At 38.8% G+C, this 57,671-nt stretch carries 60 protein-coding genes (2 of these 60 cut by a window edge); all 60 read left to right on the top strand.

What is annotated here, in order from left to right:
- On the top strand, nt 1-360 hold the end of the coding sequence (locus tag ACRX5O_RS07875) for a TP0910 N-terminal domain-containing protein (RefSeq protein WP_433905436.1). It extends 1,398 nt beyond the left edge of the window; the window shows 360 of its 1,758 coding nt (coding positions 1,399-1,758); its start codon lies off the left edge, out of view; its stop codon occupies nt 358-360.
- A complete protein-coding gene (locus tag ACRX5O_RS07870; RefSeq protein ID WP_433905435.1) occupies nt 357-644 on the top strand; it encodes an EscU/YscU/HrcU family type III secretion system export apparatus switch protein in 288 nt (95 codons plus the stop codon). Before ACRX5O_RS07875 ends, ACRX5O_RS07870 begins: the two co-directional genes overlap by 4 nt.
- Nucleotides 645-862: 218 nt before the next feature.
- The gene (gene sucC, locus ACRX5O_RS07865; RefSeq protein WP_433905434.1) at nt 863-2,020 is read left to right on the top strand and encodes an ADP-forming succinate--CoA ligase subunit beta; all 1,158 of its coding nucleotides are present in this window, start codon (nt 863-865) and stop codon (nt 2,018-2,020) included.
- A 15-nt stretch (nt 2,021-2,035) separates the two neighbouring features.
- Entirely contained in the window at nt 2,036-2,938 is a 903-nt protein-coding gene (sucD, locus tag ACRX5O_RS07860; protein WP_433905433.1) for a succinate--CoA ligase subunit alpha, read from the top strand.
- A 78-nt stretch (nt 2,939-3,016) separates the two neighbouring features.
- Nucleotides 3,017-3,889 carry a DNA-processing protein DprA gene (gene dprA / locus ACRX5O_RS07855; protein ID WP_433905432.1) on the top strand — a complete coding sequence of 291 codons (873 nt, stop codon included), beginning with the start codon at nt 3,017-3,019 and terminating at the stop codon, nt 3,887-3,889.
- A 308-nt stretch (nt 3,890-4,197) separates the two neighbouring features.
- Nucleotides 4,198-6,273: a type I DNA topoisomerase gene (topA, locus tag ACRX5O_RS07850; RefSeq protein WP_433905431.1), complete on the top strand. Its 2,076-nt coding sequence runs from the start codon at nt 4,198-4,200 to the stop codon at nt 6,271-6,273.
- A gap of 132 nt (nt 6,274-6,405) precedes the next feature.
- Nucleotides 6,406-7,713 carry an FADH(2)-oxidizing methylenetetrahydrofolate--tRNA-(uracil(54)-C(5))-methyltransferase TrmFO gene (gene trmFO, locus ACRX5O_RS07845; RefSeq protein ID WP_433905430.1) on the top strand — a complete coding sequence of 436 codons (1,308 nt, stop codon included), beginning with the start codon at nt 6,406-6,408 and terminating at the stop codon, nt 7,711-7,713.
- A gap of 61 nt (nt 7,714-7,774) precedes the next feature.
- On the top strand, nt 7,775-8,677 hold the full coding sequence (gene xerC / locus ACRX5O_RS07840; protein WP_433905429.1) for a tyrosine recombinase XerC: 903 nt from the start codon (nt 7,775-7,777) through the stop codon (nt 8,675-8,677).
- 17 nt (nt 8,678-8,694) lie between these two features.
- Nucleotides 8,695-9,237, top strand: coding sequence for an ATP-dependent protease subunit HslV (gene hslV, locus ACRX5O_RS07835; RefSeq protein WP_119707530.1), 543 nt, complete (start codon nt 8,695-8,697; stop codon nt 9,235-9,237).
- 10 nt (nt 9,238-9,247) lie between these two features.
- A complete protein-coding gene (hslU, locus tag ACRX5O_RS07830) occupies nt 9,248-10,654 on the top strand; it encodes an ATP-dependent protease ATPase subunit HslU (protein WP_433905428.1) in 1,407 nt (468 codons plus the stop codon).
- A 130-nt stretch (nt 10,655-10,784) separates the two neighbouring features.
- On the top strand, nt 10,785-11,564 hold the full coding sequence (codY, locus tag ACRX5O_RS07825) for a GTP-sensing pleiotropic transcriptional regulator CodY (RefSeq protein ID WP_433905427.1): 780 nt from the start codon (nt 10,785-10,787) through the stop codon (nt 11,562-11,564).
- 405 nt (nt 11,565-11,969) lie between these two features.
- On the top strand, nt 11,970-12,362 hold the full coding sequence (gene flgB, locus ACRX5O_RS07820) for a flagellar basal body rod protein FlgB (protein WP_433905426.1): 393 nt from the start codon (nt 11,970-11,972) through the stop codon (nt 12,360-12,362).
- 2 nt (nt 12,363-12,364) lie between these two features.
- The gene (gene flgC, locus ACRX5O_RS07815; RefSeq protein ID WP_433905425.1) at nt 12,365-12,793 is read left to right on the top strand and encodes a flagellar basal body rod protein FlgC; all 429 of its coding nucleotides are present in this window, start codon (nt 12,365-12,367) and stop codon (nt 12,791-12,793) included.
- 14 nt (nt 12,794-12,807) lie between these two features.
- A complete protein-coding gene (gene fliE / locus ACRX5O_RS07810) occupies nt 12,808-13,113 on the top strand; it encodes a flagellar hook-basal body complex protein FliE (RefSeq protein ID WP_433905424.1) in 306 nt (101 codons plus the stop codon).
- A 66-nt stretch (nt 13,114-13,179) separates the two neighbouring features.
- Nucleotides 13,180-14,775 carry a flagellar basal-body MS-ring/collar protein FliF gene (fliF, locus tag ACRX5O_RS07805; RefSeq protein ID WP_433905423.1) on the top strand — a complete coding sequence of 532 codons (1,596 nt, stop codon included), beginning with the start codon at nt 13,180-13,182 and terminating at the stop codon, nt 14,773-14,775.
- 15 nt (nt 14,776-14,790) lie between these two features.
- Nucleotides 14,791-15,807 (top strand): flagellar motor switch protein FliG, encoded by a 1,017-nt coding sequence (gene fliG / locus ACRX5O_RS07800; RefSeq protein ID WP_066053257.1) that lies wholly within the window; start codon nt 14,791-14,793, stop codon nt 15,805-15,807.
- Nucleotides 15,800-16,564 carry a flagellar assembly protein FliH gene (gene fliH / locus ACRX5O_RS07795; protein WP_433905422.1) on the top strand — a complete coding sequence of 255 codons (765 nt, stop codon included), beginning with the start codon at nt 15,800-15,802 and terminating at the stop codon, nt 16,562-16,564. Before fliG ends, fliH begins: the two co-directional genes overlap by 8 nt.
- 1 nt (nt 16,565) lies before the next feature.
- A complete protein-coding gene (fliI, locus tag ACRX5O_RS07790) occupies nt 16,566-17,879 on the top strand; it encodes a flagellar protein export ATPase FliI (protein WP_433905530.1) in 1,314 nt (437 codons plus the stop codon).
- 2 nt (nt 17,880-17,881) lie between these two features.
- Nucleotides 17,882-18,325, top strand: coding sequence for a flagellar export protein FliJ (fliJ, locus tag ACRX5O_RS07785; RefSeq protein ID WP_433905421.1), 444 nt, complete (start codon nt 17,882-17,884; stop codon nt 18,323-18,325).
- A gap of 8 nt (nt 18,326-18,333) precedes the next feature.
- The gene (locus ACRX5O_RS07780) at nt 18,334-18,933 is read left to right on the top strand and encodes a MotE family protein (protein ID WP_433905420.1); all 600 of its coding nucleotides are present in this window, start codon (nt 18,334-18,336) and stop codon (nt 18,931-18,933) included.
- 36 nt (nt 18,934-18,969) lie between these two features.
- Nucleotides 18,970-20,178 (top strand): flagellar hook-length control protein FliK, encoded by a 1,209-nt coding sequence (locus tag ACRX5O_RS07775; protein ID WP_433905419.1) that lies wholly within the window; start codon nt 18,970-18,972, stop codon nt 20,176-20,178.
- A gap of 9 nt (nt 20,179-20,187) precedes the next feature.
- Entirely contained in the window at nt 20,188-20,823 is a 636-nt protein-coding gene (flgD, locus tag ACRX5O_RS07770) for a flagellar hook assembly protein FlgD (RefSeq protein ID WP_433905418.1), read from the top strand.
- Between the two features lie 13 nt (nt 20,824-20,836).
- Nucleotides 20,837-21,220: a TIGR02530 family flagellar biosynthesis protein gene (locus ACRX5O_RS07765; protein WP_433905417.1), complete on the top strand. Its 384-nt coding sequence runs from the start codon at nt 20,837-20,839 to the stop codon at nt 21,218-21,220.
- 78 nt (nt 21,221-21,298) lie between these two features.
- Entirely contained in the window at nt 21,299-22,510 is a 1,212-nt protein-coding gene (locus ACRX5O_RS07760) for a flagellar hook protein FlgE (RefSeq protein ID WP_433905416.1), read from the top strand.
- A 50-nt stretch (nt 22,511-22,560) separates the two neighbouring features.
- Complete coding sequence (locus ACRX5O_RS07755) at nt 22,561-22,785, top strand: flagellar FlbD family protein (protein ID WP_433905415.1); 225 nt, start codon at nt 22,561-22,563, stop codon at nt 22,783-22,785.
- The gene (gene fliL, locus ACRX5O_RS07750; protein WP_119707546.1) at nt 22,772-23,200 is read left to right on the top strand and encodes a flagellar basal body-associated protein FliL; all 429 of its coding nucleotides are present in this window, start codon (nt 22,772-22,774) and stop codon (nt 23,198-23,200) included. Before ACRX5O_RS07755 ends, fliL begins: the two co-directional genes overlap by 14 nt.
- Nucleotides 23,201-23,239: 39 nt before the next feature.
- Complete coding sequence (gene fliM / locus ACRX5O_RS07745) at nt 23,240-24,238, top strand: flagellar motor switch protein FliM (protein WP_119707547.1); 999 nt, start codon at nt 23,240-23,242, stop codon at nt 24,236-24,238.
- On the top strand, nt 24,228-25,517 hold the full coding sequence (gene fliY, locus ACRX5O_RS07740) for a flagellar motor switch phosphatase FliY (protein ID WP_433905529.1): 1,290 nt from the start codon (nt 24,228-24,230) through the stop codon (nt 25,515-25,517). The genes fliM and fliY overlap by 11 nt, the downstream gene beginning before the upstream one ends.
- Before the next feature lie 21 nt (nt 25,518-25,538).
- Nucleotides 25,539-25,901 (top strand): chemotaxis protein CheY, encoded by a 363-nt coding sequence (cheY, locus tag ACRX5O_RS07735; RefSeq protein WP_066053291.1) that lies wholly within the window; start codon nt 25,539-25,541, stop codon nt 25,899-25,901.
- Nucleotides 25,902-25,926: 25 nt separating this feature from the next.
- The gene (locus ACRX5O_RS07730) at nt 25,927-26,604 is read left to right on the top strand and encodes a flagellar biosynthetic protein FliO (RefSeq protein WP_433905414.1); all 678 of its coding nucleotides are present in this window, start codon (nt 25,927-25,929) and stop codon (nt 26,602-26,604) included.
- A complete protein-coding gene (gene fliP / locus ACRX5O_RS07725; RefSeq protein WP_119707550.1) occupies nt 26,601-27,266 on the top strand; it encodes a flagellar type III secretion system pore protein FliP in 666 nt (221 codons plus the stop codon). Before ACRX5O_RS07730 ends, fliP begins: the two co-directional genes overlap by 4 nt.
- Before the next feature lie 13 nt (nt 27,267-27,279).
- Nucleotides 27,280-27,549 carry a flagellar biosynthesis protein FliQ gene (fliQ, locus tag ACRX5O_RS07720; protein WP_119707551.1) on the top strand — a complete coding sequence of 90 codons (270 nt, stop codon included), beginning with the start codon at nt 27,280-27,282 and terminating at the stop codon, nt 27,547-27,549.
- A 3-nt stretch (nt 27,550-27,552) separates the two neighbouring features.
- Entirely contained in the window at nt 27,553-28,329 is a 777-nt protein-coding gene (fliR, locus tag ACRX5O_RS07715) for a flagellar biosynthetic protein FliR (protein ID WP_433905413.1), read from the top strand.
- Between the two features lies 1 nt (nt 28,330).
- Entirely contained in the window at nt 28,331-29,413 is a 1,083-nt protein-coding gene (gene flhB / locus ACRX5O_RS07710) for a flagellar biosynthesis protein FlhB (protein WP_433905412.1), read from the top strand.
- Between the two features lie 33 nt (nt 29,414-29,446).
- Entirely contained in the window at nt 29,447-31,483 is a 2,037-nt protein-coding gene (gene flhA, locus ACRX5O_RS07705) for a flagellar biosynthesis protein FlhA (protein ID WP_251515698.1), read from the top strand.
- Nucleotides 31,480-32,694 (top strand): flagellar biosynthesis GTPase FlhF, encoded by a 1,215-nt coding sequence (flhF, locus tag ACRX5O_RS07700; protein WP_433905411.1) that lies wholly within the window; start codon nt 31,480-31,482, stop codon nt 32,692-32,694. Before flhA ends, flhF begins: the two co-directional genes overlap by 4 nt.
- A 3-nt stretch (nt 32,695-32,697) precedes the next feature.
- A complete protein-coding gene (locus tag ACRX5O_RS07695) occupies nt 32,698-33,561 on the top strand; it encodes a MinD/ParA family protein (protein ID WP_433905410.1) in 864 nt (287 codons plus the stop codon).
- Between the two features lie 9 nt (nt 33,562-33,570).
- On the top strand, nt 33,571-34,650 hold the full coding sequence (locus tag ACRX5O_RS07690) for a protein-glutamate methylesterase/protein-glutamine glutaminase (protein ID WP_433905409.1): 1,080 nt from the start codon (nt 33,571-33,573) through the stop codon (nt 34,648-34,650).
- Between the two features lie 19 nt (nt 34,651-34,669).
- Complete coding sequence (locus ACRX5O_RS07685; RefSeq protein ID WP_433905408.1) at nt 34,670-36,715, top strand: chemotaxis protein CheW; 2,046 nt, start codon at nt 34,670-34,672, stop codon at nt 36,713-36,715.
- Nucleotides 36,716-36,760: 45 nt separating this feature from the next.
- Complete coding sequence (locus tag ACRX5O_RS07680; RefSeq protein ID WP_433905407.1) at nt 36,761-37,231, top strand: chemotaxis protein CheW; 471 nt, start codon at nt 36,761-36,763, stop codon at nt 37,229-37,231.
- 4 nt (nt 37,232-37,235) lie between these two features.
- Entirely contained in the window at nt 37,236-37,877 is a 642-nt protein-coding gene (locus ACRX5O_RS07675; protein ID WP_433905406.1) for a chemotaxis protein CheC, read from the top strand.
- A complete protein-coding gene (locus ACRX5O_RS07670; protein ID WP_433905405.1) occupies nt 37,870-38,367 on the top strand; it encodes a chemotaxis protein CheD in 498 nt (165 codons plus the stop codon). The genes ACRX5O_RS07675 and ACRX5O_RS07670 overlap by 8 nt, the downstream gene beginning before the upstream one ends.
- 157 nt (nt 38,368-38,524) lie before the next feature.
- On the top strand, nt 38,525-39,286 hold the full coding sequence (locus ACRX5O_RS07665; RefSeq protein ID WP_251515684.1) for a FliA/WhiG family RNA polymerase sigma factor: 762 nt from the start codon (nt 38,525-38,527) through the stop codon (nt 39,284-39,286).
- A gap of 51 nt (nt 39,287-39,337) precedes the next feature.
- Nucleotides 39,338-39,646, top strand: coding sequence for a hypothetical protein (locus ACRX5O_RS07660; RefSeq protein ID WP_433905404.1), 309 nt, complete (start codon nt 39,338-39,340; stop codon nt 39,644-39,646).
- 9 nt (nt 39,647-39,655) lie between these two features.
- Nucleotides 39,656-40,273, top strand: coding sequence for a DUF6115 domain-containing protein (locus ACRX5O_RS07655; RefSeq protein WP_433905403.1), 618 nt, complete (start codon nt 39,656-39,658; stop codon nt 40,271-40,273).
- 146 nt (nt 40,274-40,419) lie between these two features.
- Nucleotides 40,420-41,118: a 30S ribosomal protein S2 gene (gene rpsB, locus ACRX5O_RS07650; protein WP_430773930.1), complete on the top strand. Its 699-nt coding sequence runs from the start codon at nt 40,420-40,422 to the stop codon at nt 41,116-41,118.
- Between the two features lie 150 nt (nt 41,119-41,268).
- Nucleotides 41,269-42,153 carry a translation elongation factor Ts gene (gene tsf / locus ACRX5O_RS07645; protein ID WP_433905402.1) on the top strand — a complete coding sequence of 295 codons (885 nt, stop codon included), beginning with the start codon at nt 41,269-41,271 and terminating at the stop codon, nt 42,151-42,153.
- 213 nt (nt 42,154-42,366) lie between these two features.
- Nucleotides 42,367-43,092, top strand: a complete 726-nt coding sequence (gene pyrH / locus ACRX5O_RS07640) for a UMP kinase (protein WP_251515674.1) — start codon at nt 42,367-42,369, stop codon at nt 43,090-43,092.
- Nucleotides 43,092-43,649, top strand: a complete 558-nt coding sequence (frr, locus tag ACRX5O_RS07635; protein WP_433905401.1) for a ribosome recycling factor — start codon at nt 43,092-43,094, stop codon at nt 43,647-43,649. Before pyrH ends, frr begins: the two co-directional genes overlap by 1 nt.
- Before the next feature lie 280 nt (nt 43,650-43,929).
- Nucleotides 43,930-44,703 carry an undecaprenyl pyrophosphate synthase gene (gene uppS, locus ACRX5O_RS07630; RefSeq protein WP_119707569.1) on the top strand — a complete coding sequence of 258 codons (774 nt, stop codon included), beginning with the start codon at nt 43,930-43,932 and terminating at the stop codon, nt 44,701-44,703.
- A 21-nt stretch (nt 44,704-44,724) separates the two neighbouring features.
- Entirely contained in the window at nt 44,725-45,516 is a 792-nt protein-coding gene (locus tag ACRX5O_RS07625; RefSeq protein WP_119707570.1) for a phosphatidate cytidylyltransferase, read from the top strand.
- A 55-nt stretch (nt 45,517-45,571) separates the two neighbouring features.
- Nucleotides 45,572-46,714, top strand: coding sequence for a 1-deoxy-D-xylulose-5-phosphate reductoisomerase (locus ACRX5O_RS07620; protein ID WP_433905400.1), 1,143 nt, complete (start codon nt 45,572-45,574; stop codon nt 46,712-46,714).
- An 18-nt stretch (nt 46,715-46,732) separates the two neighbouring features.
- A complete protein-coding gene (gene rseP / locus ACRX5O_RS07615; RefSeq protein ID WP_433905399.1) occupies nt 46,733-47,992 on the top strand; it encodes an RIP metalloprotease RseP in 1,260 nt (419 codons plus the stop codon).
- 100 nt (nt 47,993-48,092) lie between these two features.
- A complete protein-coding gene (locus ACRX5O_RS07610; protein ID WP_433905398.1) occupies nt 48,093-49,790 on the top strand; it encodes a proline--tRNA ligase in 1,698 nt (565 codons plus the stop codon).
- 142 nt (nt 49,791-49,932) lie between these two features.
- Nucleotides 49,933-54,249 carry a PolC-type DNA polymerase III gene (locus tag ACRX5O_RS07605; protein WP_433905397.1) on the top strand — a complete coding sequence of 1,439 codons (4,317 nt, stop codon included), beginning with the start codon at nt 49,933-49,935 and terminating at the stop codon, nt 54,247-54,249.
- A gap of 206 nt (nt 54,250-54,455) precedes the next feature.
- Nucleotides 54,456-54,926, top strand: a complete 471-nt coding sequence (gene rimP / locus ACRX5O_RS07600) for a ribosome maturation factor RimP (RefSeq protein ID WP_433905396.1) — start codon at nt 54,456-54,458, stop codon at nt 54,924-54,926.
- Between the two features lie 56 nt (nt 54,927-54,982).
- Entirely contained in the window at nt 54,983-56,125 is a 1,143-nt protein-coding gene (gene nusA / locus ACRX5O_RS07595) for a transcription termination factor NusA (RefSeq protein ID WP_433905395.1), read from the top strand.
- A 17-nt stretch (nt 56,126-56,142) separates the two neighbouring features.
- Nucleotides 56,143-56,415 carry an RNase P modulator RnpM gene (rnpM, locus tag ACRX5O_RS07590; RefSeq protein WP_119710529.1) on the top strand — a complete coding sequence of 91 codons (273 nt, stop codon included), beginning with the start codon at nt 56,143-56,145 and terminating at the stop codon, nt 56,413-56,415.
- Between the two features lie 8 nt (nt 56,416-56,423).
- Entirely contained in the window at nt 56,424-56,726 is a 303-nt protein-coding gene (locus ACRX5O_RS07585) for a YlxQ family RNA-binding protein (RefSeq protein WP_119707577.1), read from the top strand.
- A 19-nt stretch (nt 56,727-56,745) separates the two neighbouring features.
- A protein-coding gene (infB, locus tag ACRX5O_RS07580; protein WP_433905394.1) for a translation initiation factor IF-2 crosses the window boundary here: on the top strand, nt 56,746-57,671 show its beginning. Its footprint extends 1,282 nt past the window's final position; only the first 926 of its 2,208 coding nucleotides appear in the window; the start codon lies at nt 56,746-56,748; its stop codon lies off the right edge, out of view.

The following is a 57,671-nucleotide window of genomic DNA, read 5'->3' as shown; positions in this document are numbered from 1 at the left end:
AATAAGCAGACCGATCTTACCATTCAGTGGAATAGTAGAAAGGACGCCAATGGAAAAATTGACCCAAGCTATTGTCGTGTCCTTTTTTACTTAGAGTTAGAGCACATGAATGAAACGATCATCGATATGCAAATTCAGAATCGAATCATGAAAATTACGATTATCAATGATCATGAAAATATTAAACAACTTTCCTCCCCCTATTTAGCTAGTTTAAAAGATAGCTTACAAAAGCTAGACTACCAGCTTTCGAATGTTAGCTTTCAAACCCAGGCTGATAGAGCCGTTGTCAAAACGAAAAAAGCAACCATTTCTAGTCCATTGACCTCATCTTATAGTGGAGTGGATATAAAAATATGATAAATGAAAAGCATAAAAGAAAAGAAGCGGTTGCCTTAAGTTATGAAGCAACAAAAAATGACTCGCCAAAGGTGATTGCGAAAGGAAAAGGAATAGTAGCTGATAATATTCTAGAGAAGGCAAAGGAGAATAATATTCCAATCCAAGAAGACCCAACGCTAATTGAGTTACTAAGTAAATTAAATATAAATGACAGCATCCCAGAAGAGCTGTATCAAGCAGTGGCTGAAGTGTTTGCATTTGTTTATCGCACAGATAAAGAAGTAGGAAAAAGTAAATCTTAAATTCTACTTCTTTTATTTTTTTATTTCTGAATAATTTAATATTTTGTGTGAAATAGTAGACAAGGTATGTGTTGTTATATAAAATGAAAGCGCAGTCTTGTTTTTTTAGATATAAAATGATCAAAGGGAAAAATGAATGCAGGCAGGATTGCAGGAAAAAGTGTAGAATATCTTTATTGCTGCAATAGCCAAAAGCAAGATTAGAAGGAGGATGGGAAATGAATATCCATGAGTACCAAGGGAAAGAAATCCTCAGAAAATACGGGGTTGCTGTTCCAAATGGGAAGGTAGCATTTACAGTTGAAGAAGCGGTGGAAGCTGCAAAGGAACTTGGAACACAAGTTTGTGTAGTAAAAGCCCAAATCCATGCAGGTGGACGTGGAAAAGCAGGTGGGGTTAAGGTTGCCAAAAGCTTGGATGAAGTCCGTACATATGCGAGCGAAATTCTCGGAAAAACACTCATCACTCACCAAACTGGTCCTGAAGGGAAAGAAGTAAAGCGCCTTTTAATTGAAGAAGGCTGTGACATTAAGAAAGAGTACTATATTGGTTTAGTACTAGATCGTGCCACTTCACGTGTTGTATTAATGGCTTCAGAAGAAGGTGGTACAGAAATCGAGGAGGTAGCAGAAAAAACTCCTGAGAAAATCTTCAAAGAAGTGATTGACCCAGTTGTTGGTTTAACAGGCTACCAAGCTCGTCGTATTGCATTTAATATTAATATTCCAAAAGAATTAGTAAATAAAGCAGTTAAGTTTATGATGGGCTTATACCAAGCGTTTGTTGAAAAAGATTGCTCAATCGCTGAAATTAACCCGCTTGTTGTAACAGGTGATGGAAATGTAATGGCGTTAGACGCAAAGCTAAACTTTGATTCAAATGCATTATTCCGTCAAAAAGACGTGTTAGAGTATCGTGACCTTGACGAGGAAGATGCAAAGGAAATTGAGGCATCGAAATACGACCTAAGCTATATTTCTTTAGATGGAAATATTGGCTGCATGGTTAATGGTGCTGGTCTTGCTATGGCTACAATGGACATCGTAAAGCATTACGGTGGAGATCCTGCAAACTTCCTTGATGTTGGGGGCGGAGCAACAGCTGAAAAGGTAACAGAAGCATTCAAAATCATCCTTTCTGATAAAAATGTAAAAGGTATTTTTGTAAATATCTTTGGCGGAATTATGAAGTGTGACGTTATTGCTACTGGTGTTGTAGAAGCTGCTAAGCAGGTTGGTCTAAACGTACCTTTAGTTGTTCGTTTGGAAGGAACAAATGTTGAGCTTGGTAAGAAGATTCTCGCTGAATCAGATATCAACATTATTGCTGCTGAATCTATGGCTGACGGCGCACAAAAAATCGTTTCATTAGTATAAGGAAGGGGAATTGATGTGAGCGTATTTATTAATAAAGATACTAAAGTGATAGTTCAAGGGATTACTGGTTCGACAGCCCTTTTCCATACAAAACAAATGCTGGAATACGGTACGCAAATTGTTGCTGGTGTAACACCTGGTAAAGGTGGTACTGAGGTAGAGGGTGTGCCTGTATTTAACACGGTTGCAGATGCTGTAAAGGCTACTGGAGCGAATGCTTCCGTTATTTACGTGCCTGCTCCATTTGCTGCGGATGCCATTTTAGAAGCAGTTGATGCAGAGCTTGATTTAGCGATTTGTATCACCGAGCATATTCCAGTTTTAGATATGGTGAAGGTAAAACGCTACATGGAAGGGAAAAAGACTCGCCTAGTCGGTCCTAACTGCCCAGGTGTTATTACTCCTGATGAGTGTAAGATTGGTATTATGCCAGGATATATCCATACAAAGGGCCATGTTGGCGTTGTATCACGTTCTGGAACCCTTACGTACGAAGCGGTTCATCAATTATCACAAGCGGGTGTGGGCCAATCTACAGCAGTTGGTATTGGTGGGGATCCCGTTAACGGAACAAACTTCATCGATGTGTTAAAAGCATTTAATGAAGACCCAGAAACGTATGCCGTAATTATGATCGGTGAAATTGGTGGAACTGCTGAGGAAGAAGCAGCAGAATGGGTAAAAGCAAACATGACTAAGCCGGTAGTTGGTTTCATCGGTGGTCGTACGGCACCTCCAGGAAAGCGTATGGGCCATGCTGGTGCGATTATTTCAGGTGGAAAAGGGACAGCTGATGAAAAGATTCGTGTGATGAATGAATGCGGAATCCAAGTCGCTGATACACCTTCGGTTATGGGAGAAACATTAATTAAAGTACTAAAAGAAAAAGGTCTCTACGATCAATGTAAAACTCACTAAAAATTCAAATAGTCCCTCTTTTTAGAGGGACTATTTGTGATATTATTAAAATACTATTCCTAAAGGAGGTTATCAATTTTGGAATCTTTTTCATTACGATTGTGCCATTTGTTACATTGTCGTGGCATAGGATGGAAAATGGTTTACCACATTTTAAAGCGTGATCCCGAACTGAAAGATCTATATTCCCCAACTTTCCTCTATCAAGTCCATGAACTTCCGTCTTCTATCATTCAACCTTTATTTGAAGATCTTCATTCACCAGTTTTACTGGAACAAATCCGCCATTATCAACAAAATGATATTGAGATTATTACTTACTTTGATACAGCATATCCTGAATTATTAAAGGAAACGTATCAGCCTCCGTGGGTATTGTACGCAAAGGGAGATATCTCCCTTCTTGGGAAGCAAACCAAGCTTGCTGTCGTCGGTTCTAGACAGGCGACAGAGTATGGAAAAAGAGCGATTGATCGGTTGTTTCCACCTCTGATTGAAAAGGGAATTATTATCGTAAGCGGGTTAGCCTTAGGTGTTGATACGCTTGCTCATGAAGCAGCCATTCGGTTAGGAGGGAAAACGATAGCGGTCATTGCCGGTGGTATCTATCATATATATCCACAAACGAATCAGAAGCTTGCTCTTAGTATTATGAAAAACCATCTAATGATCTCCGAGTATCCCCCTAATACGACTCCTTCACGGTGGCAATTTCCAATGAGAAATAGAATTATTAGTGGCATTTCAAAAGGTACATTTATAATAGAAGCAAAAAGAAAAAGCGGCTCGTTAATCACCGCAAATTTTGCCGTTCATGAAGGTCGAGAGGTGTTTGCCCTGCCAGGAAATATTTTTAGTCAGCATTCGACAGGAACAAATGACCTTATTCAGCAAGGAGCAAAGCTTGTTAGAAGCCATGAAGACATACTAAATGAATTATTTTATGCATAATGTTTGTAATTCGGCTGAACATCACATATGATGACAAAAAGGTATGGAAAAGGATAATGTCATCGATTTACCATACTTTTTCACCAATTTTTTATATATTTTTATGAAAAAGGTTGAAATATCGCTCAAACTGTTATACATTTTGCAACAGAAGTTCGAAAATAAAAATACAAATTTTAAATTTAGCAGGCTGAAACCGTTTACGATATATTTGACAAGTTTCAATAAAAAGTTTAATAATAATGAATATTTACAATAAACATTCAATAAGTAAATTTTTATATAATCCCTCTTGAGGAGGACAATAGATGTCGGAGTTTTTAGTAATCGTTGAGTCACCAGCAAAGGCGAAGACGATCGAAAGATACTTAGGAAAAAAATATAAAGTTAAGGCGTCGATGGGACATGTTCGCGATCTTCCCAAAAGTCAGATGGGAGTGGACGTTGAACATGAGTTCGAACCAAAGTATATTACTATACGTGGAAAAGGCCCTGTTCTAAAGGAATTAAAAACAGCTGCAAAAAAAGCAAAGAAAATATATCTAGCGGCTGACCCGGATCGTGAAGGGGAAGCGATAGCTTGGCATTTAGCTCATACGCTAGATGTGGATATCCATTCAGATTGCCGTGTAGTTTTTAATGAAATTACGAAGGATGCAATTAAAGAGTCTTTTAAGCATCCAAGACCAATTAACATGGATTTAGTAGATGCCCAGCAAGCACGTAGAATTTTAGACCGTTTGGTTGGCTACAATATTAGTCCGTTGTTTTGGAAAAAGGTGAAAAAAGGGCTTAGCGCAGGTCGAGTACAATCGGTAGCTGTACGTTTAATTATTGACCGAGAAAACGAAATTAAAGAGTTCATCCCTGAAGAATACTGGACAATTGAAGGTGAATTTTTAAAGGGGACAACAGGTTTTGAAGCTGACTTCTATGGTATAGAAAATCAGCGAATGGAGCTAAAATCAGAAGAAGAGGTAAATGCGATTTTAGCAAAAATGAAAGGGAATAAGTTCGAAGTAACCTCTGTGACCAAAAAAGAACGTAAAAGAAATCCAGCGGTTCCTTTTACAACTTCTTCTCTTCAGCAAGAGGCTGCTAGAAAATTAAACTTCCGAGCAAAAAAGACGATGATGCTAGCCCAACAGCTGTATGAAGGGATCAATTTAGGAAAAGAAGGCACCGTCGGGTTAATTACATACATGAGAACAGATTCAACTAGAATTTCTGAGGTAGCACAAGCAGAAGCAAGTCAGTATATTGAGTCAACTTACGGCGCCAACTTTTTACCTGAGGAAAAGCGTAAAGAAAAAAAAGGTGCTAACACCCAAGATGCTCATGAAGCGATCAGACCAACAAGTACGCTACGTGATCCTGCTAGTATGAAAGAATTCTTGTCACGTGATCAATTGAGGCTTTATAAGTTAATTTGGGAGCGTTTCGTAGCTAGCCAAATGGCACCAGCTGTCATGGACACGATGAGTGTGGATTTGAAAAATGGAGAGGTAATCTTTAGAGCAACCGGATCTAAGGTTAAGTTTCCAGGTTTTATGAAGGTGTATGTCGAAGGGACAGATGATCAAACAGAGGACAAGAACAAAATGCTTCCTGATTTAAAGGAAGGCGATACGGTCCTCAAAAAGGACATCGAACCGAAACAACACTTTACCCAACCGCCGCCAAGATATACGGAAGCTAGATTAGTTAAGACGTTGGAGGAACTTGGGATTGGTCGACCATCGACATTTGCTCCAACACTAGATACCATTCAAAAACGTGGATATGTTACTCTTGATAATAAACGATTTATTCCAACCGAACTTGGAGAGATCGTGCATGAACTCATGGTAGAATTCTTCCCCGATATTTTAGATGTCGAGTTTACCGCAAAAATGGAACAAGACTTAGATAATGTTGAAGAAGGAAAAACAAAATGGGTACGAATTATCGATGAGTTTTATCGAGGGTTTGAGAAGCATTTAGAAAAGGCCGAAAAAGAAATGGAGCAGGTAGAAATTAAAGATGAGCCTGCTGGTGAGGATTGTGAGCATTGCGGACATGAGATGGTCTATAAAATGGGCCGCTATGGAAAGTTCATGGCATGCAGCAATTTCCCGGATTGCCGTAACACAAAAGCAATCGTAAAGGATATCGGTGTAAAATGCCCAAATTGTAAGACTGGAAATATAATAGAAAGAAAAAGTAAAAAGCGTCGAATCTTCTATGGCTGTGATACATTCCCAGAATGTGATTTTATCTCATGGGATAAACCGCTGCCTAGAAATTGCCCGAAATGTGAATCACTATTGATTGAGAAGAAGCTTAAAAAAGGTGTCCAGGTTCAATGCATTAGTTGTGACTACAAGGAAGAGCCACAAAGCTAAGGGTGAGCACTATGCTCACTCTTTTTATTGCTTGAAACTTTATACTTTTTCATTCGTAGTGTAAAATGCAGAAGGAATATGGAGAAGCTAATACAAAAAAAAGATACATACGAGCTATTGGAGGTTCATAAAATGATAGATGCAACAGTGAATGTTATAGGAGCAGGCTTAGCTGGAAGTGAAGCAGCTTGGCAACTTGCAAAAAGAGGAATAAAGGTTCGCTTGTACGAAATGAGACCAGTGAAGCAAACTCCAGCACACCATACAGATAAATTTGCTGAGTTGGTTTGTAGTAACTCCCTTCGTGCTAATAATTTAACAAATGCAGTCGGAGTCCTGAAGGAAGAAATGCGAAAGTTAGACTCTGTTATTATCGCTTCTGCGGATGCTTGTGCAGTTCCAGCAGGAGGAGCGCTTGCCGTGGATCGTCATGAGTTTGCTGCACATGTAACAGATCAAGTGAAAAATCATCCCAATGTAACTGTCATCAATGAGGAAATAACAGAAATCCCAGAGGGACCTACTGTCATAGCGACTGGACCTTTAACAAGTCCTGCGCTTTCAGCCAAGCTTCAAGAATTAACGGGTGAGGAATATTTATACTTCTATGACGCTGCAGCACCTATCATTGAAAAAGATAGCATTGATATGGATAAGGTGTATTTAAAATCCCGTTACGATAAAGGGGAGGCAGCTTATCTAAACTGTCCTATGACCGAAGAGGAGTTTGATCGTTTTTACGAAGCACTTGTTTCAGCAGAAACGGTTCCTTTGAAAGAGTTTGAAAAGGAAATTTTCTTTGAAGGATGTATGCCGATTGAGGTAATGGCGAATCGAGGGAAGAAAACGATGCTATTTGGTCCGATGAAGCCAGTTGGTCTTGAGGATCCTAAAACAGGTAAGCGTCCGTTTGCTGTTGTTCAGCTTAGACAGGATGATGCGGCAGGAACACTCTACAATATTGTTGGATTTCAGACACATTTGAAGTGGGGACCACAAAAAGAAGTTCTTCAATTAATCCCTGGTTTGGAAAATGCTGAAATCGTAAGGTATGGTGTCATGCACAGAAATACCTTCATTAATTCACCTAAAGTACTAGAGCCTACGTATCAATTCAAAAATCGTAAGGATCTATTCTTTGCTGGTCAAATGACAGGAGTAGAGGGCTATGTGGAGTCTGCAGCAAGTGGATTAGTTGCTGGACTTAATGCAGCCAGACTTGTGCAAGGCGAAGAGCTTGTTGTGTTCCCTGGAGAAACAGCAATCGGAAGTATGGCAAGATACATTACGAGTGCAAGCGCAAAGAATTTTCAGCCGATGAATGCGAACTTTGGTTTATTCCCGGAGTTACCGACTAAAATCAGAGGGAAAAAGGAAAGAGCAGAGCAACATGCAAACCGAGCTTTAGAAACAATTCAGAACTTTGTGAAAAATTTGTAAATTACTTGCAAGGGTATGTGAAGTGTGATACGATTTAGGAGCCTTTGTGAGGTGACGAATATTGTCAGAAGATGTGAACGTTTCAGCAAAGTTATTTTTTGAATATTTACAAATAGAAAGAAATTATTCACAATATACAATTGAGCATTATCAAGTTGATGTTAGGGATTTTACTCTTTTTATGAAGGAGCAATCGTTAGCAGATTATGCTGATGTCGAGTACTCCGATGTCAGGCTGTATTTAACGAAGCTTTTTGAAAAGAATTTGTCTAGAAAATCTGTTGCGAGAAAAATATCTAGTATGAGAAGCTTTTACCGGTTTTTATTAAGAGATAATCTTGTACAGAATAATCCTTTTGCACAAGTGATTATGCCGAAGCAAGAAAAGAGATTGCCCGATTTTTTTTATGAAGAGGAACTTAAAGCTTTATTTTCGAGTTGTGAGGCTAATACTCCTATTGGGCAAAGGGATCTTGCTTTGCTAGAAATTTTATATGCTACAGGAATGCGTGTTAGTGAATGTTGTCAGCTTCGTTTAAAAGATATTGATTTATACATTGGAACGGTACTTGTTCATGGGAAGGGCCAAAAGGATCGATATATTCCATTTGGTAGCTTTGCTCAAGAAGCAATTGATACATATATCAACAATGGCAGAAAAGCACTTCTTGGAGAAAAGCATTCACATGATTCCTTGTTTGTTAACTTTCGTGGAGAACCACTTACAACAAACGGAGTTAGACATATTCTCGATCGAATGATAAAAAAATCATCTTTAAACGGATCCATCCATCCGCATAAACTAAGACATTCCTTTGCGACACATCTCCTTAATAACGGAGCAGATATGAGGAGTGTACAAGAGCTTTTAGGGCATTCGTTTTTGTCTTCTACACAAATTTATTCACATGTTACAAATGATTACTTGCGAAAATCATATATGGCCCACCACCCCAGGGCTTAAGCTTTAGGAGGAATAATATGACGCAATTTCATGCAACAACTATTTTTGCTGTTCGTCATAATGGTCAATGTGCCATGTCTGGAGATGGTCAAGTAACCTTTGGCAATGCTGTTGTGATGAAGCACACAGCTCGTAAAGTTAGAAAGTTATTTAACGGCAGAGTTTTAGCAGGATTTGCCGGCTCTGTTGCGGACGCCTTTACCCTTTTTGAAATGTTTGAAGGTAAGTTAGAAGAGTATAATGGCAATCTGCAACGAGCATCTGTTGAACTTGCGAAACAGTGGCGAAGCGATAAAGTTCTTCGACGTCTTGAAGCTATGCTAATTGTTATGAACGACACGGATATGCTATTGGTTTCTGGTACGGGAGAGATCATTGAACCAGATGATGGAATCCTTGCGATTGGATCAGGTGGTAATTATGCACTATCTGCGGGAAGAGCATTAAAGAAGTATTCTGGAGAGCATCTAACGGCAAAGGAAATCGCAAAGGCTTCCCTTGAAATTGCCGCTGAAATTTGCGTATATACAAATCACAATATTATCGTTGAAGAGCTTTAGGAGGGATCGAATGGTCACTAAAGGGACAAATCTAACCCCACGTCAGATTGTTGAACGATTGGATCAGTATATCATTGGGCAGAAGGATGCAAAGAAAGCAGTAGCGGTTGCACTGAGAAATCGTTATCGACGTAGTTTGCTTGACGAAAGTTTAAGGGATGAAATCAACCCTAAGAATATATTAATGATTGGACCAACGGGTGTCGGAAAGACAGAAATCGCTAGACGAATGGCAAAGCTTGTATCAGCTCCGTTTGTAAAAGTAGAAGCTACGAAGTTTACGGAAGTGGGCTACGTAGGTCGTGATGTTGAATCAATGGTAAGAGATCTCGTTGAAACAGCAGTTAGGCTTGTAAAAGAAGAAAAAATGCAAAAAGTGAAAGAACGAGCAGAGGAAAATGCAAATAAGCGATTAGTTGATTTGTTAGTACCTTCTGCGAAAAAAGCAACAGGCTATAAAAATCCTTTAGAGATGCTATTCGGTGGAGGTGGTACACAGGAACAAGAACCAACACCTACTGAAGACATGAATATCGTTGAAAAAAGGAAGGTTGTTGCCGAAAAGCTTTCTAAGGGAGACCTTGAAAATGAAATGGTTTCTATTGAAGTGGAAGAACAGCAACCATCCATGTTTGATATGCTTCAAGGTTCAGGCATGGAGCAAATGGGAATGAATATGCAGGATGCCTTAAGTGGCTTAATGCCGAAAAAACGAAAGAAACGGAAGCTTTCGGTTCGCGATGCTAGAAAAGTGTTAACGAATGAGGAAGCCTCGAAGCTGATTGACATGGATGAAGTAACGTCAGAAGCTGTGTTCCGTGCTGAGCAAACAGGAATCATCTTCATTGATGAAATTGATAAAATTGCTAGTAAAAATGGAGGCGGATCATCTGCGGATGTATCTCGAGAGGGAGTACAAAGAGATATTCTTCCGGTTGTTGAAGGTTCAACTGTCGTTACGAAGTATGGATCAGTGAAGACAGACCATATTCTATTTATGGCTGCAGGTGCCTTCCATATTGCCAAGCCGTCTGATTTAATACCGGAGCTTCAAGGACGTTTTCCAATTAGAGTAGAACTAACAAAGCTAACGGTAGACGATTTTTATAAAATACTAATCGAACCTGACAATGCACTAATTAAGCAATATCAAGCATTGTTAGTGACTGAAGGTATAGAAATTGAATTTTCTGACGATGCTATTCGTAAGATTGCAGAAGTTGCTTATGATGTAAATCAAAATACAGATAACATTGGAGCAAGAAGATTGCATACCATCTTAGAAAAGCTTCTAGAGGACTTGTCCTTTGAAGCACCGGATATCACAATGGAAAAAATAACAATCACACCACAATACGTAGAAGAAAAGCTCGGAGCCATTTCGCGTAATAAAGACTTAAGTCAATTTATTTTGTAATTCATGGGTTTGGTTCCCTCGCGATGAGGGAATCAAACGTATATTACGTTACACACAACAGTTCAATACATATGCAGAATTCATAGTAAGTGCTACTGCAATGGTTTTAGCTAATTAGGAGGAAGAACAAATGGATTTACTGTCAAAAACAAGAAAGATTAATGCCTTACTTCAAAAGGCAGCTGGAAAACCGGTAAACTTTAAAGAAATGTCAGAAACATTAAGTGAAGTGATCGAAGCAAATATTTTTATCGTAAGTCGCCGTGGGAAATTACTAGGCTTTGCGGTAAACCAACAAATTGAAAACGAGCGTATTAAGAAAATGCTTGAAGATCGTCAATTCCCTGAAGAGTACACGAACAACCTATTTAACATCAATGAAACTTCACCTAACCTAGATGTATATAGTGAGTACACAGCTTTCCCAGTGGAAAACAAAGACCTATTTAAAAACGGTTTAACGACGATCGTTCCTATCATCGGTGGAGGAGAAAGACTAGGAACATTAATCCTAGCTCGAACGCAAGAGCAATTCCATGATGATGATTTAATTCTTGCAGAGTATGGCTCTACAGTAGTAGGGATGGAGATTCTAAGAGAAAAAGCAGAAGAAATTGAAGAAGAAGCAAGAAGCAAGGCAGTTGTACAAATGGCAATTAGCTCGTTATCTTATAGTGAGCTAGAAGCTATCGAACATATTTTTGAAGAGCTTAGTGGAAAAGAAGGGCTATTAGTTGCTTCAAAAATTGCTGATCGTGTAGGAATTACCAGATCTGTGATTGTAAATGCACTTAGAAAACTAGAAAGTGCTGGTGTTATTGAATCACGTTCGTTAGGTATGAAAGGAACATATATTAAAGTACTAAACGACAAGTTTTTAGTTGAACTAAGTAAATTAAAATCAAACTAATGAAAAACTCCTTATTTCGAAAAGAAATAAGGAGTTTTTTTATGGTGCATTTCGACAAAATTCTACTTTTTCTTTACAATAAAAATGCGTTCCATTATGCTAAATACACAATTACAAATATAAGACATTCTCACTAGTTCATTTTTCTTAGTAGGCAAATGGAGCTGATGAACTAAAAAAATGACAAAAATATGTACATGATTCCAATCTTTTCAGTGTTTTGCTAGTAGGTCGATTCGATTAAAATAGGACTTATAGATTAAGTATTTCGCCCTTATTGAGATAGACATCCTATATGCGATTCATTAAAATTAGTAGTATGATTGTTTTGCAGAATCCGACGTAAAACTACAAGTTTCTGCACCAATCAACAAAATATATATATTTATATATGAGGTGGAGAACTTGAAGCTCTTTTCAAATACAATTAATACGCTTGAAAATGCGTTAAATTATTCTTCTACAAAACAAAAAGTGATAGCACAAAATATTTCTAACGCCGATACACCAGGGTATAAGGCTAAAAACGTTAGCTTTAAGTCAGAACTTAATGATGCGATATCGACTGTTACGGGGAAACAAACGAACAGCAAGCATATTGCCATTCAAAGCTCAGGACGAGCGGGAGTAACAATAACTACTGATCGTACTACATCGTACAACCACACGGGAAACAATGTTGATATTGATAAAGAAATGGCAGATCTTGCAACTAATCAAATTTATTATAATGCCATGATCGAACGAATTAGCGGAAAGTTTAACTCGCTAGAAACAGTCATAAAAGGAGGAAGATAATCATGTCAATTTTCCATAGCATCAATACTTCTGCATCTGCTTTAACAGCACAAAGATTGCGCATGGATGTTATCTCTTCCAATATGGCTAACGTAGACACAGCGGGTTATAGAAGGAAATCAGTTGTGCTTCAACCTAAGGAGGGAAACTTTTCTTCGTTTATGAGCCAAGCAATGTCAAAACAAACGACAGGTGCTGGAAACGGTGTGAAGGTTTCAAAAATTGTTGAGGACACAGAAACTCCTTTTAAACTTGTGTATGACCCTGAACATCCTGATGCGGATGAAAATGGCTATGTAGAACTACCGAACGTCGATCCACTCCGTGAAATGGTGGATTTGATTAGCTCGACTAGATCATATGAAGCAAACGTGACTGTATTGAATGCATCTAAAGGAATGCTTATGAAAGCATTAGAGATCGGTAAATAAAAGGAGAATAAATTATGACTATATCTATTCCGTCTGTATCTAAAGTTTTTCAATCAAATGCAGCAGTTTCTGCTCCATCTACTACACCATACGAAGCACAAAAGAGTTTTGCGTCCGTATTAAAGGATTCAATTGAAAAAGTTAATTCAGCACAAAATCAATCAGATGTGATGACAGAAAAATTGGCAAGAGGTGAAAATGTAGATCTTCACCAAGTGATGATTGCAAGTCAAAAAGCAAGCATTACCATGTCAGCAACGATTGAAGTGAGAAATAAAGTAATTGAGGCATATCAAGAAGTAATGAGAATGCAAGTTTAATAGCTTTTGTGTTGGAAAGGTGCTAAAAGCACCTTTTGGCATGACACACTGAACCGGAGGAACGTGATGAACCAATTGCAGAAACAATTACATGCAATAAAAGAATATTGGACAAGTCGTTCTAAAAAGCAAAAAATGTTCTTTGTGGGCGGTTTAGTGTCTTTAGTGACACTGATTTCATTAGTAACGTTTTTTGCAACTAGAACGACTTTAGAACCTTTATATAGTAATTTATCGCCAGCTGAAACAGGGGCTATTAAAGAAAGCTTAGATGCAAGAGGAATTGTATCTGAGATTGCTGATAATGGAACGACGATATTGGTGCCAAAAGAGAGCATTGATACGTTAAAGGTTGAGCTTGCAGCGGAAGGTATACCTAATTCAGGAAGCATTGATTATTCATTTTTCAGTCAAAATGCTGGAATTGGAATGACAGAGAATGAGTTCAATGTAATGAAACTAGATGCAATGCAAACGGAGTTAGCGAATTTAATGAAGGGGATTGAAGGGATTAATGATGCGAAGGTTATGATTAATCTTCCAGAGAAAGGGATCTTTGTAACAGATGAATCAGAAGCGGCCAGTGCTTCTATTGTACTGAACACGAAACCTGGTTATGAATTTGAGGAAAGCCAGATCAAAGCGTTGTACCATCTAGTTTCAAAGAGTGTTCCCAATCTCCCTACAGATAATATCGTCATTACAAACCAAAACTTTGAGTACTTTGACTTAAATAATGAAGAAAATTCTTCAGGTTCAACTTTTGCTGCTCAAAATGATATCAAGAAACAGATTGAACGTGATGTTCAACGCCAAGTACAAAGTATGCTAGGTACCTTAATGGGACAAGACAAAGTAGCAGTAATTGTTACTGCTGATGTTGACTTTACACAGGAAAATCGTGAGGAAAATCTTGTGACTCCTGTAGATGAGGAGAACATGGAAGGTATTGCGGCAAGTGCCCAAAAAATCACAGAAACCTTTACTGGTGACGCAGCGGATGTTGGTGGTGAACCAGTTACTGAAGATGCAGCAGACTCTCTTGGTACAGGTTACTTAGAGGGAGCAACTGGAACAGGTGATTACGAAAGAATTGAAGAGACGATCAACTATGAAGTGAATAAAATCCGTAAAGAAATTGTTGAAAGTCCTTATAAAATTAGAGACTTAGGTATTCAAGTAATGGTAGAACCACCAACTGCGGATGATCCTACTACATTACCTCAAGAACGTGTGGATGATATTACGCAAATGCTTGCTTCAATCGTTCGTACATCTATAGATAAAACAACCGTTGATGGAGAACTAACGGATGAGGCAATTCAGGACAAGATTCTAGTATCAGTTCAACCATTTAACGGAAAGGTAGAATTTGAAGATACTCAAACAGCATCTATTCCATGGTGGGTATACGCAATCGGTGGAGTCCTTCTAGCTACTATAATTGTGTTAATTATTCTGTTTATGCGTGCTAGAAAGAAGAAGGCACAAGAGGAAGAAGATGTGGCATTTGATAACTACACGCCTATTTCTATTCGTGACCTTGATGAAGACAAGGAAGAAACAGAAGGATCGTTGAGAAAGAAACAGCTAGAAAAAATGGCGAAAGAAAAGCCAGAGGATTTCGCAAAACTATTGCGTTCATGGATTGCTGAAGACTAGGAGGAGTGAGTGAAGGTGGCAAAAAGAGATCAAAAGGAATTAACAGGTAAACAAAAAGCAGCCATTCTTCTCATTTCACTTGGGCCGGATGTGTCTGCATCAGTGTATAAACACTTAAGTGAAGAAGAGATAGAAAAATTAACGTTAGAAATTTCTGGAGTAAAAAAAGTAGAATCTACCGCAAAAGAGGAGATTCTAGAGGAATTTCATAATATCGCACTAGCTCAGGACTATATATCACAAGGCGGTATCGGATATGCAAAAACGGTTCTTGAAAAAGCGCTAGGGACTGAACAGGCAGCTGTTATCATTAACCGTTTAACTTCATCCCTTCAAGTTCGACCTTTTGACTTTGCTCGAAAAGCTGATCCAGGACAAATATTTAATTTTATTCAAAATGAGCATCCACAGACGATTGCACTTATTTTATCTTATTTGGATTCGGCTCAAGCAGGTCAAATTTTATCTGAGCTTCCTCAGGAAGTTCAAGCTGATATTGCTAGAAGAATTGCAGTAATGGATAGTACATCTCCTGAAATAATCAATGAAGTTGAGCAAATTTTAGAGCGAAAGCTTTCTTCATCTGTGACACAGGACTACACACAAACGGGCGGTATTGAGGCTGTGGTGGAAGTGTTAAATGGTGTCGATCGTGCAACCGAAAGAACGATTCTAGATGCACTTGAGATTCAAGACCCAGAGTTAGCGGAAGAAATTAAGAAAAGGATGTTTGTATTTGAAGATATTGTTACACTTGATAGCCGTGCGATTCAAAGGGTTATTCGTGACTGTGATAATGAAGATCTAAAGCTGTCTCTAAAAGTATCAAGCGACGAAGTCAAGGACATCGTGTTTGGAAATATGTCGAAACGCATGGTTGAAAGCTTTAAGGATGAAATGGAGTTTATGGGACCAGTTCGTCTACGTGATGTGGAAGAAGCACAGTCAAGAATTGTTGCCATCATTCGTCGTTTAGAAGAAGCAGGAGAAATTGTGGTTGCTCGTGGTGGAGGTGACGATATCATTGTCTAGGCTCATTAAATCAACGTGGGTACCACAAGAATTTTCCAACGAAAACAAAGTGATTTCGATTAAAGCAATCAAGAATAACACCGATGAAAAAGAAGAAGAGTCATCTTTTGTAAGTTATCAAGAGAGAGAGAGAATTCTTGCGGCAGCGCAAAGTGAAGCGTACAGAATCGTTCAAGAAGCTAGGGAATATGCGGCTCAAATTCACGAACAAATGGAGCAAGAGCAACAATCGTTTCAACTTGAGTTACAAGCGATGGCTGAACAAGCCCAAACTTCAGGCTTTATGCAAGGTCATGAAGAAGGAAAACAGCTTGGATACAATGAAGCGCAAGCCATCATAGAACAAGCGAAGGAAACGGTTACCTTGTCAAAGTATGACTACGAGAAGAAGATTGATTCAAGTGAACGAACGATTCTGTCTCTTGCCCTTAAGGTCGCTGAAAAAATTATTGCTGATTCACTAACAGGTGATTCGGAGCAGTTTTTACCGATAGTGAAAAAAGCATTAAAAGAAGCAAGAGAGTATCGTGAAATTCAGCTTCATGTTCATCCATCACACTACGAATTTTTACTTGTCCAAAAGGAAGATTTAATTCGAATCTTTCCAAAGGAGACGGAACTATATATTTTTCCTGATAGTGAGCTAACAGAACAGAGCTGTATTATTGAATCTGCAAATGGTCGTATTGATGCAAGTGTGGATCAACAGCTCGATGAAATCAAAAGAAAACTTTACGAACTATTGGAGAGTGAATAGAGTGCTAGCTGTCGATTTGTTGGGACAAATTGATCAGATGAAAACGTTTAAGCGCTATGGAAGAGTGAAGCGTGTCGTAGGTCTAATGATTGAATCACAAGGACCAGAAAGCTCAATCGGTGATGTTTGTTACATTCATATCGGCAAAAACAACCGGAAAATTCAAGCTGAGGTTGTTGGTTTTAAGGATGAAAATATACTGCTTATGCCGTATACAAGCTTAAATGAAATCTCCCCGGGCTGTTTGGTAGAGGCAACATTGAAGCCATTAGAGGTGAAGATAGGTCCAGCTTTAATTGGTAGCGTACTAGATTCTTTAGGTCAACCTCTTGATGGGAGTCAACTTCCAAAAGGGCTTGGGTCGGTTGGAACAGACCAGGATCCACCTAATCCAATGACACGACCACCGATATCTGAACCTGTAGAAGTAGGAGTTCGATTAATCGATAGTCTTCTAACAGTCGGTATGGGTCAGCGTGTAGGAATATTTGCCGGGAGTGGTGTAGGTAAAAGTACATTACTTGGAATGATTGCGCGTAATACAAATGCTGATCTGAATGTGATCGCATTAATTGGTGAACGTGGTCGTGAGGTTCGAGAGTTTATCGAAAAGGATTTAGGACCTGAGGGCTTAGCAAGGTCAATCGTTATTGTCGCAACTTCTGACCAGCCAGCACTGATGAGAATCAAGGGTGCTTTTACGGCAACCGCGATTGCTGAATATTTTCGTGACAGGGGTTTAAACGTCATGATGATGATGGACTCAGTGACAAGGGTTGCGATGGCACAGCGTGAAGTAGGATTGGCCATTGGGGAGCCACCGACAACGAAAGGGTATACACCTTCTGTCTTTGCGATTTTACCAAGATTATTAGAGAGAACAGGAACGAACAAGCATGGATCAATTACGGCGTTTTATACGGTACTAGTTGATGGGGATGACATGAATGAGCCGATTGCGGATACCGTTCGTGGGATATTGGACGGACACTTTGTTCTAGATCGCTCATTAGCTAATAAGGGTCAGTATCCGGCCGTTAATGTGCTGAAAAGCGTGAGTAGAATCATGAATAATATAGTACCTGAAGCCCATAAAAAGTCTGCTGAAAAACTGAGAGAGCTGTTAAGTACCTATATCAATTCTGAGGATTTGATAAATATCGGTGCCTATAAACGAGGCTCTTCAAAAGAAATAGATGATGCCATTGCTTCGTATCCTAAAATTATTTCGTTTATTAAGCAAGCAACAGATGAAAAGGTATCCTTTGAAGAAGGTGTCCAATCGTTATATGAATTACTTGGAAGAAGTGACTAATAATGAGATATGAGTTCAAGTTTCATAAAATCCTCGCTGTAAAAGAACGTGAAAAAGATGAAGCTGTATCTATCTACCAAGATTCAGTTCGAAAGTTTGAGGAAGTGGCAGAAAAGCTGTATGAGCTGTTAAAAAGGAAAGAGGATCTTGAAGTTTATCAGTCTGAGCGGCTTCATGGAGGACTATCCATTCAAGAGATTCGTCATCACCAACAGTTCATCAGTAATATCGAAAAGATGATTGATCACTATCAAAAGATGGTTATCAACGCAAGAAACAGAATGCTGCTATTTCAGGAAAAATTGTTAGAAAAAAATATAGAAGTAAAGAAATATGAAAAAATCCGTGAAAAGGATTACTTGAAATTTACCGAGGATATAAAAGTAATTGAAGGTAAACATATGGACGATATCTCGATACAAATGTACATGAATCGAGAAGGTTAGGTGATAGAATGGCAAAGGAAATCGAAGTAATAGAAGAAAAGAAATCGAATAAATTTCAAATGTTCATTTTTGTCTTTCTTATTCCCTTCTTGTTTTTAGTCACAGTTGCGTTAGTCGTTTTAAGCTTTGCTGGGGTAAATGTATTTGAAAAGTCCAAAGAGCTTGGTGCACAGATTCCATTCGTTTCCTCGCTAATTACAGAAGAAGGAACACAATCGGAGGAAGAGTGGGAAAAGAGCGTAATCGCATTAGAAGGTGAGATCAAGGATCGAGAGGCAAAGATTGAAAAACTGGAATCTGAAATTGAAGGTAAAGATGCTCAGGTAGAGCGGTCAAATCTTGAAAAAGAACAACTACAGCAACAAATTGATGAACTTTTGGCAATTCAAGAGGAAAACAAGCGAGCTTTTAAAGATATTATTAAAACGTATGAAACGATGTCTGCGAAAAAGGCGGCACCAATTATTACAGCTATGAGTGAACAAGAAGCACTAAAAATACTAACAACCATTAAATCAGATCAACTCGCTGCGATTATGGAAAATATGACAGCAGAGGATGCTGCAAAATATACAGAGCTTCTAACAGCTGAAAGCAACGAAGAGTAACCTTTTATTTCATTAGAAGGAGGTGAAAATGAAAACATGCAAATCGAGAGCCTAGGTTTCACGCAAAAGCTTGCTTCACAGTTGAACAAGGCTTCTACGAGCGAGGAGAAATCATCCTTCTCAAATCTTCTCCAATCAGTTACTGCTTCTGTAGAAGAGACATCGAATGATAACGCGTCAGTGAAAATAACTGCTACCGACGTAAAAGACCTTTTAGCCTTTTTATCTAAGGATGATCTCTTAGATGTGGAAGAGGGTTTACAGCTGCTAGATCAATTGATTTCAAATAGTAACGAAGATTTACTTACGATGATTGAGAATTATTTAGGAATGAGTCATATCCAATTTCAAAATCTGTTGTCTAATGTAATGGAGAAGCTTCAAATTGAAGGTGGAGAAGGTCAAAGTGATTTAGCCAAGCTGCTTCAAATCATAGAAAAAATGGGTGATTTAACAGCGAGCCAGCTGGGGAACGTTCTTGATAAGGACTCTTTAAAACTAATAAGGGCATCAAAGCTATATGAACTTATGGCCAAAAATCAAGACTCTTTAAATGAGGAATCTAGCAAACTAGATTTTAAGGCGTTAAGTGCAAAGTTAACTAGCATCCTTGAGGGAAACACGTTAAAAAGTAACCAAGCTGCTTCGAGACTAGCCTTCTTAAAGCAAACTTTTTCAAGTATTAGTACAGGCTCCTCTTTGAAAGAAGAACCAACGAGTACGAGTTCTACAACAAAAGCAGATATAATCACTGGTTCCGTTCAATTTATTCAGATGTCAAGACCGGAACAATTGACACTAACTCTTCCAAATGGAACAAAGCAAGTTCAAACGGAACAATTAATAAAGCAGTTTGAGAGTATTTTAGCTAGAAGTCAATTTTCAAATGTAAATGGTGTTCAAAGATTGTTTCTACAGCTAAATCCAGGTCATTTAGGTTCGTTGCGAATTGAGATTATTCAACAGGATTCTGTTATGGTTGCGAAAATTGTCACATCAACGCAGGCGGCAAAGGAAGCGATTGAAGGGCAACTAAACCAATTGAAACAAGCGTTTAATTCTCAAAACATTCAGGTTGAACGTGTGGAGATATCTCAGCAAACAGCAGGCCAAGAGCGATTCTTAAATCGAGATGGTGAACAAGAACAAGCAAGGAAGGAACAAGCTGAACGAAAGGAAGAGCAAACATCTGATCAAGATTTTATCTCATCCTTTGAAGAAGCACTCTTAAATACGGAAGTGTAGGTGAAACAAATGGCAAACACGATTAATTCATCCCTTTTACTATCAAACTATCAAGCTACTAAGCGTCAAACTGGTTCAGATTCATTAGGAAAAGATGATTTCTTAAAAATCTTAATGACTCAGTTGCAAAATCAAGACCCTTTAAACCCAATGCAGGATAAGGACTTTATTGCGCAAATGGCTACCTTTACGAGCCTTGAACAAATGACGAATATGAATAAGTCCATTGAATCATTAGTTAGCGCTCAAGAACAAAACCAATTGATTTCGTACAGTCAATTCATTGGGAAAGAGGTTAGTTGGCATAAGCTTACAGAATCTGAAGATGGGAGTAGGTCCGAAATAGAACAAGGAACGGGAAAAATTGTCTCTTTGAAATTTACTGATGGAATAGCGGAGTTCCTATTAGAGGATGGGACGAGTTTAACTTCGGGTAACATTTCGCAAATCAACGATACAAAAGGTGACACCATGCTTTTACAAGCAAGTATGATGATAGGCAAAACGGTTACTTATTCTTCTGAAAACAATGAAGTAAAGCAAGCCAAGGTAACATCTGTTTCTTTTAAAGACGGGAAATCTTTATTTCAGCTAGAAAATGGAGAGAGTGTGTCAAGCACAAGCATTACCAAAATAGAAGCGTAAAGGAATGGTTTGAATGGACAAGTCTATGTTTAGACCGATTCATTCGCAGCCGATTAGTAACCATCCACTAAGATCGGTTACATCTAAACCTACGAGCACGGACTCTTTCTCACAGCATTTACAGAAAGCATTACAACCAGAAAAACTAACGTTAAGTAAACATGCAAAAGAACGAATGTCCCAAAGGGGAATTCAAATTGATGAGGCCAAGTGGGGTCAAATTCAAGAGAAAGTAAATGAAGCGAAGAAAATGGGTGTAAAAGATTCGCTCGTATTGTTACAGGATGCAGCCCTTATTATCAGTGCAAAGAATAATACAGTGATAACGGCTATGGATCGGCAGGAAGCAACTGCACAAATTTTTACAAATATCAATGGAACGATTATTTTAGAATAAATGTTTTGGCTGGACCAATTGGAGGCCAACAAGCTACTGACCGATAGAAGTAGCTTACTATGAAAGGGGAAACGAATAATGCTACGTTCAATGTATTCAGGAATTAGTGGAATGAAAAACTTCCAAACTAAGTTAGATGTTATTGGTAACAATATTGCAAACGTAAATACGTATGGCTTCAAAAAAGGTCGTGTAACATTTAAAGACACAATGAATCAAACAATTTCTGGGGCAAGTGCAGCACAAGACAACCGTGGTGGTAAAAACCCATTACAAGTTGGTCTAGGGTCAACACTAGCAACGATCGATACGATTCACACACAATCAAGCTTACAAACAACAGGTCGCTCTCTTGACTTAGCGATCTCAGGTGATGGCTACTTTATGGTGAATCAAGGAGATGCACAGTTCTATACAAGAGCTGGAAACTTCTATCTAGATGATAATGGTACATTAGTGAATGGCGATGGCTACAAAGTACAAGCATTCACAGTCGATGCAAACGGAAACGCTACGAATCAGCTTGGTGATGTGGCAGTTAACGTAAATGCAGTATTACCACCAGTTACTACAAGTAATATTGCGATTTCTGGTAATTTAGCAAGTAACTCGGTTAGCAATGGTGCACCGTTTACACAGCAAGTTCAAGTGGTAGATAATACAGGACAAGCGCACAGAATCGATGTTCATTTTGCAAAGACAGGCGATAATGAGTGGGGTGTTTACGTAAACAAGCCAGCTCAATTAGCTGACGGCACATTTGATACACCTACTATGACTCTAGATTTTAGTTCAGGTACGGTAGACCCGCAAAGTGGAACTACTAATATTACCATTGGAACTACTACAATTAACGGTGTTAACCTAGATTTCTCACAATTAACACAAGTAGCTGGAAGCACAAGTGCTCTAGTTAACCCTAACGGTAACACAGAAGGTTCACTAGAAAGCTTTAACATTGGTTCACTCGGTGAAATCAATGGGGTATACTCAAACGGTCTAGTTAGAACTCTTGGTGTACTTGCTCTTGCTAAATTCAGCAACTCATCAGGTTTAACAAAGGCTGGGGGAAACCTTTTCCAAGAGTCCATTAACTCTGGTGTCGCAAATATTAATGTAGCAGGTGAAGGAAGAGGTTCAATCGCAGCTGGAACATTAGAAATGTCAAACGTTGACCTCTCGGAAGAATTTACTGAAATGATTTCTGCACAAAGAGGATTCCAAGCAAATACACGTATTATTACAACTTCAGATGAAATCTTACAAGAGCTTGTAAACTTAAAACGATAAGCTAAGGGAGGGATAGGGTTGAGACCAAACTCTCAACCCTAATAATAGCCGTGATTAAAGTAACCCGTCTAAATGGCAAACCATTCATGTTAAATGCTGTTTTTATAGAAACAATCGAATCTTTTCCCGATACGACCATCACGCTTTCAAACGGGCGGAAATATGTCGTAAAAGAGGCAGAGGATCAAGTTTATGAAGCAATACAGAAGTTTTATCAATCTGTCAACCTTTTAGGACGGCTTCAGGTGGAGGATAAAGAAAATGAAGAAAAATAAGCTAGTCATGATTATGGCAATCTTGCTAGTAGCAATTACACTGGTTGGTGCCATAGCAGTTGTAGTGATTCTTAAGGTAACTGGGGAAGATAAAGAAAAGGAATTAACCATTGATGAAGTGTTAGAAGCATCAGTAGACATTCCGCAAATGACAGCAAATCTTGCTAGTAATGACTTTATTCGTATCTCATTCAAAATTCAAACAGATAGTGTAACAGCAAAAGAAGAATTAGAAAAAAGAGATTTCCAGGTGAAAAATATCATTATTTTAGAGCTGTCTGAAAAAACAGCAGAGGATTTAAAAGGTAAAGAAGGTCAACAAAAGCTGGAGAATGACTTGAAAACAAAGATTTCTGAGATTATGCAAGAAGGAAAAGTAGAGCATGTGTATATTACTGAATCTCTCCTCCAGTAAGATTGTAACCTTAGAGAGGAAGAACGGAGGTGAGGAAATTTGTCAGGTGAAGTACTCTCACAGAGTGAAATAGATGCTCTCCTATCGGCACTTTCAACAGGGGAAATGGATGCGGATGAGTTGAAAAAGGAGCAATCCGAGAAGAAAGTTCGTGTGTATGACTTTAAAAGAGCACTAAGATTTTCGAAAGATCAAATCCGTAGTTTAACGCGAATACACGAAAATTTTGCTCGTTTGTTAACCACATACTTCTCTGCTCAATTACGTACGTATGTGCAAATATCTGTTGCATCAGCAGACCAAATTCCTTATGAGGAATTTATTCGCTCCATTCCGAAAATGACAATCTTAAACGTTTTCGAGGTTCCGCCACTTGAAGGAAGAATCCTAATGGAAGTGAATCCAAATATTGCATATGCAATGCTAGACCGCCTTATGGGTGGAAGAGGGTCCAGTATCAATAAAGTAGAGAATTTAACAGAAATCGAAACAAAGATCATGTCCAATACGTTTGAAAAATCCTTTGAAAACTTACAGGAAGCTTGGTCAACGATTTCAGAAATTGATCCTTACTTAGCTGCGTTTGAGGTGAATCCTCAATTTCTGCAAATGGTATCTCCAAATGAGACGGTTGTCGTAATCTCACTTAATACCGTGATTGGGGAAACAACTGGAATGATCAATATTTGTATTCCTCATGTTGTGTTAGAACCAATCATTCCAAAGCTTTCTGTTCACTATTGGATGCAAACAGAAAAGAAGGAAAGAGAACCACAGGAGATTGCACAATTAGAAAAAAGAATTCAAACAGCTACCGTGCCTATTTCAGCAGAGCTTGGACATTCGGAAATATCCATCCAAGATTTCCTTATGCTAGATATAGGTGATGTGATTGAGTTGAATCAGGCAATTGATGGAGCATTAACGATAAAAGTTGGAGATATACCTAAATTCTTAGCTCAACCAGGAAAGGTAAATAAAAAGCTTGCAGTGCAAGTATTAGACACATTGAAGGGAGGAGACGATGATGGTGAGTGATGGCATGCTTTCACAAGATGAAATAGATGCTCTTCTAAGAGGAACAGATGAACCTGATAATGATATGGCTGTGAAAGAAGAAGCCATTAATGTGGAAGATTATCTTTCTTCGATGGAACAAGATGCTCTTGGGGAAATTGGTAATATTTCGTTTGGTAGTTCAGCAACAGCACTATCAACTCTTCTAAATCAAAAAGTAGATATTACAACACCTAGTGTTGTTGTTATACCAAAGAGTAGACTGGCAGAGGAATTCCCACAACCATATGTTGCGATACAAGTGAGCTATACTGAAGGATTTTCAGGAACTAATCTTTTAGTTATTCAACAGTCCGATGCAGCGATTATAGCTGATTTAATGTTAGGTGGGGATGGGATACAACCAGCCGATCTAATGGGAGAAATTCAATTAAGTGCAGTGCAAGAAGCGATGAATCAAATGATGGGATCTTCAGCCACATCGATGTCGACCATTTTTAGTAAAAAGGTAGATATTTCACCGCCTTCGATTGACATATTAAATGTACTTGAAGGGGAAGGGACAGACAGACTTCCAGTCGATGATATGTTAGTAAAGATATCTTTCCGACTAAAAGTGGGAGATTTAATCGACTCAAGTATCATGCAATTGGTACCATTAGAATTTGCAAAAGGACTAGTGGAAGAATTGTTAAATCCGAGTCCCACAAATGAAATGGAATCAGATAAAATAGAGGATACGAAAGATCCTGGGTCTAATGACCTATCGGAGCCTACACCAATTCCTAGTGCATCACATCAACCTCCAATGCAAGGAGGGTATGGTGGGCAAATGCAACCACCTACACAAGCTCATTCGAACCAAGAGCAATGGGGCCAAGTACCACCACTCGGGGTTTACCAAGCGCCAATAAATCAGGCGTATCCACAAGGACCACAGCATTTTGGGTCACCTTATGCTTCAATAGGGGCACAGCCAAATGTACAGCCAGCAAGTTTTTCAAGTTTTGAGCAATATCCACCACTTCAGCAATCAGAGTCTAAAAACCTTGATATGCTGTTAGATATTCCTCTTCAGGTAACAGTTGAGCTTGGTCGTACAAGACGGTCAGTTAAAGAAATTCTTGAGTTATCTTCAGGTTCAATTATTGAATTGGACAAACTAGCAGGAGAACCAGTGGATATTCTTGTTAATAATCGCCTAATTGCAAAAGGTGAGGTTGTTGTCATTGATGAAAACTTTGGTGTTCGCGTAACAGACATCATTAGTCAGAGTGATCGAATAAAAAAACTAAGATAATCTTTTGGGGGTAAAATTTTTATGGCACATAAAATTCTTATTGTTGACGATGCTGCATTTATGCGAATGATGATAAAGGACATACTATCGAAGAATGGATATGAAGTTGTTGGAGAAGCGGCTGACGGAGCTCAAGCAGTTGAAAAATATAAAGAGACAAGCCCAGACCTAGTGACAATGGATATCACGATGCCAGAAATGGATGGAATTACTGCATTAAAGGAAATTAAAAAAATTAATCCAAATGCAAAGGTCATTATGTGTTCTGCTATGGGTCAGCAAGCAATGGTTATTGATGCAATCCAAGCGGGAGCAAAGGACTTTATCGTAAAACCTTTCCAAGCGGATCGTGTAATTGAAGCTATCTCAAAAACACTTGGTTAATAATTAAAATTAGAGGTGCAGCGCATTGCAAAAAGGAAAGTTATTCTTCAAAGTGTTGCTTCTAGTACTTATTGCTTTGCAGGGCTCCAATCAAGGAGCCTTCGCAGAGCAATTTAACAGTATTAAGGACTGCTTAGAGGACGAAAGCAAATGTAGTGAAGATCAATTGAAAGAAGTAGAAAATAATGAGGAAACAACTACTGATAATAATGAAAATACATCAACTGTTGGTTTGACCTTCTGGGACTTCTTAAAAATGATTTTTGCAACAATATTTGTCATTGCATTATTGTATGCAATATTAAAATTTATCAATAAAAGAAGTCGTTCCTTCTCAAGTAATCAACTTGTGGAGAATTTAGGTGGAACAGCTCTAGGAACCAATCGTTCCATTCAAATTGTGAAAATAGGCAATCGTGTGTTAGTAGTCGGAGTAGGCGAGGATGTAAAGCTTCTAAAAGAAATCGATGATGAGGACGAAGCGCGTCAAATCATTAATGATTATAACGATCGAATGGACCAGCTTGTTCAACCAAGCGATATTGTGACAAAGCTAATTGAAAGAACGCGAAATATAAAACAAGGTTCTAGTAGGGAAGAAGCGTCATTTTCCTCTACGTTAAAAGCCCAGCTTGAGGAGCTCTCTAAAGGGAGGAAAAAGCTTTTTGATGAAATGGAAAAGAAAGGGTCAGACAAGCGATGAATGAATTTATGGAGTTTTTTAACGGCAGCGATCCTGAAAATGTGTCTACCTCAGTTAGGCTACTGTTAATGCTTACCGTTCTTTCCTTGGCTCCTAGTATTTTGGTTCTGATGACTTCCTTTGTCCGAATTGTAATCGTTCTTTCCTTTGTCAGAACGGCGCTTGCTACGCAACAAATGCCACCGAATCAGGTGTTAATTGGATTAGCTTTATTTTTAAGCTTTTTTATCATGGCGCCAACCTTTCAAGAAGTCAATGATCAAGCGTTAACACCTTTATTTAATGAAGAAATCAATCTTGAAGAAGCTTATTCAAGAGCTTCCTTGCCACTAAAAGAGTTCATGAGTGCACATACGAGACAAAAGGATTTGGCTCTTTTTCTTGAATATTCAAAGGCTGAGCGACCAGAAACGGTGGCTGATATTCCTTTAACCACTCTTGTACCAGCGTTTGCAATCAGTGAAATAAAGACAGCGTTTCAAATAGGTTTTATGATTTTTATTCCATTTCTAGTAATTGATATGGTCGTTGCAAGTGTGTTAATGTCCATGGGAATGATGATGCTTCCACCGGTTATGATTTCTTTACCATTTAAAATATTGCTATTTGTTTTAGTAGACGGTTGGTACTTAGTGGTTAAATCACTACTAGATAGCTTCTAAGAAGGTGATTGGATTGACTCCAGATAGTGTAATTACCATTGCTGAACAGGGGATTTGGATGGTCATAATGATTTGTGGTCCCTTGCTTGCATTGGCTTTAATAGTAGGTTTAATTGTAAGTATATTCCAAGCGACGACGCAAATTCAGGAACAAACGCTTGCTTTCGTTCCAAAAATTGTTGCAGTTTTGCTAGGATTAGTATTTTTTGGACCTTGGATGCTAAGTCATATGCTATCCTATGCAAACGAAATCTTTACTAATTTAACAAGGTATGTGGGATAACCTATGGTAGACTTTCTTCCAACGTTCCCGGCATTTTTATTAGTGTTTGTAAGGGTTACATCTTTTTTCTTATTAATGCCATTATTTTCTTATCGTTCGATTCCGACTACTCATAAGGTCGGACTGGGGTTTTTCTTGTCATGGATTATGATCTTTACATTTGATGCACCGGTTTTAGAAATAAACGGTGCTTACTTTTTATTGATTATAAAAGAAGCAATGATTGGTATTATGTTAGGTTTTATTGCTTATGTCATTATGGCGGCCATCCAAATAGCAGGCGGCTTTATTGATTTCCAGATGGGGTTGGCGATTGCAAATGTTATTGACCCTCAGACGGGAACACAGAGTCCATTAATGGGGCAATATTTATATACGATATCATTGTTCTTTTTATTGGCATTAAACGGACATCATCTTTTACTTGATGGAATTTATTTTAGTTATCAATTTATTCCATTGGAGCAAGCTTGGATTCCATTAGGAGATGCAAACATACCTAATTACATACTTTCATCCATTTCAAAAATGTTTGGTGTTGCCCTCCAATTATCTATACCGGTTGTTGGAAGCCTATTTTTGGTCGATGTTGCCCTCGGAATTGTAGCAAGGACAGTACCACAGCTAAATATTTTTGTAGTGGGTCTTCCCTTAAAATTAGGTGTTGGTTTTATTGTTCTTATTGCTGTAATGAGTATATTAATGGGTGCTGTTGCGACACTATTTGAAACCATGTTAACAACGATGAGAGGGTTAATGGAATTGATTGGGGGTCTGTAGCTTGAAAACCCTTCGTTTAGATTTACAGTTCTTTTCAGGGGAAAAAACAGAAAAAGCTACCCCAAAGAAACGGCAGGAGTCTCGGAAGAAAGGTCAGGTTGCTAAAAGTCAGGATGTGAACACAGCCGTCGTCTTACTTGCTGTTTTCTTGTTCCTTTTCTTTGCAGGTGGTTATATAAAGGATATCATTTTTCGATTATTTCAACATTCTTTCCAAGAATATATGAAGCTAGAGATAACCGAAAGCAATATTCAAATGATGTTTCTCGAAATTCTTAGTGAAATGGTTCTTATTTTAGCACCAATTATGGCAGTAGCTATGGTGGCTGGTGTCGCATCGAATTTTGCTCAGTTTGGATTTCTTTTCTCGACAGAAGCGATTCAGCCTAAGCTTGAGAAGCTTGATCCGATAAAGGGAGCAAAGAATATCTTTTCGATGCGTGCGATTGTAGAGCTACTAAAGTCCATGTTGAAAATTAGTTTTGTCGGTGGAGTCACCTTTGCTGTACTTTGGAATCGGAAAGAAGACATCTTAATACTGTCACAAAAATCCATAGGCGCTTCTATGATTACGTTAGCAGGTTTAACCGTACAAATGGGACTGATTGCTTCTGCTGCCCTTTTATTTCTTTCCATCCTTGATTATATGTATCAAAAATACGACTTTGAAAAAAAGATTCGAATGTCTAAACAAGATATAAAAGATGAGTATAAGAACATCGAAGGGAATCCCGAAATAAAAGGAAAAATTAAGCAAAAACAACGTGAAATGGCGATGCGAAGAATGATGCAGGATGTTCCAACTGCGGACGTTGTTATTACGAATCCAACCCATTATGCTATTTGCTTAAAATATGATGAAACAAAGCAGGATGCTCCATTTGTAGTAGCCAAGGGAGTAGATTTTATGGCTCAAAAAATTAAGATGATCGCTAAAGAGCATGATGTCGTTATGATGGAAAACCGTCCATTAGCAAGAGCATTGTACAGTCAAGCAGAAATTGGAGAAGCAATTCCAGAGGAGTTTTTTAAGGCAGTTGCAGAAATTCTAGCATTTGTTTATAAAACAAAGCAAAAGATATAAAGATATTATTGTATTACTTGAGGAGAGATAGTGATGTCAGGACGAGATTTATCGGTAGTAGTAGGCGTAATATTAATTGTCGCGATGCTCATTATCCCTTTCCCAACATGGCTATTAAGCATACTAATTATGCTGAATATTTCATTGGCTCTTCTTGTGCTGTTAAATAGTATGAATATGAAGGAACCTCTACAATTTTCTGTTTTCCCATCCTTGTTATTACTGTTAACTCTTTATAGATTGGGGCTTAATGTATCAACAACAAGGGCAATCCTTACACATGGGGAAGCAGGTGGAGTGGTTGAAACCTTTGGATCTTTCGTAGTTGGTGGAAATGTAATTGTTGGGATTGTTGTGTTTATTATTCTTGTTATTATTCAATTCATTGTTATTACAAAAGGGTCAGAGCGTGTATCTGAGGTAGCGGCGAGATTCACACTTGATGCTATGCCTGGTAAGCAAATGAGTATAGATGCAGACTTAAATGCAGGAATGATATCTGAACATGAGGCAAAAGATCGTCGTGAAAAAGTTAGTAGGGAAGCAGATTTTTATGGAGCGATGGACGGAGCAAGTAAGTTTGTTAAGGGAGATGCCATTGCCGGGATCATTATCGTAATGATCAACTTGATTTTCGGAATTGTTGTTGGTGTGACCCAACTTGGTTTACCAATAGCTGATGCAGCAAAACAATTCTCTTTACTAACGGTAGGAGATGGAATTGTTAGTCAGCTGCCTGCGTTATTAATATCAACTGCGACAGGTATTGTTGTGACAAGAGCTGCTTCAGATGGGAATTTAGGAACAGATATTACGGGTCAGTTAATGGCGTATCCAAAAATGCTATATATTACCGGTGGAACAATCTTTATACTTGGTCTATTTACGCCGATAGAAGATATATTAACCATTCCAATCGCAGGACTTTTAGTATTTGGTGGGTATATGTTCTCTAGAGTTCCTAAGCAGGACATCACAGAGATTCAAGAAATGGAAGAAGAAATTCAGACAGATGAAATGAAGAAGCCAGAAAGTGTGGTAAGTCTACTTAATGTAGATCCAATTGAATTTGAATTTGGTTATGGGTTAATCCCTTTAGCTGATTCGAATCAGGGCGGAGATTTACTCGATCGGATTGTCATGATCCGCAGACAGCTTGCTATCGAACTTGGTCTTGTGATACCTGTTGTGCGAATCCGGGACAATATTCAGCTTCAACCAAATGAGTATCGTTTAAAGATTAAGGGGAGCGAAATGGCTAGAGGTGAGCTGTTATTGGATCATTACTTAGCGATGAGCCCTGGCATTGACGATGATAGTATCGAGGGAATTGATACGGTAGAGCCTTCGTTTGGCTTACCAGCTAAATGGATTACTGAGGAAGTAAAAGAGCAAGCGGAAATTTTCGGGTATACAGTCGTCGATCCCCCTTCTGTTGTATCGACTCATATTACTGAAGTAATAAAAAACAACGCACATGAGTTACTGGGTCGCCAGGAAACGAAGCAGTTAATCGATCATTTAAAAGAAAGCTATCCGATTTTGGTAGAAGAGGTTACACCTAATCCTTTAACAGTAGGTGAAATCCAAAAAGTACTTGGAAAGCTTCTTCGTGAAAATGTATCTGTCAGAAACTTACCAATTATATTTGAAACACTTGCCGACTTTGGAAAGGTAACTACCGATACCGATTTGCTAACTGAATACGTTCGACAAGCACTAGCGCGACAAATTACCAATCAATACCGTGCCGGTGGTCAAACGATTCGAGTGGTGACTGTTTCGGGGAAAATTGAAAAGCTAATTGTCGATAACATTCAACAAACAGAGCATGGGAACTACTTAGCACTTGATCCATCTGTATCACAATCTATATTAGAATCACTGGCTACTCAGGTAGAACAGTTATCTATTATGGAACAATCGCCAATTGTGCTATGTTCACCAGCTGTAAGAATGTACGTTAGACAGTTAACAGAGCGATATTTTCCACAGATACCGATTCTCTCATACAATGAGCTTGAAGCGAATGTAGAAGTACAAAGCGTTGGGGTGGTGAATATAGATTGAAGGTAAAAAAATATACAGCTCCGAATATGCCTGAAGCTATGAAGCAAATTCGAGCGGAACTTGGAAACGATGCAGTTATTTTAAATTCTAAGATTGTCACAACCGGGGGATTCTTAGGTTTTTTTAAAAAGGAAAATATTGAAGTCATCGCGGCCATTGATGAAGTGATTCAAGCCGAAAGAAAAATGCAATTTGAACAGCCAAAGGTAAAGGTAAAGCCTCTTGTAAAGCCATTGCCTACAATAGTAGATAGAGAAGTGGTTCCATTACCGATCAGGAGTGCAGAACCCTCTATCACTAAGCCCTTACCTAAGCAACCGACAAGCGGAGGGGATATAAAGGTTGACGAAGACATGCTTGCAGAAATTGCAGGTTTAAAAAAAATGCTACAAACAATCACAGAGCAGCAACCAGATCTCCCTCTTCCAGAACCTATACAGAAGTGTGGGCAGCGGTTGCTTGATCAGGAAGTTCCAAAAGACATAAGAGATGAACTTATTTCTTCCCTTTTACAAAAATGGTATTCAAATGGTTCGGGGGCAAACGAAAGAGAAGTAAATAAGTGGTTGCGCCAAGAATTATATGATCGTTTAAGTACTCTCACATTTGGTGGGATTTCCTTTACGAAAAAATATATAAACCTTGTCGGACCAACGGGTGTTGGAAAGACGACAACGTTAGCCAAAATTGCTGCTGAGTGTGCTCTGAAGTATAAAAAAAGGGTAGCGTTAATCACTACCGATACGTATCGAATTGCAGCCATTGACCAGTTAAAAACGTATGCGAAAATTTTAAATGTCCCATTAGAGGTTTGCTACAGTCTGGAAGATTACAAGCAAGCGTGTGAAGCATTTAAGGATTACGATATTGTATTGATTGATACCGCAGGCAGAAACTTTCGGAATCAACAATATGTTGAGGACTTAAAAAAGGTTGTTGATTTTGAACATGACATGGAAACATTTCTTGTGTTAGCTTTAACAGCCAAACAAAAAGACATGATTGATATTTACGAACAATTTTCGTTAATAAAAATTAATAAATTTATTTTTACAAAAGCTGATGAAACATCTACATATGGTGCCATGCTCCATATGATGAAATCTAGTCATATCGGTGTGGCCTACATTACAAACGGACAAAATGTACCAGACGATATGATTTCAGCTAATCGTGAGCAAGTAACGAATTTGATACTTGGGGTCGAATAAGCCATGAAAGATCAAGCAGAAATGTTAAGACAAAGAATTCAACAAATGAGTGGAAAGCCATCTCCAAAAACCCTGGCAGTCGTGAGTGGAAAGGGTGGAGTTGGGAAATCAAATTTCTCATTAAACTTTTCCATTTCTTTAGCGAGTCGAGGATACAAGGTCCTCCTATTTGATATGGATGTTGGTATGGGGAATATAGATATTTTGATTGGCCAGTCTGCATCTTACTCGATCGTGGACTATTTTGAAGGACGAAATACACTGTCCGAAATTGTTTCTACTGGTCCTCATGGATTACATTATGTTGCGGGTGGAACAGGTTTAACTCATTTTGTTAATATGGACAAGTCGGTTCACATGAAGTTTACAGAGGATTTGTCGAATCTTCTTTCAGATTATGAATACATCCTTTTTGATATGGGGGCAGGTGCCACAAAAGAAACGGTTCCTTTTATCCTCGCAGTTGATGAAGTTCTAGTGGTTACAACACCAGAACCAACGTCAATTACAGATGCATATGCGATGATGAAGCATATTCATTTACATGATTCGAGTCTGCCATTTTTGCTTATCGTCAATAGAGTCCATTCTGAAAATGAAGGAATGGAAACATTTCAACGATTACGAACCGTAGTCAATCGATTTTTAAACCGTGAAATCATCGAGTTCGGTATGATACCGGATGATCGGCAGGTCCATCAAGCGGTAAAGAAACAAACGCCATTTATTTTTAACGAGAAAGCACCAGCTGCTAAAGCGTTACAACAAATGACAAGTCGTTTTGAGGCAAGACAATTTGAAACAATTTCTGATAAGCCCAAAACGCATTTTGTTTCAAAATTAAAGCGATTTTTGTTTGAAAGGTAGTGCTTGTTTATGAGCAAAATTAAAGTGCTTATTGTGGATGATTCGGCATTTATGAGAAAGCTCATTCAAGACTTTTTAACCGAGGATCCAAGAATGACTGTTGTTGGCTCAGCAAGAAATGGTGAAGATGCAATAAAAAAAGTAATAGAACTTGAGCCAGATGTAGTAACATTGGATGTTGAAATGCCGATATTAAATGGGATTGAGGCATTAAAACGAATCATGACTGAGAAACCAACTCCAGTCGTCATGCTCTCGAGTACAACAAAACAGGGAGCTGAAAACACGATACTAGCGATTCAATATGGAGCAACTGATTTTATTACAAAGCCATCAGGTGCGATTTCTCTAGACTTGCATAAAGTGAAGGAAGAGTTGGTAGAAAAGGTAGTTTCTGCAAGTAAAGCCAATATAAAGCAGCTTGTGAAGCGGGATAGTCAGGAAAAAAACACTGTAAATAAGCATATCGATTATAGTAAAATAGAACCAAGTAAAAAGAATCAATTCAATGCTTTATTAGGAAAAAAACTAGTGTGTATAGGTACATCTACGGGTGGACCACGTGCGCTTCAACAAGTGATAACTAAGCTACCGAAGACGATTGATGCCCCTGTTTTAGTAGTGCAGCATATGCCGGCAGGATTTACGAAAAGTCTGGCTGTAAGATTAGACTCACTCTCAGAGGTTCATGTCAAAGAAGCTGAAGAAGGGGACATTATCCAAAAAGGAACTGTTTATATTGCACCAGGTGGATTTCACCTGAAACTCAAATCGGTAGGAGCAAACTTAGCAATCCAATTAGATCAGTCCCCACCAAGAAATGGCCATCGTCCTGCTGTGGATGTGATGTTTGAGTCCTGTAGTGAGCTATCTACTTATGCAAAGATTTCCGTTATCATGACTGGGATGGGATCAGATGGTACAAAAGGACTAATCAAGCTGAAAGAGTCGGGGAATGTAGTTGCTATCGCGGAATCAGAGGAAACATCCATCGTTTTTGGAATGCCGAAAGCAGCTATTGCAACAAAGCTAGTAGATGAAGTAAAAAACGTTGATAATATTGCAGAAACAATAATGAAATACGTATAACTCCAAGGAGCTGTTGGGCATGGAAATGAGCCAATATTTAGAGGTTTTTATCGAGGAAAGTAAAGAGCATCTTCAGAACTGTAATGAACGATTACTTGATCTTGAGAAAAATCCAAGTGATCTTAGCATTGTTAATGATATTTTTCGCTCAGCACACACGTTAAAAGGAATGTCGGCAACGATGGGTTACGAAGACTTAGCTAGTCTAACTCATCAAATGGAAAATGTTTTGGACGCCATTCGAAACCAAAAAATATCAGTTACACCTGAGACTCTTGATGTTGTGTTTGAAGCTACTGATGATTTAGAGGCAATGGTGTTTTCGATTGCTGATGGAGGCGACGGAAAACGTGATGTTGCTACCGTAGTGGAAAAGCTTAAGTTGATTGAAAAGGGAGAAAGGCTAGCTATATCTCAAGGGGCAAAGGAGGTAGCTGCAACATTAGCTCCAGATGCTCCTCGTGCACTAAAAGGTGAATACGATGAGTTTGAGTATACGGTACTACAACAATCAATCGAACAAGGGTTTCAAACGTATGAAATTACGATTGCACTGAGAGAAGATTGCTTGTTGAAAGCTGCAAGAGTTTTCATGGTATTTGAAGTGATTGAGAAACTAGGAGAAGTAATTAAATCGACTCCTTCGGTTGACCAGCTAGAAGAGGAACAATTTGATCAAGAGTTCACGGTAACGATTGTATCAAAAGAACCAATGTCTGATATTCAAAGCAAGGTGATGAAAGTATCCGAGGTTGATAGAGTAGACATTCACCCTCTTTCCATGGAACAACTCCGTCCGACCGCGGAAACAATTTCTGAACCAATCAAACAGGAAGTAATTATTACTGAAGAAGTAAAAATAGCAGAACCTACTCAACAAGAGGAACAGAAAAAGCAAACATCGGTGAAACAGGCTAGTAATAAAACAATTCGTGTAAATATTGAGAGACTAGATATTTTAATGAATTTGTTTGAAGAGCTTGTCATTGACAGAGGTAGATTAGAGCAAATCTCAAGGGATCTAAATAATTCAGAGCTTCATGAAACTGTTGAGCGAATGAGCCGAATTTCTGGAGATCTTCAAAATATTATCTTAAATATGCGAATGGTACCAGTTGAGACAGTATTTAACCGTTTCCCAAGAATGGTGCGACAATTAGCGCGGGATCTAGGGAAAAAGATTAATTTAGAGATTGTTGGTGCAGAAACGGAACTAGATCGTACCGTAATTGATGAAATAGGTGACCCGCTTGTTCACCTAATTCGGAACGCGTTAGACCATGGTGTGGAAACACCTGAGGTAAGAAGAGCGAAAGGCAAGAGTGAAGAAGGAACCGTTATCTTAAAGGCTTTCCACAGCGGAAACCATGTGTTTATTGAATTATCTGATGATGGTGCTGGAATTAACCGTGAAAGAGTATTAAATAAAGCATTAAAGAACGGTATTATTACCGAACAAACGGCTGCAACGTTAACAGACAAGCAAGTATATGAACTGATCTTTGCATCAGGTTTCTCAACAGCGGAAAAAATCTCCGATGTATCTGGACGAGGCGTTGGTCTTGATGTTGTGAAAAACACGATTGAATCACTTGGTGGTACCGTGTCAATTGATTCGAAAGAAGGAGAAGGCTCAGTATTCTCCGTTCAACTTCCTCTTACTCTTTCTATTATTTCTGTTATGTTAGTAGAAATTCAGAAGGAAAAATACGCAATCCCGCTTTCTTCAATTATAGAGACAGCAATTGTTAAAAAAGAAGATATTCTGAACGCACACAATCAAAAGGTAATTGATTTCAGAGGGAAAGTAGTCCCACTCCTATTCTTAAAGGATATATTTGAAGTTCCTGTTTTTGAAGAAGAGGATGAGTTTTTCTCCGTGATTATTGTAAGAAAAGGCGACAAGATGGCAGGGCTTGTGGTTGATTCCTTTATTGGACAGCAAGAAGTAGTGTTAAAGTCGCTAGGAAACTATTTAACAAATGTATTTGCTATTTCAGGAGCAACAATTCTTGGAGACGGTCAAGTGGCACTCATTGTAGATTGCAATGCACTAATTAAATAACAACTTCTAGTGTGTCTAGCATGTTAGGAAAGAGGGGGAAGTCTCATGAGTGAGACATCAGTAGCAGATTTAAAACTTATTATCTTCCAGTTAAAAGGAAAGGAATATGCGATTCCAGTGAGCAAGGTTCGTTCCATTGAAAAGGTACAGCATATTACTAGAGTCCCTAGTAGCTCGCACTTTGTAAAGGGTGTTATTAATTTAAGAGGAGTTGTTACTCCTATTATAGATTTAAGAAGTCGCTTTGGAATTGAAGAGGAAGCCTATTCTGACAGTACGAGAGTTATTATTGTTACTTTAGAAGATATGGAGGTTGGCTTAATCGTAGATGCCGCCAACGACGTTCTAGATGTCCAAACAGAAGCCATTGAACCTCAGCCAGAAGTGGTCGGAACAGAAGAGACGAACTATATTAGTGGAGTGGTAAAGGTCGACAAGCGTTTAATGATCTTACTTGACCTTGAAATGGTCTTAAATCCAGAAGAACTTAAAGCAACTCAAGGAATTGAAGGATAACCAAATGGGATTTATTAGTAATCTTTCTTCTATTCATTTGGACATATTAAAAGAAATCGGCAATATTGGTGCGGGCCACGCAGCAACTGCTCTTTCTAAACTTTTAAATAAAAAGATAGATATGCAGGTTCCCAATGTTAAAATTGTAACTTTTGATGAAATGATGGAGCTCTCGGGTGGAGCGGATCATGTGGTTGCTGCGGTGTTTCTCCGTATTGAAGGGGAAGCACCTGGCAGTATGTTTTTTGTCCTACCTCCTGAACAGGCAACTGTCTTCATTAAGCAGATGATTGGTGATGAAGAATTTACCTTTGATCAATTAGCAGAGAATGAAATAGCTACCTCTGCCTTGCAGGAGCTTGGAAATATCTTATCTGGTTCCTATTTGTCTTCACTATCCGATTTTACTGGCCTGGCTTTGTATCCATCTGTTCCTGCATTAAGCGTTGATATGGTTGGCGCTATCATAAGCTTTGGATTGATTGAACTATCACAGGTAAGTGATTATGCAATAGTTATTGATACAGCGTTAAATGAAGATGATGTTGTAATAAGTGAAAGTGTACGAGGCCACTTCTTCCTGTTGCCTGACCCGGACTCCTTTCATATTATCTTTGAATCTTTAGGAGTTAGGGATAATGGATGAAAAAGTTGAGATTATTAAGGTTGGCATAGCGGATATGAATGTAGTAACTGCTCCTAACCGAATTAGAACATCTGGCCTTGGGTCATGCGTGGGAGTCGTCATATATGATCAAGTAAAAGAGATTGCAGGCCTTGTTCATATTATGCTCCCTGATTCATCCCTTTCTAAAGCCGGTACGATGAATCTTGCAAAGTATGCTGATACCGGGGTGAAGGAGCTTGTGAAAAAGCTCGTTCAAATAGGCGCAAGACCTTCTTTGTTAAAAGCAAAAATTGCAGGTGGAGCGCAAATGTTTCAATTTAGCAATACAAGTGACATGATGAGAATAGGTCCAAGAAATGTAGAAGCGGTAAAAAGAGAGTTGGCTGAGTTAAAAATTGCTATCATGGCAGAGGATGTTGGAGGAAATAGTGGGCGAACGATTGAGTTTTGTCCGAAGTCAAAAATCTTACACATTCGAACGGTTAACAAAGGCACTCAGGAATGGTAGAATGGAAAGCAATGAACGATCAGCCTTTTATTGGAATGGCTGATTTTTTTTGCAACTAAAAAATCGATTATTGTTTGAAAGAAATAAGGACTGTTTATATTAAGAAAGTATTTAATTTAACGATTGATTTGAACAATGTCGTTTGGAGGAGGAAACCATGGGACAGGCACCTTCGATCGAGGAACAAAACATATGGGAAAAATGGACTTCCAAAAGAGACAGTGATGCAGGTGATTATTTAGTAAGAAAATATATGCCGCTTGTTAGCTATCATGTCCAAAGGATTTCCGTTGGTTTACCGAAGAATGTTTCACGAGATGATTTAAAGAGCTTAGGGATGATTGGTTTATATGATGCGCTTGAAAAATTTGATCCAACAAGGGATTTGAAATTTGATACATATGCGTCCTTTCGTATTCGAGGAGCCATCATTGATGGATTAAGAAAGGAAGATTGGCTCTCTAGAAATACAAGAGATAAAGCCAAACGAATTGAGCAAACCATTGAAAAGTTAGAACAAAAACTAATGAGAAATGTGACTTCTAAAGAAATAGCAGAAGAGCTAAATATGAGTGAAGACGATGTTCACAATACGATGAACGAGCATTTTTTTGCTAATGTTTTATCAATTGATGAGCAACCGGATGGTGAGGAAAAAGACGGAGCTGGATTCTCGTTAAAGGATGAGCGCGCAGAAATACCAGAGGAAACAATTATTAAAAATGAGTTGATTTCTGAGCTATCATCTATGATTTCTCATTTAAATGATAAAGAACAGCTCGTATTAAGCTTGTTTTATCAGGAAGAGTTAACATTAACTGAAATTGGACAAGTGATGGATTTATCGACGTCAAGAATATCGCAAATACATTCCAAAGCTATATTTAAACTAAGACAAACATTACAAAAAATCGTTTAATAGAATGATTTTTTATCTGTACATAATTAGGTAGGGAGATGGCAACCGGGTATGAGTTTAAAAGCAATAGAAATGCAAATTGCTCTTCCTAGGATGCAAGATGCTAGCAAGCTTCAAGAGCAAATACAGCAGCGTGGACAGCAGCAAAATGATGTTGCTGCAAACAGCATCGCAAAAGAAGTAGAAATAAATAGAAATTCAGTTAATAAGCATGAGCAGAAGGAACAGGTTCGCTTAAAGGATCAACAAAGAGATAAGAATGGGAACCAACAGGGGAAGAAAAATAGAAAAAATAAAGAGAGTCAGCCAGTGAAAGAAGTTCATCCATATAAAGGAAACTTTTTTGACTTTTCCGGATAGAGGGATGATATGACGAGTGTATTTTTATTTATCAGTATCGTATTAAATATAATTGCGTTGTTTTCCATTGTGATCTTATACCTTCGCCAGTCAAAGCTATTTGAAGTGGAGAAGAAGCAACAACGAATGATTGAGGAAATGGAAGATGTCATTTCAACCTATTTGGCTGAAATGAAAGAAGAGAACGAAAGCTTTATTGAGAGATTGACAAAGGCAGCTAACAATCAGTCCAACAAGAAGGAAAATAGAAAGAAGAAAGAAGTTAGCATAGAAACAATACTTCCGAGTGCAGAAGTAGAGAAGGTTTCGGTTCCAATTAAAAGTTCAAAGAGCCATGCTGTTAAAGCTTACAAGATAGGTGCTATTCAGCCATTAACAGAAGAAGATGTTGAGGTACTTCTTCCAGACTTTAATGAGGCAGAAGGCCCTACTGTGGACCTCGAAGTGGAAAAGGAAGTAGAGGAAACTGTACAAGAAGTGACTGAACCAAAAGAAAATAGCCTGCTGGAGGAAGTGGTACATTTACAAGAGCAAGGCCTTACATATGAAGAAATTGCTAAAAAGCTCCATAAAGGTCAGACAGAGATTGAACTTTTACTCAAATTTCGTCAAAATAATCAAGAATAAACTTGATTGTAAGATTTGATTATGCTATATTAACTTTTGGTGTTAATACACACGTTCATGGATTTGGACAAAGGGTGCTGTTTCGACAGTTTTGTCTAAAGTTGAAATGGGCGGAGGAAAATAAAAACCATTAGGAGGAAACAAACATGTCAGTAATTTCAATGAAGCAATTACTTGAAGCTGGTGTACACTTCGGACACCAAACTCGCCGCTGGAACCCTAAGATGAAGAAATATATCTTCACTGAGCGTAACGGCATCTACATCATCGATCTTCAAAAAACAGTTAAGAAGGTTGAAGAAGCTTATAACTGGGTAAAAGAACTAGCTGGTAACGGTGGAACAGTTCTTTTCGTTGGTACAAAGAAGCAAGCTCAAGACTCTGTAAAAGAAGAAGCAATCCGTTCAGGTCAGTACTATGTTAACCAACGTTGGTTAGGTGGTACTTTAACAAACTTCGAAACAATCCAAAAGCGTATTGCACGCCTTAAAGATATCGAAAGAATGGCTGAAGATGGTACATTTGATGTACTTCCTAAGAAAGAAGTTGTTCAACTTAAGAAAGAGCAAGAGCGCTTAGAAAAGTTCTTAGGCGGAATTAAAGATATGAAGCAACTTCCTGATGCTTTATTCATTATCGACCCTCGTAAAGAGCGTATTGCAGTTGCTGAAGCACATAAATTAAACATCCCTATCGTTGGTATCGTTGATACAAACTGTGATCCAGACGAAATCGATGTTGTTATCCCTGCAAACGACGACGCTATCCGTGCTGTTAAGCTTTTAACTGGTAAAATGGCAGATGCTATTTTAGAAGCGAAGCAAGGCGAAGAAGTTACAGCGTAATACGTTTTGGCCTGAGGAAACACTAGTTACTAAAAGGTGATAAGAGGGACCCCCTTTATCACCTTTTTTTAAAGAATGAACTCGAATTTTGATTAGCTTTTTCAAAGCTAGTTAACACTAAAATACATAGCTTTTAAGGAGGAAACTCACATGGCAGTAACGGCTCAAATGGTAAAAGAATTACGTGAAAAAACAGGCGCAGGTATGTTAGATTGCAAAAAAGCACTTCAAGCAACTGAAGGTGATATGGAAAAAGCAATCGACTTCTTACGTGAAAAAGGTATGGCTAGCGCTGCGAAGAAGGCAGACCGTGTAGCAGCTGAAGGAACTACTTATATCCTTACTCAAGGAAACGAAGCAGTTATTCTAGAAGTTAACTCTGAAACAGATTTCGTTGCTAAGAACGAAGGTTTCCAAGTACTAGTTAAGGAACTTGCTGAACACGTTCTTGCTAACAAGCCAGCTTCAGTTGAAGAAGTAAATGCACAAACAATGGCTAACGGTGCAACAGTTGAGTCTCACGTAAACGCAGCTATCGCAAAAATTGGTGAGAAAATCTCTCTTCGCCGTTTTGAAATCAAGTCTAAGGGTGACAACGATGCATTCGGTGCTTACCTACACATGGGTGGACGCATTGGTGTGTTAACAGTTTTAGAAGGAACTGCTGACGACGCTGCTGCTAAGGATGTTTCTATGCACATCGCTGCATTAAACCCTAAGTATGTATCTCGTGACGAAGTTTCTGCTGAAGAAATTGAGCGTGAGCGTCAAGTTCTTACACAACAGGCACTTAACGAAGGTAAGCCAGAAAACATCGTAGCGAAAATGGTTGAAGGCCGCCTAAGCAAATACTTCCAAGACGTTTGTGTGAACGACCAAGCATTTGTTAAAGACCCAGATCAAAAAGTAAAAGCATTCGTAGAATCAAAAGGTGGAAAGATTCGCGAATTCGTACGTTACGAAGTAGGAGAAGGAATCGAAAAGCGTGCTGATAACTTCGCTGAAGAAGTAATGAACCAAGTAAAAGGGAATTAATAATTAAAAAGCGGAGACAGCTTGATCTGACCCGACAGGCATAAGGCGAAGACCGCAGGAGGTCCTGACCTCTGGAGGGCTTTGACTAATGACCCAGAGGGTCAAGCTGTCGTAGCTGGATATCTAGAGCGTCAACTCTATTCCTAGGGAACACACCTGTGTTCCCTATTTTTCAAGAAAGCTTAAAGTAGCAATATACATATGGAGGTTTCTATGACCAGTCCGAAATATAAACGCGTCGTACTAAAACTAAGTGGTGAAGCACTTGCTGGTGAGCAAGGCTTCGGAATTAATCCGAAAGTGATTAAATCGGTTGCCGATCAAGTAAAGGAAATTGCGGATTTAGATGTTGAGGTAGCCGTTGTTGTCGGTGGCGGAAATATCTGGCGAGGTAAAATTGGTGAAGAGATGGGAATGGACCGTGCAAATGCAGACTATATGGGGATGCTAGCAACAGTCATGAACTCATTGGCCCTTCAAGATAGTCTCGAACAATCAGGTGTGGAAACGCGTGTACAAACTTCTATTGAGATGCGACAAGTAGCGGAACCTTATATTCGCAGACGAGCAATTCGTCATCTTGAGAAGAAGCGAGTGGTTATTTTTGCAGCAGGTACTGGAAATCCTTATTTCTCAACCGACACAACAGCTGCATTACGTGCTGCGGAAATCGAAGCAGAAGTCATCTTAATGGCTAAGAATAATGTCGATGGAGTATATTCTGCTGACCCACGTATTGATAAAACAGCGAAGAAATATGATGAGCTTTCTTATTTAGATGTACTTAAGGAAGGATTAGCTGTCATGGATTCAACTGCTTCTTCTTTATGTATGGATAATGATATACCACTTCTTGTTTTTTCTATTATGGAGCAAGGAAATATCAAACGTGCCGTAATGGGCGAATCCATTGGGACTATTGTGAGGGGGAAAAAATAATGCCGAAACAAATCGTTGCAAATGCGAAAGAACGTATGAATAAAGCAATCGGTGCTTACACTCGTGAACTTGCTGGAATTCGTGCAGGACGTGCGAATGCATCTATGCTCGATCGAATTACGGTCGACTATTACGGAGCACCAACTCCAATTAACCAACTTGCAGGTGTTTCTGTACCAGAAGCGCGTATGCTTGTGATTCAACCGTATGATAAATCTATTTTAAGCGATATTGAAAAAGCAATCTTAAAATCAGATATCGGTATTACTCCTTCAAATGATGGAAGCATCATTCGTCTTGCGATTCCTCAGTTAACAGAAGAGCGCCGTAAGGAATTGGTGAAGGTGGTAAAGAAAGAATCTGAAGATGCAAAAGTTGCCATCAGAAATATCCGTCGTGATGCGAATGACGACTTGAAAAAGCTTGAAAAGAATGGTGAAATCACTGAAGATGACCAACGTGGTTATTCTGATGACATTCAAAAATTAACGGACGAGTATATTACAAAGGTTGACCAGCTAACAAAAGACAAAGAGAAGGAAATTTTAGAGGTTTAATGAACCGAGAGAATACCCTCTATTTATAGGGGGTTTTTCTGTTCTAATGAATTTGATTTCTTTTCCAAGTAGTGCTTTAGTTTTTTAGAGATATCTCTTCTCTTTTTTGGTATGATAAAAGCAGGCAAAATTAGGTACCTGCTTTTTTCATTACGCTCTTTTCTAGCGGTACAGTGTACAATCATTAAAACAAATAAATACATTGTGACTAGAGAAGAAGCATTATTACAACTAAATGTAGTCTTTTAGCCACATGATTACATTTTGGAGGAGCCGTCTTATGTTAGAGAAAATAAAGCTTTGGAAGAATAAACCGTCTTCTGAACTCGGGCGTCGGATAACAACAATAAAAAATCAATCCGTACCAGCTCATATTGCTATTATTATGGATGGAAACGGGCGTTGGGCGAAAAAACGGGCCTTGCCTAGAATCGCAGGTCATCATGAAGGGATGAAGGTTGTCCGTAAGATAACGAAGCTTGCAAATGAATTGGGAGTGTCCACGTTAACTTTATATGCTTTTTCAACAGAAAACTGGAAGCGACCGAAAATGGAAGTTGACTATTTGATGAAATTACCTGAGGAGTTTTTAGGAACCTTTCTCCCAGAATTGATAGAGGAAAATGTCCAAGTACGTATGATTGGATATAAAGAAAGTCTGCCCGCTCATACGCTAAATGCAATTAATCGAGCTATTGAAGACACGAAGGACAATGATGGGTTAGTGTTAAATTTTGCTCTTAACTATGGAAGCAGGGCAGAAATCTTAGAAGCAGTAAAGAACGTCTTAAAAGACCACAAAAGTGGTATACTGACAGAGAATAATATAAATGAAGAAGTATTTTCTAACTACTTAATGACGAGTGAATTAAGTGATCCGGATTTACTCATTCGTACGAGTGGTGAAATACGGTTAAGTAACTTTATGCTCTGGCAACTAGCTTATACAGAATTTTGGTTTACAGACGTGCTGTGGCCAGACTTCTCAGAAGAACACTTAGTCGAAGCAATCGAAGTATTCCAAAACCGTCAAAGGCGGTTTGGGGGAGTATAATAAAGGTGTTGACACAATAAGATGAAACAAAGAATTATTTCGGCAATTATATTTGGGGCCATATTTATCCCTTTAGTAATTTTGGGTAAATTACCCTTTGTTCTATTAGTGTATGTTTTAGCAACTGTTGCACTGTATGAACTGTTAAAAATGAGAAATATCCAATTAGCCTCTATTCCGGGGCTCATTTCAATGCTTGTGCTTTGGATCTTTTTAATACCGAAGCAGCTGCAAAATATTTTTGGACCAATGCACTATACGAAGGTCGAATTTGCCCTTTTAGCGGTTTTGCTGCTGTTAACTTACACGGTTGTAACAAAAAATCGCTTTACTTTCGATGATGTTTCCTTTTCGATAATGGCAACTTTATATATTGGAATGGGATTTTTCTATTTTATTGAAATTAGAGAAACAGCAGGGCTGATGTTTATTTTTTATTCCTTATTTATCGTTTGGGCCACAGATTCTGGTGCGTATTTTATCGGGCGAGCGATGGGGAAAAATAAGCTATGGCCTGACATAAGCCCAAATAAAACGGTTGAAGGATTTATAGGTGGCATCGTATGTGCGGTTATTGTAGCTATCTTTTTTGCCTTGTTCTCTCTTGAAACGGTATCCACAATAAGACTTCTTATTGTGACAGTTTTCTTATCTGTTTTTGGACAGGTTGGCGATCTTGTCGAATCCGCACTGAAACGACATTATAATGTAAAAGATTCAGGCAATATAATGCCTGGACACGGTGGCATCCTAGATCGATTTGATAGCTTGCTGTTCGTTTGGCCGGTCTTATATTTTATTTTGCTACCGTAACATCATATCCGGGAATCTTTTAGAAGGTTCTCGCTTTTGAATCGGAGTTGGAAAAATGAAGTACATAAGTTTATTAGGTGCAACTGGTTCTATCGGAACACAAACTCTTGATATAATAAAAGAGCACCCTACAGAGTTCGTATTGGCAGCCATGTCAGTAGGTAGAAATATTGATTTAGCTAGAAAGTTGATAGCTGAATTTCATCCTGAATTAGTATGTGTGTTAAATAAAGAAGACGCTGAGAGTTTGAAGCTGGAATTTCCGAAAATAAGCTTTACCTATGGGCTCGAAGGGTTAAGTGAAGTAGCGGTATATAAGAAATCTACCATTTTGGTAAATGCAGTAATGGGAAGTGTGGGTCTAGAACCTACATTGCATGCGATTGAAGCTGGAAAAGCGATTGCTTTAGCCAATAAGGAGACACTAGTCACAGCTGGTCATATCGTAATGAATGCTGTTCGACGAAATCAAGTCCCATTATTGCCCGTCGATAGTGAGCATTCTGCTATTTTTCAAGCGCTACAAGGAGAATTTGAAAAAAATATTGGGAAGTTAATTTTAACCGCATCGGGTGGCAGCTTCCGTGACCGTACTCGAAGTGAGTTGGAAAATGTAACGGTACAAGATGCGCTCAATCATCCAAATTGGTCCATGGGAGCAAAAATCACGATTGACTCTGCTACTATGATGAACAAAGGGTTAGAAGTTATTGAAGCGCATTGGCTATTTGATATTCCCTATGAAAAGATTGATGTTGTTTTACATAAGGAGAGTATCATTCACTCTATGATTGAGTTTCATGATAGTAGTGTCATGGCGCAGCTAGGGACTCCAGATATGAGAGTACCGATCCAATATGCTTTAACGTATCCAGATCGGTTACCATTAAAAACAGCGCAAACATTAAATTTAGCGAAAGTCGGTCAACTCCATTTTGCAGAAATGGACTTAGATAGATTTCGCTGCCTAAAATTTGCCTATGAAGCAGGAATTGCTGGAGGGACACTTCCGACCGTTCTTAATGCGGCAAATGAAATAGCGGTTGAGGCGTTTCTAAAAGGAAAGATCACCTTTTTGCAAATTGAGGATTTAATTGAAAATGCGTTAACGAACCATCAATCAATAATGGAGCCAAGTTTAGCAGAAATTAAAGCGGTTGACGACGAGACACGCAAGTATGTGAATTCACTTCTATAAAAAAAGGGTGGTTATAATTTGAACACAGTCATAGCCTTTATCATTATTTTTGGGGCACTCGTATTTTTCCATGAATTAGGACATTTTATCTTTGCAAAACGAGCAGGTATTCTTTGTCGTGAATTTGCAATTGGAATGGGTCCGAAAGTCTTTTCGTATAAAAAAGGAGAGACACTCTATACGATACGTTTATTGCCGATTGGCGGATATGTTCGCATGGCTGGAGAAGATCCCGAGATGGCTGAAATTAAACCAGGCTATCGTGTAGGACTAATACTGGACAAGAATGAAGTGATCGAGAAGATCATACTAAACAACAAAGAAAAGTATCCGGATGCTAGGATCATTGAAGTGGAATATGCCGATATTGAACAAAAATTACAAATAAAAGGCTATGAAGAAGGAGAAGAAGATACTTTAAAAACCTTCTCTATTAGTCGAAATGCATATTTAGTGGAAAACGGTGCAGAAACACTGATCGCTCCATATGATCGTCAATTTGTTTCTAAAACTTTAGGTCAAAGAACAATGGCCATTTTCGCTGGACCGATGATGAATTTTGTATTAGCCTTTCTTATTTTTGTTGTTATTGCTTTGTGGCAAGGAGTACCGACAAATGAGCCCATCTTAGGTAAGTTAACTCCAGATGGAATGGCTATGCAATCCGGTTTACAAGAAGGGGATGTCGTTCAAAGTATCGATGGCGGTGAAATATCTACTTGGGAAGATGTAGTAGAAATTATTCGTCAAAACCCTGAAAATGAATTAGAGTTTTTGGTTTCTAGAAACGGTGAGGAGCTTGAAATTCCAGTTACACCAAAAGCACAAGACGTGGATGGTACAGAAATTGGAATCATTGGTGTGTATAACCCAATGGAAAAATCTCCTGTAAAGTCTGTTACGTACGGGTTTAAAGAAGTATACTATTGGACAGTTGAAATTTTCTCTATGCTTGGAAAATTAATCGTTGGTCAATTTTCAATTGATGCACTGTCTGGTCCAGTTGGTATTTATGAATCAACTGCCACCGTTGCTAAATCTGGAGTTATGTACCTGATGAAGTGGGCGGGAATCTTAAGTATTAATCTTGGTATTATGAACTTGCTTCCAATTCCTGCTTTAGACGGTGGAAGATTGATGTTCTTTGCAGTAGAAGCATTGAGAGGAAAGCCGATTGATCGTCAAAAAGAAGGCATGGTTCATTTCATTGGATTTGCTCTTTTGATGCTCCTAATGTTAGTAGTTACTTGGAATGATATACAAAGGATATTCCTTTAATCTGACATGAGGCTGTCCCATAAAGAGGTGTCAGACACTTCGAGGGGCAGCCTTAAAATATAAATTTATTAAAATGAATTGGTCGAAGAGGTGCTAGTAGATGAAACAGAGTATGACGCTAATCCCAACTTTAAGGGAAGTTCCAGCAGATGCCGAAATTAAAAGTCATCAGCTACTATTAAGAGCTGGTTTTGTTAGACAAAATGCTAGTGGAATTTATAGTTATTTACCAATGGCTCAGCGAGTACTAAAAAAAATCGAGACGATTGTTCGTGAAGAGATGGACAACGCAGGTGCTGTAGAACTGCTTATGCCTGCTCTGCAACAAGCAGAGCTTTGGCAGGAATCAGGTCGTTGGTACACCTATGGACCTGAGTTGATGAGATTGCATGACCGCCATACAAGAGAGTTTGCTCTTGGGGCAACTCATGAGGAAGTGATTACCAGCTTAGTAAGAGACGAAGTAAAATCTTATAAGCGATTGCCGTTAACACTTTACCAAATTCAAACGAAGTTTAGAGATGAGAAAAGACCACGTTTTGGTTTACTGCGTGGAAGAGAGTTTATCATGAAGGATGCTTACTCATTCCACTCTTCTCAAGAAAGTCTTGATGAAGTATATGATCGTTTATTTACTGCCTACTCTAATATTTTTAGTCGTTGCGATTTGGACTTCCGTGCAGTTATTGCGGATTCAGGTGCAATGGGTGGAAAGGATACGCACGAGTTTATGGTGCTATCTGATGTTGGGGAAGATACGATTGCATACTCTGACACTTCCAACTATGCGGCTAATATTGAAATGGCCCCAGTAGTGAATACGTATGAAAAATCAGATGAGCCACAAAAAGAGATGGAAAAGGTTCTGACTGAAAATAAGAAGTCGATTGAAGAAGTGGTAGGATTTTTAAATGTTGATGCATCAAAGTGCATTAAATCACTTCTGTTTAAAGTAGAAGATCAATATGTACTTGTGCTTGTTCGTGGCGACCACGAAGTGAACGATATTAAGTTAAAGAACTTATACTCAGCGAGCATCGTTGAACTAGCAACTCCAGAAGAGACGAAGGAAATCCTTGGTTGTTCTATTGGTTCATTAGGACCAGTTGGGGTAAATAAGGTGGAGATCGTTGCTGACCCAGCCGTTCAAGCAATTGTTAACGGAGTATGTGGAGCAAACGAAGAACACCATCACTTCATCAACGTAAATGCTGATAGAGATTTTTCCGTAACAAAGTACGCTGATATTCGTTTTATTCAAGAAGGAGATCTATCTCCAGACGGACAAGGCAAAATTGTTTTCGCAAAGGGAATAGAAGTAGGGCATGTATTTAAGCTTGGAACTCGTTATAGTGAAGCGATGAATGCTACCTATTTAGATGAAAACGGAAAATCACAGCCAATGATTATGGGTTGCTATGGTATTGGTGTATCTAGAACGTTAGCTGCTGTGGCCGAGCAATTTAATGATGAAAATGGTCTCGTATGGCCAGCTCAAATTGCACCTTTCGAAGTACATTTGATTCCAATCAACTTGAAAGATGAAGCTCAAGCGAAATTAGCATCAGAGTTATATGAACAATTAAAAGCTCAGGCGTTTGAAGTTCTTATGGACGACCGTGCCGAAAGACCAGGAGTAAAGTTCGCTGATTCAGACTTAATCGGTCTACCTGTACGTGTAACCGTTGGTAAAAAAGCAGCTGATGGAATTGTAGAACTAAAAGTTCGTAAAACTGGTGAAATGCTAGAAGTTCACAAAGACGACCTACTACAAACAATTGCTGGCTTATTAAAATAAATAATTAGTTATTCGGATCCGCTCAACACGGATCCGATTTTTTTCCCATTGATTGGTTATCTGTTAAAAAGGCTTTCAATAATTTCTTTATGATATAATAACTACTAGTTTGACTAGAGATGAAATGGAGAGGAGAGAGTTGATGAACGGATCATCTGGTAAGGAACGATTCCAACTATTGCTCCAGCAGCTACAACTAACGGATGACAGAATCATGCCGTATTTTCAAGATGCTATAATTGACAAAGTATTAATTGAAAAATCTAAAAGACATTGGAGTTTTTATTTTTCGTTTGAGAAGATTTTACCTATTAACGTCTATCAAACGTTCACAAATAAATTACAAACAACCTTCTCACATATTGCCTCAATCTCCTACAACATACAGGTAAGGGATCAGCAAGTGACTGAGGATTTAATACTAGAATACTGGAACAGTTGCATACAACAAATTGATGGCATATCACCACCATTAATTAAGCTACTAAATGAACAAAAGCCAAAAGTCCAAGGTTCAAAAATCACCATCTTTGTTGGTAATGATCTCGAAGGCTTAGCTATAAAAAGGAAATATGCAAGCTTTATTTCTGATGCCTACGGCTTTTTCGGATTTCCTCAAGTTGTGATTGATACCGAGATCAACACAGAAGCCTCTACTGAACAATATGAGCAATTTATCGAGGCGAAATTGAGGGAAGACAAGGAAAGAGGTATGCAGGCAGCGATCGAAATGGATAAGCAGGAAGCAGAGAAAGATGCTGCCGGCGGTACAGGTGAATACACCGGTCCATTAACCATTGGATTAACCATTAAAGATGATTCTGATTTTAGAAAAATCCAAGATATTGTTGATGAAGAACGTAGAGTCGTTGTGGAAGGGTATATTTTTGCTGCTGAAACAAGAGAGCTTCGCAGTGGGAGAACTCTATTAACCTTTAAAGTTACTGATTATACAAGCTCGATCATGGTAAAAATGTTCTCCCGTGATAAAGAGGACGCCGCTCTATTCCAAAACGTGAAAAAGGGAATGTGGGTGAAAGTAAGAGGAAGTATCCAAAACGATACATTCGTACGTGATCTAGTGATGATTGGTAATGATATTAATGAAATTAAGCCAATTGAGCGTCAGGATACATCATCTGAGAAGCGTGTAGAGCTTCATCTCCACACACCTATGAGTCAGATGGACGCTGTGTCACCAGTTAGTACGTTAGTATCTCAAGCAAAAAAATGGGGACATAAAGCAATTGCAATTACAGACCATGCGGTAGCACAATCCTTTCCGGAAGCATTTGGTGCAGGGAAAAAGAACGATATTAAGATTCTGTACGGGGTGGAAGTAAATCTCGTAAATGATGGTGTTCCGATTGCGTATAACGAAGCAGAGAGACTGCTGGCAGAAGATACGTATGTGGTATTTGACGTTGAAACAACTGGTTTATCAGCCGTTTACAATACGATTATTGAACTTGCTGCGGTAAAGATTAAAAATGGAGAAATCATCGACCGATTTGAAGCGTTTGCTAACCCACATCATCCTTTATCAGCCACGATTATGAATTTAACGGGAATTACCGATGATATGCTAAAGGATGCTCCAGAGGTAGAAGAGGTGCTCGGTAAATTTAAAGAGTGGACGGGCAATGACATACTAGTTGCCCACAATGCTTCTTTCGATATGGGATTTTTGAATGTTGGTTACAAGAAGTACGGTCTCGGCCGAGCAGAGAATCCCGTCATCGATACGTTAGAACTAGCTCGTTTCTTATATCCTGATATGAAGAATCATCGTTTAAATACGTTAGCTAAGAAATTTAATATCGAGTTAACACAGCATCACCGTGCGATATACGACACAGAAGCAACTGGTTATCTGCTATTAACGATGCTGAAGGATGTAATGGAAAAAGGAATACAGTATCATAACCAATTGAATGACAATATGGGTCAAGGAAATGCATATCAACGGGCACGACCATACCACTGTACGCTTTTAGCACAAAATGATGTAGGGTTAAAGAACTTATTTAAGCTCATTTCTATATCTCATTTAAACTATTTTTACCGTGTTCCGAGAATTCCACGCTCTGTATTACAAAAGCATCGCGAAGGAATTTTAATTGGTTCTGGTTGTGATAAAGGCGAAGTATTCGAGGGTATGATGCAAAAGGCTCCTGAAGAAGTAGAAGAGCCAGCACGTTTCTACGATTACATCGAGGTACATCCGAAAGCGGTATATGCTCATTTATTAGAGTTAGAGCTAGTTAATGATGAAAAATCATTAGAGGATATTATAGCTAATATTGTGAAACTTGGTGAAAAGCTAGAGATTCCCGTTGTTGCTACTGGTAATGTACATTACCTAAACCCAAATGATAAAATTTATCGAAAAATATTAGTGAACTCTCAAGGTGGAGCAAATCCGCTTAATCGTCATAATCTACCTGATGTACATTTCCGTACGACGAATGAAATGCTAGATGCATTTTCGTTTCTAGGAAAAGAAAAAGCACGTGAAATTGTCATTACGAATACAAACAAGATTGCTGATATGATAGATACGATTAAGCCGATTAAAGATGACTTGTACACTCCGAAAATTGAAGGCGCAGACGAAGAAATGCGTCAAATGAGTTACGATATGGCAAGAAGAATTTACGGTGATGAACTTCCAGAAATTGTGGAGGCAAGACTTGAAAAAGAACTAAAGAGTATTATCGGTCACGGGTTTGCCGTTATCTATTTGATTTCGCATAAGCTCGTGAAAAAATCGCTTGATGATGGGTACCTAGTTGGTTCGCGTGGGTCGGTTGGTTCGTCCCTTGTTGCCACGATGACAGAGATAACAGAAGTAAACCCATTACCGCCACATTATGTCTGTCCGACATGCAAGCATTCGGAATTCTTCAATGACGGTTCCGTTGGTTCAGGCTTTGACTTACCGGATAAGGACTGTCCAAATTGCGGAAGCAAGTACAAAAAAGATGGACACGATATCCCGTTCGAGACTTTCCTAGGTTTCAAAGGTGATAAAGTTCCCGATATAGATTTGAACTTCTCCGGTGAATACCAACCTCGTGCGCATAACTATACGAAGGTGCTGTTTGGTGAAGATTATGTATATCGTGCCGGTACGATTGGTACGGTAGCTGATAAGACCGCGTTCGGGTATGTGAAGGCGTATCAGCAAGATAATAATCTTCAAATCCGTGGAGCCGAAATTGAAAGATTAGCAATGGGGTGTACCGGTGTAAAAAGAACTACTGGTCAGCATCCAGGCGGTATTATCGTTGTTCCAGATTATATGGAAATTTATGATTTCTCGCCTATACAATTTCCAGCAGATGATAAGACCTCTGAATGGAAAACAACCCATTTCGACTTCCACTCGATTCACGATAACTTATTAAAGCTCGATATTCTAGGGCACGATGATCCGACCGTGATTCGTATGCTTCAGGACTTAAGCGGAATTGATCCCAAGACTATTCCGACCGATGATCCTGAAGTAATGAAGATATTTAGTGGGACGGAAGCGCTAGGAGTCACGGAAGATCAGATTATGTGTAAAACGGGAACGCTTGGTATACCAGAGTTCGGAACGCGTTTCGTAAGACAAATGCTTGAAGATACAAAACCTACCACTTTCTCGGAGTTGGTCCAAATTTCAGGACTCTCCCACGGAACGGACGTATGGTTAGGAAATGCGCAAGAACTAATCCACAACAGCATCTGTAACCTGAGTGAAGTTATTGGCTGTCGTGACGACATCATGGTTTATCTAATCTATCAAGGATTAGAGCCATCTTTTGCCTTTAAGATCATGGAGTCAGTTCGTAAAGGAAAAGGCTTAAGTGATGATATGGAAGAAGAGATGCGAAAGAATGAAGTACCAGAATGGTATATAGATTCTTGTAAAAAGATCAAATACATGTTCCCGAAGGCCCACGCCGCTGCTTATGTTCTAATGGCCGTAAGGATTGCTTACTTCAAAGTGCATCATCCAATCCTTTATTACGCAGCCTATTTTACCGTTAGAGCTGAGGATTTTGATATTGATGCGATGGTGAAAGGTTCTTCAGCAATCCGAGCAGTAATTGAAGAAATCAATGCAAAAGGATTAGATGCTTCAACCAAGGAAAAAAATACCTTAACCGTCCTTGAATTGGCATTAGAGATGAACGAGCGAGGATTCTCTTTTGCTAAGGTAGATTTGTACCGATCAAGTGCAACAGAATTCATTATTGAAGGAAATAAACTGATTCCTCCATTTAATTCCATTCCAGGGCTAGGTACGAATGCGGCTCTTAACATCGTAAAAGCTCGTGAAGATGGAGAGTTTTTATCTAAAGAAGACCTGCAGCAAAGAGGGAAGGTTTCAAAGACTATTATTGAGTATCTCGATAACCACGGATGTCTTGAAGCATTACCTGATCAAAACCAACTTTCGTTGTTTTAGAACTAAGATGCGGAAACGGCTCGATTCCGGAGACCACCCCCAAAAACCGCTATTGCATTTGCATAAACGGTATGGTTATGGTATAGTTTTATTGGAAATACTAAGAATAACTCTCGTTTACAAGAGTGGGGCCTTCCCCGCTCTTTCGTGTTGTATGGACTCTATTTTAGGAGATTAGCTACTTTAGGTTGGTTAGGAGGAATAAAATGAGCAAGGTAATTGAAGTAGTTGAACAAATCGTAGAACCAATTGTTAATGACCTCAACCTTGAATTAGTTGATATTGAATATGTGAAGGAAGGAAAAAGCTGGTTTCTTCGCGTATTTATAGATAAAGAGCAAGGCATTGACATTGAAGAGTGTGGAATAGTAAGTGAAAAATTAAGCGAAAAGCTTGATGAACTTGATCCTATTCCTTATAACTATTTCCTTGAAGTTTCTTCTCCTGGTGCAGAGCGTCCATTGAAGAAACAGAAGGACTATGAAAAAGCGATCGGAAAAAATGTACATATAAAAACGTACGAGCCTATCGATGGTGAAAAAACATTTGAAGGTGTGTTAACAAACTTTACGGGAGATACCGTAACAGTTGAAGTAAAGATTAAGACGAGAAAGAAAACGATTGAAATACCTTTCGAAAAGGTAGCAAATGCTCGCCTAGCGGTGACTTTCTCATAATTCATATAACAAATTCACATGAGAGACATTTAGGGTGTTAAAGGGGGACCATTTTCATGAGCAGTGAACTATTAGATGCTCTTATTTTGCTTGAAAAGGAAAAAGGAATTTCACGAGATGTGATTATCGAGGCAATTGAAGCGGCGCTTATCTCTGCCTACCGTAGAAATTTCAATCAAGCACAAAACGTTCGAATCGATCTAAATTTAGGTGTTGGAACGATGCGTGTTTTTGCTCGTAAAGAAGTCGTTGATGAAGTATTCGATCCAAGACTTGAAATTTCTTTAGAAGAAGCTAGACGAATCAATCCGAATTACATGATTGAAGATGTCGTAGAGCTTGAGGTAACACCAAAGGATTTTGGACGCATTGCTGCACAAACAGCGAAACAAGTGGTTACTCAACGTGTTCGTGAAGCAGAAAGAGGAATTATTTACTCTGAATTTATCGACCGCGAAGAAGATATTATGACTGGTATCGTCCAACGTTTGGACTCAAAGTTTATCTATGTGAGCTTAGGGAAAATTGAAGCGATTCTGCCAGCAAACGAACAAATGCCAAACGAGCGTTATAAGCCACATGATCGTATTAAGGTGTTTATTACGAAAGTAGAAAAAACTACTAAAGGCCCACAAATTTTTGTTTCAAGAACACATCCAGGTCTTTTAAAGAGACTGTTTGAGATTGAAGTTCCGGAAATTTATGATGGAACAGTTGAAATCAAATCTGTTTCTCGTGAAGCAGGTGACCGCTCAAAAATCTCAGTTCATTCTGATAATCCAGAAGTTGATCCAGTAGGAGCATGCGTAGGTCCAAAAGGTGCTCGTGTTCAAGCAATTGTCAACGAGTTAAAGGGAGAAAAGATCGATATTGTTAAATGGTCGGATGATCCTTTTGTATTTGTAGCAAATGCGCTCAGCCCATCTAAAGTACTTGATGTAATCGTCAATGAAGAAGAGAAGGCAACAACAGTAGTTGTTCCAGATTATCAACTGTCACTTGCGATTGGTAAGAGAGGCCAAAATGCACGTTTAGCGGCTAAGTTGACCGGTTGGAAAATTGATATTAAATCAGAAACAGATGCAAGAGAAGCTGGTATCTTCCCTCGTGAAGAAGGAATTCTATCGTTCGATGATGAAGAGGAAGACGCCCACGCAGATACAGATTTACATTTAGAGTACGTAGAAGAGCAGGAGTAAGAAAGGGGTGGATGATGGTGAACACGAATAGGAAGGTTCCATTAAGAAAATGTGTTGCTACCGGAGAAATGCGACCGAAGAAAGAACTTGTTCGCATCGTTCGCTCGAAGGAAGGCGAGGTCTCCATCGACTTAACCGGTAAAAAGTCGGGTCGAGGTGCCTACCTTACGAAAGACAAAGAAGCTATTCTTTTAGCGAAGAAAAAGAATATATTATCGAATCAATTGCAAGTTCAAGTAACCGATTCTGTGTACGAAGAATTATTGGAGCTTGTTGAGAAGGAGAATTGACAATCCGAATGAAGCAAAATCAATGGATGTCATTGCTTGGCTTAGCCAATCGAGCGCGTAAAGTGATTTCTGGGGAGGAACTTTCCATTAAGGAGGTTCGCAGCAATAAAGCAAAATTAGTTTTGCTTTCAGCAGATGCATCCCAAAACACACAGAAAAAAGTGACAGATAAATGCAAATCCTATAACATTCCTTGTAAAATAGTTGAGAACCGCTTTTTACTCGGTCAAGCGATCGGAAAAGAAGCCCGTGTAGTCGTGGCCGTTCTAGATGAAGGATTTGCCAAGAAGCTAAAGACGTTGCTCGATTAATTCTAGCGGGGGTGTAAACATGAGTAAAATGCGAGTGTATGAATATGCAAAAAAACATAATGTTTCTAGTAAAGAACTCATTACAAAATTAAAAGATATGAATATCGAGGTTTCTAACCATATGACAATGATTGAAGATGATACAGTTAAAAAGCTTGACGAACAATATGCTAAGGGTGGTAACGGGGAAAAGAAGGAAGCTCCAAAGCAGACTCAAGAACAAAAGCCTGCTGCCGTTCAAGTACAATCAAAGACAAAGGCTAGTGCTTTTGATGAGGACGACGATCGTAATGTGGCTCCTACGAAAGTAAAAGTGAAAACAGGTCCGAAGGCTATCCAAGGGAAAAAAGGTACCCAAGAAAACCAATCAAAAGAAACAAAAGCTTTTAATGGTAAAAAGGGGAAAAACAACCAACAAAGAGGCCGTGTTCAGCACCAGTCACAGCCACCACAGCCTCCTAAAAAGAAAGAATTACCTGCAAAAATCACTTTTACAGAATCGCTTACAGTTGCCGAGTTAGCTAAAAAGCTTCACCGTGAACCATCTGAAATCATTAAAAAATTGTTCTTATTAGGTGTAATGGCTACCATTAACCAATCACTAGACAAGGATGCAATAGAACTAATTGCATCTGAATATGGTGTGGCAGTTGAAGAAGAGATTAAGATCGATGTTACTGATCTTGAAGTATACTTCACAGAAGATAATGAAGCAGATTTATTGGAAAGACCTTCTGTTGTAACCATTATGGGTCACGTTGACCACGGGAAAACCACTTTACTTGACTCAATTCGTAACACAAAGGTTACTGCAGGAGAAGCCGGTGGTATCACTCAGCATATCGGTGCTTACCAAGTAGAAGAAAACGGTAAGAAAATTACGTTCCTTGATACACCAGGTCACGCTGCTTTCACAACGATGCGTGCGCGTGGAGCAAAAATTAC

Origin of the sequence: Robertmurraya mesotrionivorans (assembly GCF_050971805.1) — a bacterium.
Lineage (GTDB): Bacteria > Bacillota > Bacilli > Bacillales > Cytobacillaceae > Robertmurraya_A.
This window is presented reverse-complemented; position numbering and strand designations above follow the sequence as displayed.

Bases quoted from the DNA above. Each gene is read 5' to 3' on its own strand.
- cheY (WP_066053291.1), top strand. From the start codon at position 25,539: ATGGCACATAAAATTCTTATTGTTGACGATGCTGCATTTATGCGAATG.
- ACRX5O_RS07610 (WP_433905398.1), top strand. From the start codon at position 48,093: ATGAAACAGAGTATGACGCTAATCCCAACTTTAAGGGAAGTTCCAGCA.
- codY (WP_433905427.1), top strand. From the start codon at position 10,785: ATGGATTTACTGTCAAAAACAAGAAAGATTAATGCCTTACTTCAAAAG.
- hslU (WP_433905428.1), top strand. From the start codon at position 9,248: ATGGTCACTAAAGGGACAAATCTAACCCCACGTCAGATTGTTGAACGA.
- ACRX5O_RS07665 (WP_251515684.1), top strand. From the start codon at position 38,525: ATGGGACAGGCACCTTCGATCGAGGAACAAAACATATGGGAAAAATGG.
- fliY (WP_433905529.1), top strand. From the start codon at position 24,228: ATGGTGAGTGATGGCATGCTTTCACAAGATGAAATAGATGCTCTTCTA.
- fliL (WP_119707546.1), top strand. From the start codon at position 22,772: ATGAAGAAAAATAAGCTAGTCATGATTATGGCAATCTTGCTAGTAGCA.
- ACRX5O_RS07780 (WP_433905420.1), top strand. From the start codon at position 18,334: ATGGCAAAGGAAATCGAAGTAATAGAAGAAAAGAAATCGAATAAATTT.
- ACRX5O_RS07655 (WP_433905403.1), top strand. From the start codon at position 39,656: ATGACGAGTGTATTTTTATTTATCAGTATCGTATTAAATATAATTGCG.
- flhA (WP_251515698.1), top strand. From the start codon at position 29,447: ATGTCAGGACGAGATTTATCGGTAGTAGTAGGCGTAATATTAATTGTC.
- fliF (WP_433905423.1), top strand. From the start codon at position 13,180: ATGAACCAATTGCAGAAACAATTACATGCAATAAAAGAATATTGGACA.
- flgC (WP_433905425.1), top strand. From the start codon at position 12,365: ATGTCAATTTTCCATAGCATCAATACTTCTGCATCTGCTTTAACAGCA.
- ACRX5O_RS07765 (WP_433905417.1), top strand. From the start codon at position 20,837: ATGGACAAGTCTATGTTTAGACCGATTCATTCGCAGCCGATTAGTAAC.
- fliE (WP_433905424.1), top strand. From the start codon at position 12,808: ATGACTATATCTATTCCGTCTGTATCTAAAGTTTTTCAATCAAATGCA.
- ACRX5O_RS07680 (WP_433905407.1), top strand. From the start codon at position 36,761: ATGAGTGAGACATCAGTAGCAGATTTAAAACTTATTATCTTCCAGTTA.
- trmFO (WP_433905430.1), top strand. From the start codon at position 6,406: ATGATAGATGCAACAGTGAATGTTATAGGAGCAGGCTTAGCTGGAAGT.
- rpsB (WP_430773930.1), top strand. From the start codon at position 40,420: ATGTCAGTAATTTCAATGAAGCAATTACTTGAAGCTGGTGTACACTTC.
- ACRX5O_RS07695 (WP_433905410.1), top strand. From the start codon at position 32,698: ATGAAAGATCAAGCAGAAATGTTAAGACAAAGAATTCAACAAATGAGT.
- flgD (WP_433905418.1), top strand. From the start codon at position 20,188: ATGGCAAACACGATTAATTCATCCCTTTTACTATCAAACTATCAAGCT.
- ACRX5O_RS07685 (WP_433905408.1), top strand. From the start codon at position 34,670: ATGGAAATGAGCCAATATTTAGAGGTTTTTATCGAGGAAAGTAAAGAG.
- ACRX5O_RS07620 (WP_433905400.1), top strand. From the start codon at position 45,572: ATGAAGTACATAAGTTTATTAGGTGCAACTGGTTCTATCGGAACACAA.
- fliJ (WP_433905421.1), top strand. From the start codon at position 17,882: ATGAGATATGAGTTCAAGTTTCATAAAATCCTCGCTGTAAAAGAACGT.
- ACRX5O_RS07660 (WP_433905404.1), top strand. From the start codon at position 39,338: ATGAGTTTAAAAGCAATAGAAATGCAAATTGCTCTTCCTAGGATGCAA.
- ACRX5O_RS07625 (WP_119707570.1), top strand. From the start codon at position 44,725: ATGAAACAAAGAATTATTTCGGCAATTATATTTGGGGCCATATTTATC.
- fliR (WP_433905413.1), top strand. From the start codon at position 27,553: ATGGTAGACTTTCTTCCAACGTTCCCGGCATTTTTATTAGTGTTTGTA.
- ACRX5O_RS07775 (WP_433905419.1), top strand. From the start codon at position 18,970: ATGCAAATCGAGAGCCTAGGTTTCACGCAAAAGCTTGCTTCACAGTTG.
- uppS (WP_119707569.1), top strand. From the start codon at position 43,930: ATGTTAGAGAAAATAAAGCTTTGGAAGAATAAACCGTCTTCTGAACTC.
- ACRX5O_RS07690 (WP_433905409.1), top strand. From the start codon at position 33,571: ATGAGCAAAATTAAAGTGCTTATTGTGGATGATTCGGCATTTATGAGA.
- ACRX5O_RS07675 (WP_433905406.1), top strand. From the start codon at position 37,236: ATGGGATTTATTAGTAATCTTTCTTCTATTCATTTGGACATATTAAAA.
- ACRX5O_RS07605 (WP_433905397.1), top strand. From the start codon at position 49,933: ATGAACGGATCATCTGGTAAGGAACGATTCCAACTATTGCTCCAGCAG.
- ACRX5O_RS07760 (WP_433905416.1), top strand. From the start codon at position 21,299: ATGCTACGTTCAATGTATTCAGGAATTAGTGGAATGAAAAACTTCCAA.
- frr (WP_433905401.1), top strand. From the start codon at position 43,092: ATGCCGAAACAAATCGTTGCAAATGCGAAAGAACGTATGAATAAAGCA.
- rimP (WP_433905396.1), top strand. From the start codon at position 54,456: ATGAGCAAGGTAATTGAAGTAGTTGAACAAATCGTAGAACCAATTGTT.
- tsf (WP_433905402.1), top strand. From the start codon at position 41,269: ATGGCAGTAACGGCTCAAATGGTAAAAGAATTACGTGAAAAAACAGGC.
- pyrH (WP_251515674.1), top strand. From the start codon at position 42,367: ATGACCAGTCCGAAATATAAACGCGTCGTACTAAAACTAAGTGGTGAA.
- ACRX5O_RS07870 (WP_433905435.1), top strand. From the start codon at position 357: ATGATAAATGAAAAGCATAAAAGAAAAGAAGCGGTTGCCTTAAGTTAT.
- hslV (WP_119707530.1), top strand. From the start codon at position 8,695: ATGACGCAATTTCATGCAACAACTATTTTTGCTGTTCGTCATAATGGT.
- ACRX5O_RS07670 (WP_433905405.1), top strand. From the start codon at position 37,870: ATGGATGAAAAAGTTGAGATTATTAAGGTTGGCATAGCGGATATGAAT.
- ACRX5O_RS07585 (WP_119707577.1), top strand. From the start codon at position 56,424: ATGAAGCAAAATCAATGGATGTCATTGCTTGGCTTAGCCAATCGAGCG.
- topA (WP_433905431.1), top strand. From the start codon at position 4,198: ATGTCGGAGTTTTTAGTAATCGTTGAGTCACCAGCAAAGGCGAAGACG.
- nusA (WP_433905395.1), top strand. From the start codon at position 54,983: ATGAGCAGTGAACTATTAGATGCTCTTATTTTGCTTGAAAAGGAAAAA.
- fliP (WP_119707550.1), top strand. From the start codon at position 26,601: ATGAATGAATTTATGGAGTTTTTTAACGGCAGCGATCCTGAAAATGTG.
- sucC (WP_433905434.1), top strand. From the start codon at position 863: ATGAATATCCATGAGTACCAAGGGAAAGAAATCCTCAGAAAATACGGG.